This window comes from Catenibacterium sp. GCM10023432 (genome assembly GCF_042651925.1).
GTDB lineage: Bacteria > Bacillota_I > Bacilli_A > Erysipelotrichales > Coprobacillaceae > Catenibacterium > Catenibacterium mitsuoka.
Map to the genome: position 1 here is coordinate 1 of NZ_JBHSEB010000009.1, position 55,855 is coordinate 55,855.

54 protein-coding genes, 1 tRNA gene and 1 pseudogene are annotated in these 55,855 nt (G+C 34.0%); 48 read left to right on the top strand and 8 right to left on the bottom strand.

Annotated features, from left to right (window positions below; translation table 11 throughout):
- On the bottom strand, positions 1–1,198 hold a 1,198-nt coding region (gene istA / locus ACFOZZ_RS02315), incomplete at its 3' end, for an IS21 family transposase (RefSeq protein ID WP_376814618.1).
- A gap of 501 nt (positions 1,199–1,699) precedes the next feature.
- A complete protein-coding gene (locus tag ACFOZZ_RS02320) occupies positions 1,700–2,002 on the bottom strand; it encodes a transposase family protein (RefSeq protein WP_278780860.1) in 303 nt (100 codons plus the stop codon).
- A gap of 135 nt (positions 2,003–2,137) precedes the next feature.
- On the opposite strand from ACFOZZ_RS02320, the gene ACFOZZ_RS02325 reads away from it, so the two are divergent.
- Together ACFOZZ_RS02325 and ACFOZZ_RS02330 are read left to right on the top strand one after the other, a co-directional pair.
- The gene (locus tag ACFOZZ_RS02325) at positions 2,138–3,292 is read left to right on the top strand and encodes an MFS transporter (RefSeq protein ID WP_279079445.1); all 1,155 of its coding nucleotides are present in this window, start codon (positions 2,138–2,140) and stop codon (positions 3,290–3,292) included.
- Positions 3,293–3,444: 152 nt separating this feature from the next.
- On the top strand, positions 3,445–4,962 hold the full coding sequence (locus tag ACFOZZ_RS02330; protein ID WP_376814619.1) for a C40 family peptidase: 1,518 nt from the start codon (positions 3,445–3,447) through the stop codon (positions 4,960–4,962).
- A gap of 6 nt (positions 4,963–4,968) precedes the next feature.
- Here the strand turns inward: ACFOZZ_RS02330 and ACFOZZ_RS02335 are convergent, their stop codons facing one another.
- The 3 genes from ACFOZZ_RS02335 to ACFOZZ_RS02345 form a co-directional block, all read right to left on the bottom strand.
- Positions 4,969–6,081, bottom strand: coding sequence for a DUF6179 domain-containing protein (locus tag ACFOZZ_RS02335; protein WP_279067400.1), 1,113 nt, complete (start codon positions 6,079–6,081; stop codon positions 4,969–4,971).
- Entirely contained in the window at positions 6,035–6,376 is a 342-nt protein-coding gene (locus tag ACFOZZ_RS02340) for a hypothetical protein (RefSeq protein WP_006504564.1), read from the bottom strand. Before ACFOZZ_RS02340 ends, ACFOZZ_RS02335 begins: the two co-directional genes overlap by 47 nt.
- A gap of 122 nt (positions 6,377–6,498) precedes the next feature.
- Complete coding sequence (locus ACFOZZ_RS02345; RefSeq protein WP_055234369.1) at positions 6,499–7,962, bottom strand: L,D-transpeptidase family protein; 1,464 nt, start codon at positions 7,960–7,962, stop codon at positions 6,499–6,501.
- 479 nt (positions 7,963–8,441) lie between these two features.
- Here ACFOZZ_RS02345 and ACFOZZ_RS02350 point away from each other — a divergent pair, with 479 nt between their 5' ends.
- From ACFOZZ_RS02350 to nrdD, 5 genes are all read left to right on the top strand, one after another.
- Positions 8,442–9,128, top strand: coding sequence for an alpha/beta fold hydrolase (locus tag ACFOZZ_RS02350; protein WP_055234370.1), 687 nt, complete (start codon positions 8,442–8,444; stop codon positions 9,126–9,128).
- Entirely contained in the window at positions 9,106–9,867 is a 762-nt protein-coding gene (gene aroD / locus ACFOZZ_RS02355) for a type I 3-dehydroquinate dehydratase (RefSeq protein WP_278860990.1), read from the top strand. The genes ACFOZZ_RS02350 and aroD overlap by 23 nt, the downstream gene beginning before the upstream one ends.
- A complete protein-coding gene (locus ACFOZZ_RS02360) occupies positions 9,860–10,630 on the top strand; it encodes an HD domain-containing protein (protein WP_055234374.1) in 771 nt (256 codons plus the stop codon). Before aroD ends, ACFOZZ_RS02360 begins: the two co-directional genes overlap by 8 nt.
- Positions 10,627–12,063 carry a 6-phospho-beta-glucosidase gene (locus tag ACFOZZ_RS02365; RefSeq protein WP_055234375.1) on the top strand — a complete coding sequence of 479 codons (1,437 nt, stop codon included), beginning with the start codon at positions 10,627–10,629 and terminating at the stop codon, positions 12,061–12,063. The genes ACFOZZ_RS02360 and ACFOZZ_RS02365 overlap by 4 nt, the downstream gene beginning before the upstream one ends.
- A 283-nt stretch (positions 12,064–12,346) precedes the next feature.
- Complete coding sequence (gene nrdD / locus ACFOZZ_RS02370) at positions 12,347–14,515, top strand: anaerobic ribonucleoside-triphosphate reductase (RefSeq protein WP_278780854.1); 2,169 nt, start codon at positions 12,347–12,349, stop codon at positions 14,513–14,515.
- Positions 14,516–14,600: 85 nt separating this feature from the next.
- On the opposite strand, the gene rpoN is transcribed toward nrdD, so the two are convergent.
- On the bottom strand, positions 14,601–15,827 hold the full coding sequence (rpoN, locus tag ACFOZZ_RS02375) for an RNA polymerase factor sigma-54 (RefSeq protein WP_376814620.1): 1,227 nt from the start codon (positions 15,825–15,827) through the stop codon (positions 14,601–14,603).
- Positions 15,828–15,952: 125 nt separating this feature from the next.
- Between rpoN and ACFOZZ_RS02380 the strand changes: the two genes are divergently transcribed.
- The 41 genes and pseudogenes from ACFOZZ_RS02380 (at position 15,953) to ACFOZZ_RS02575 (ending at position 54,003) form a co-directional block, all read left to right on the top strand.
- Entirely contained in the window at positions 15,953–18,640 is a 2,688-nt protein-coding gene (locus ACFOZZ_RS02380) for a sigma 54-interacting transcriptional regulator (protein ID WP_376814621.1), read from the top strand.
- A gap of 459 nt (positions 18,641–19,099) precedes the next feature.
- Complete coding sequence (locus ACFOZZ_RS02385) at positions 19,100–19,513, top strand: PTS sugar transporter subunit IIA (protein ID WP_278780852.1); 414 nt, start codon at positions 19,100–19,102, stop codon at positions 19,511–19,513.
- A 15-nt stretch (positions 19,514–19,528) separates the two neighbouring features.
- Positions 19,529–19,996 (top strand): PTS sugar transporter subunit IIB, encoded by a 468-nt coding sequence (locus ACFOZZ_RS02390; protein WP_006504553.1) that lies wholly within the window; start codon positions 19,529–19,531, stop codon positions 19,994–19,996.
- A 10-nt stretch (positions 19,997–20,006) separates the two neighbouring features.
- Positions 20,007–20,783, top strand: a complete 777-nt coding sequence (locus ACFOZZ_RS02395) for a PTS mannose/fructose/sorbose/N-acetylgalactosamine transporter subunit IIC (RefSeq protein ID WP_278780851.1) — start codon at positions 20,007–20,009, stop codon at positions 20,781–20,783.
- Complete coding sequence (locus tag ACFOZZ_RS02400; protein WP_278780850.1) at positions 20,764–21,588, top strand: PTS system mannose/fructose/sorbose family transporter subunit IID; 825 nt, start codon at positions 20,764–20,766, stop codon at positions 21,586–21,588. Before ACFOZZ_RS02395 ends, ACFOZZ_RS02400 begins: the two co-directional genes overlap by 20 nt.
- Positions 21,589–21,616: 28 nt before the next feature.
- Entirely contained in the window at positions 21,617–22,621 is a 1,005-nt protein-coding gene (locus ACFOZZ_RS02405; RefSeq protein ID WP_376814622.1) for an SIS domain-containing protein, read from the top strand.
- A 52-nt stretch (positions 22,622–22,673) separates the two neighbouring features.
- The gene (locus ACFOZZ_RS02410; RefSeq protein ID WP_279079433.1) at positions 22,674–23,753 is read left to right on the top strand and encodes an SIS domain-containing protein; all 1,080 of its coding nucleotides are present in this window, start codon (positions 22,674–22,676) and stop codon (positions 23,751–23,753) included.
- Entirely contained in the window at positions 23,737–24,390 is a 654-nt protein-coding gene (locus ACFOZZ_RS02415) for an HAD family hydrolase (RefSeq protein WP_215656434.1), read from the top strand. Before ACFOZZ_RS02410 ends, ACFOZZ_RS02415 begins: the two co-directional genes overlap by 17 nt.
- Before the next feature lie 4 nt (positions 24,391–24,394).
- Positions 24,395–25,030, top strand: coding sequence for a hypothetical protein (locus ACFOZZ_RS02420; RefSeq protein ID WP_376814623.1), 636 nt, complete (start codon positions 24,395–24,397; stop codon positions 25,028–25,030).
- A gap of 126 nt (positions 25,031–25,156) precedes the next feature.
- Entirely contained in the window at positions 25,157–25,414 is a 258-nt protein-coding gene (locus tag ACFOZZ_RS02425; RefSeq protein WP_279079429.1) for a prevent-host-death protein, read from the top strand.
- 168 nt (positions 25,415–25,582) lie between these two features.
- Positions 25,583–26,542 carry a helix-turn-helix domain-containing protein gene (locus tag ACFOZZ_RS02430; RefSeq protein ID WP_279079427.1) on the top strand — a complete coding sequence of 320 codons (960 nt, stop codon included), beginning with the start codon at positions 25,583–25,585 and terminating at the stop codon, positions 26,540–26,542.
- 145 nt (positions 26,543–26,687) lie between these two features.
- Complete coding sequence (gene larB, locus ACFOZZ_RS02435) at positions 26,688–27,431, top strand: nickel pincer cofactor biosynthesis protein LarB (protein WP_215656430.1); 744 nt, start codon at positions 26,688–26,690, stop codon at positions 27,429–27,431.
- Positions 27,428–28,225 carry a LarC family nickel insertion protein gene (locus ACFOZZ_RS02440; RefSeq protein WP_278780844.1) on the top strand — a complete coding sequence of 266 codons (798 nt, stop codon included), beginning with the start codon at positions 27,428–27,430 and terminating at the stop codon, positions 28,223–28,225. Before larB ends, ACFOZZ_RS02440 begins: the two co-directional genes overlap by 4 nt.
- Complete coding sequence (gene larC, locus ACFOZZ_RS02445) at positions 28,200–28,664, top strand: nickel insertion protein (protein WP_278780843.1); 465 nt, start codon at positions 28,200–28,202, stop codon at positions 28,662–28,664. The genes ACFOZZ_RS02440 and larC overlap by 26 nt, the downstream gene beginning before the upstream one ends.
- Positions 28,642–29,442 carry an ATP-dependent sacrificial sulfur transferase LarE gene (larE, locus tag ACFOZZ_RS02450; protein ID WP_055234113.1) on the top strand — a complete coding sequence of 267 codons (801 nt, stop codon included), beginning with the start codon at positions 28,642–28,644 and terminating at the stop codon, positions 29,440–29,442. The genes larC and larE overlap by 23 nt, the downstream gene beginning before the upstream one ends.
- A gap of 1 nt (position 29,443) precedes the next feature.
- Positions 29,444–30,430, top strand: coding sequence for an energy-coupling factor ABC transporter permease (locus ACFOZZ_RS02455; RefSeq protein WP_055234114.1), 987 nt, complete (start codon positions 29,444–29,446; stop codon positions 30,428–30,430).
- A gap of 4 nt (positions 30,431–30,434) precedes the next feature.
- A complete protein-coding gene (locus ACFOZZ_RS02460; RefSeq protein WP_376814624.1) occupies positions 30,435–31,139 on the top strand; it encodes an energy-coupling factor transporter transmembrane component T family protein in 705 nt (234 codons plus the stop codon).
- Complete coding sequence (locus ACFOZZ_RS02465; RefSeq protein WP_279067381.1) at positions 31,136–31,864, top strand: energy-coupling factor ABC transporter ATP-binding protein; 729 nt, start codon at positions 31,136–31,138, stop codon at positions 31,862–31,864. Before ACFOZZ_RS02460 ends, ACFOZZ_RS02465 begins: the two co-directional genes overlap by 4 nt.
- Before the next feature lie 23 nt (positions 31,865–31,887).
- Positions 31,888–32,394: an anaerobic ribonucleoside-triphosphate reductase activating protein gene (nrdG, locus tag ACFOZZ_RS02470; protein WP_055234117.1), complete on the top strand. Its 507-nt coding sequence runs from the start codon at positions 31,888–31,890 to the stop codon at positions 32,392–32,394.
- Between the two features lie 96 nt (positions 32,395–32,490).
- On the top strand, positions 32,491–34,113 hold the full coding sequence (locus ACFOZZ_RS02475) for a peptide ABC transporter substrate-binding protein (RefSeq protein ID WP_376814625.1): 1,623 nt from the start codon (positions 32,491–32,493) through the stop codon (positions 34,111–34,113).
- A gap of 117 nt (positions 34,114–34,230) precedes the next feature.
- Positions 34,231–34,307: transfer RNA gene (locus ACFOZZ_RS02480), tRNA-His, on the top strand.
- Between the two features lie 187 nt (positions 34,308–34,494).
- Positions 34,495–35,307, top strand: coding sequence for a M15 family metallopeptidase (locus ACFOZZ_RS02485; RefSeq protein WP_055233895.1), 813 nt, complete (start codon positions 34,495–34,497; stop codon positions 35,305–35,307).
- A 305-nt stretch (positions 35,308–35,612) separates the two neighbouring features.
- On the top strand, positions 35,613–36,206 hold the full coding sequence (locus tag ACFOZZ_RS02490; RefSeq protein ID WP_278779130.1) for a L,D-transpeptidase family protein: 594 nt from the start codon (positions 35,613–35,615) through the stop codon (positions 36,204–36,206).
- A gap of 74 nt (positions 36,207–36,280) precedes the next feature.
- Complete coding sequence (gene dapF / locus ACFOZZ_RS02495) at positions 36,281–37,123, top strand: diaminopimelate epimerase (protein ID WP_278779132.1); 843 nt, start codon at positions 36,281–36,283, stop codon at positions 37,121–37,123.
- A 56-nt stretch (positions 37,124–37,179) separates the two neighbouring features.
- A pseudogene (locus tag ACFOZZ_RS13300) lies at positions 37,180–37,749 on the top strand (IS607 family transposase).
- On the top strand, positions 37,679–38,842 hold the full coding sequence (locus tag ACFOZZ_RS02500) for an RNA-guided endonuclease InsQ/TnpB family protein (protein WP_376814626.1): 1,164 nt from the start codon (positions 37,679–37,681) through the stop codon (positions 38,840–38,842). Before ACFOZZ_RS13300 ends, ACFOZZ_RS02500 begins: the two are co-directional and overlap by 71 nt.
- 192 nt (positions 38,843–39,034) lie before the next feature.
- Positions 39,035–39,739, top strand: a complete 705-nt coding sequence (gene dapD, locus ACFOZZ_RS02505; RefSeq protein WP_376814627.1) for a 2,3,4,5-tetrahydropyridine-2,6-dicarboxylate N-acetyltransferase — start codon at positions 39,035–39,037, stop codon at positions 39,737–39,739.
- A gap of 2 nt (positions 39,740–39,741) precedes the next feature.
- Positions 39,742–40,857 carry a M20 metallopeptidase family protein gene (locus ACFOZZ_RS02510; RefSeq protein ID WP_376814628.1) on the top strand — a complete coding sequence of 372 codons (1,116 nt, stop codon included), beginning with the start codon at positions 39,742–39,744 and terminating at the stop codon, positions 40,855–40,857.
- A complete protein-coding gene (locus tag ACFOZZ_RS02515) occupies positions 40,857–42,032 on the top strand; it encodes an aspartate aminotransferase family protein (protein WP_279068630.1) in 1,176 nt (391 codons plus the stop codon). The genes ACFOZZ_RS02510 and ACFOZZ_RS02515 overlap by 1 nt, the downstream gene beginning before the upstream one ends.
- 54 nt (positions 42,033–42,086) lie before the next feature.
- The gene (locus ACFOZZ_RS02520) at positions 42,087–44,105 is read left to right on the top strand and encodes a cysteine peptidase family C39 domain-containing protein (RefSeq protein ID WP_055233889.1); all 2,019 of its coding nucleotides are present in this window, start codon (positions 42,087–42,089) and stop codon (positions 44,103–44,105) included.
- 6 nt (positions 44,106–44,111) lie between these two features.
- A complete protein-coding gene (gene ybeY / locus ACFOZZ_RS02525; protein ID WP_055233888.1) occupies positions 44,112–44,579 on the top strand; it encodes an rRNA maturation RNase YbeY in 468 nt (155 codons plus the stop codon).
- Positions 44,579–44,974, top strand: coding sequence for a cytidine deaminase (gene cdd, locus ACFOZZ_RS02530; RefSeq protein WP_055233887.1), 396 nt, complete (start codon positions 44,579–44,581; stop codon positions 44,972–44,974). Before ybeY ends, cdd begins: the two co-directional genes overlap by 1 nt.
- Complete coding sequence (gene era / locus ACFOZZ_RS02535) at positions 44,971–45,867, top strand: GTPase Era (RefSeq protein ID WP_006505515.1); 897 nt, start codon at positions 44,971–44,973, stop codon at positions 45,865–45,867. The genes cdd and era overlap by 4 nt, the downstream gene beginning before the upstream one ends.
- Positions 45,854–46,591 carry a DNA repair protein RecO gene (gene recO, locus ACFOZZ_RS02540; protein ID WP_055289248.1) on the top strand — a complete coding sequence of 246 codons (738 nt, stop codon included), beginning with the start codon at positions 45,854–45,856 and terminating at the stop codon, positions 46,589–46,591. The genes era and recO overlap by 14 nt, the downstream gene beginning before the upstream one ends.
- A 14-nt stretch (positions 46,592–46,605) precedes the next feature.
- The gene (locus tag ACFOZZ_RS02545; protein ID WP_055233885.1) at positions 46,606–47,529 is read left to right on the top strand and encodes a serine aminopeptidase domain-containing protein; all 924 of its coding nucleotides are present in this window, start codon (positions 46,606–46,608) and stop codon (positions 47,527–47,529) included.
- A 137-nt stretch (positions 47,530–47,666) separates the two neighbouring features.
- Positions 47,667–49,043 carry a glycine--tRNA ligase gene (locus ACFOZZ_RS02550; RefSeq protein ID WP_055233884.1) on the top strand — a complete coding sequence of 459 codons (1,377 nt, stop codon included), beginning with the start codon at positions 47,667–47,669 and terminating at the stop codon, positions 49,041–49,043.
- A 13-nt stretch (positions 49,044–49,056) separates the two neighbouring features.
- Positions 49,057–50,823: a DNA primase gene (gene dnaG / locus ACFOZZ_RS02555; protein ID WP_278779014.1), complete on the top strand. Its 1,767-nt coding sequence runs from the start codon at positions 49,057–49,059 to the stop codon at positions 50,821–50,823.
- Positions 50,824–50,825: 2 nt separating this feature from the next.
- Positions 50,826–52,082, top strand: coding sequence for an RNA polymerase sigma factor RpoD (gene rpoD / locus ACFOZZ_RS02560; RefSeq protein WP_329966243.1), 1,257 nt, complete (start codon positions 50,826–50,828; stop codon positions 52,080–52,082).
- Positions 52,082–52,753: a tRNA (adenine(22)-N(1))-methyltransferase gene (locus ACFOZZ_RS02565; RefSeq protein ID WP_055233881.1), complete on the top strand. Its 672-nt coding sequence runs from the start codon at positions 52,082–52,084 to the stop codon at positions 52,751–52,753. Before rpoD ends, ACFOZZ_RS02565 begins: the two co-directional genes overlap by 1 nt.
- A gap of 46 nt (positions 52,754–52,799) precedes the next feature.
- Entirely contained in the window at positions 52,800–53,543 is a 744-nt protein-coding gene (locus tag ACFOZZ_RS02570) for a Nif3-like dinuclear metal center hexameric protein (RefSeq protein WP_376814629.1), read from the top strand.
- 1 nt (position 53,544) lies between these two features.
- Complete coding sequence (locus ACFOZZ_RS02575) at positions 53,545–54,003, top strand: NUDIX hydrolase (RefSeq protein ID WP_278779017.1); 459 nt, start codon at positions 53,545–53,547, stop codon at positions 54,001–54,003.
- 13 nt (positions 54,004–54,016) lie between these two features.
- Here the strand turns inward: ACFOZZ_RS02575 and ACFOZZ_RS02580 are convergent, their stop codons facing one another.
- Together ACFOZZ_RS02580 and ACFOZZ_RS02585 are read right to left on the bottom strand one after the other, a co-directional pair.
- On the bottom strand, positions 54,017–54,868 hold the full coding sequence (locus ACFOZZ_RS02580) for a Cof-type HAD-IIB family hydrolase (RefSeq protein WP_376814630.1): 852 nt from the start codon (positions 54,866–54,868) through the stop codon (positions 54,017–54,019).
- A 10-nt stretch (positions 54,869–54,878) separates the two neighbouring features.
- Complete coding sequence (locus tag ACFOZZ_RS02585) at positions 54,879–55,790, bottom strand: 4-hydroxy-3-methylbut-2-enyl diphosphate reductase (RefSeq protein WP_055233877.1); 912 nt, start codon at positions 55,788–55,790, stop codon at positions 54,879–54,881.
- Between the last annotated feature and the right edge of the window lie 65 nt (positions 55,791–55,855).

A 55,855-nucleotide genomic window follows, 5' to 3' on the forward strand; every position in this document is an offset into this window, starting at 1 on the left:
GATTGTTTGTGACAACTTTATTAAAATCCTTGTTCCCTGCAAACTGTTTGGATATAGACTGCTCATAGTGTTTCTTTGTGTAATTGATTGGATTTCTTGATATAGTATGTACTTGAATCAGTTTTCCTTTATAATATATCTGAAGCATATCACCGAATGTTTCAATACTTACATATTCGTCGATATACTTCCTATCCACGGAATACTGAACACCATTGAAATAGACAAGCTGCTGTGGAGATACCTTTACTTTGCGAGGGCTAAGGTATCCATCCAGGACAGTTCTGTCAGGAAGAGGTGTGAGGTATTCCTTTTCTTTTATGAAAAGCAGGCAGGGAGGCATTCCTGTGCCCTGACATATATTTGTATTCATCTTCACATTGAGTTTATCCACAATCTCCTGAAGCTCCTCTATGGAGTCAAACTCACCACTGTAGCTTCTAAGCCAGTCCATAATCTTATTGCGAGCCTCATTGGTTCCTTTTGTATAGGCATGTCTGGTCTTGCATGATTCCACCCTGAAATTCATATCCTTGGCGAACTGCACCATCTTATGATTCACTCTCTTAGGTTTTACGTTCGTATCTATGACGGTGGACATGTTATCAAAAAGTATTCTTTTTGGAACTCCGCCATAGAATTTAAATGCGTTAATAAGACATCTGAAGACAATTGGCTGCTCCTTTGAAAGAGTCAGTTCAATATAGCTGAATCTAGAGAACTTCAACACCAGATGGAATATATTGACTACAAAAGTCTCACCACTTCTTGAAGTAAGAATCATATTCTCTTTCCAGTCACATTGTGCCATGTCAGCTGGATTAGTCTCATAGCGAGTGTCTCCTCCACCTGATGCATCACCTTTAGATGGTGTAAGCTTATGCTTCTTACAGTAAGCCTTGAAGTTTAAATATGAACCTATTTCACTATCGCCATACTGATCTATTAGGAATTCATAGACACCTTTTCTTGATATTCTGGGAATACTTAGTTTTTCTATAATCAACTCCTTGTACGGGTCAAGCCTGCTTGGCTTTTTTCTGTTTCTAGGCTTTCCCTTATAGCCTTCGTGATACTTCTTCACAGTTCTGTAATCTACATCATACTTTCTGCCAAGATCTGCATAGTTTGGTTTACTTTTAGTAAAATCCATTACATTAAGTTCAGCTGCTAGCTGATAAAAATCATTTGAATTCACCGATATTACCTCCGGTAAGATAATATCAATAAAATGAAAAAGGACAAAATAATTATGTAGGTTTTCCAACATTCTTATGTTGTCTTTTACCTACATTTTTATTTTATCCTTTGCAAATTAAGATAGCGTAAAACATATTCAGGGAGATTGATTATACTTCCTTACGAAAGTAGAAATTTACCGTTAATGTGGTCGCTGGACTGCTTGGTAATGAAAGCTCTGATTCAAATAGATTTACACTTGTAACTCCAAAGTCTGAAAATGATGTACGATTACAAGCTACACTTGGCAATCAGAACCCCACGGGCTTGCCCGTGTGAGTAGTCAGTTACCATTATCCTAAATTATCGGCTGAAAATTTTATTTGTCATTATTTGAAGAAGCGTTTAGATAAAGTGTTTAAGATTGAATATGCAAGTAGAAGTAAGATTATAAACTTGCTCTTTAACACAATACCAGCACTAAAGAACATGAACGATTTTGTAATAATCCGAGCGGATTTTAATTCATGATTTCCATTTTTAAGGTTTGAGATAATCTGCTATGACTTTTCTCTGTAAAAGGGTTTTCCTCTGTCACTACCTTATTACATTGAGGACATACTAATCTTCTCTTTTTAAGTGTTAGAGAAGTGTTCTTGTCTCTTATCATGTTATGCATGACTTTACATTTTCTATAGTCCTTAATATTCATTCTACTGCCGCATTCTGGACAGGAGATAATGGTTCTCTTAAGTGTGATATAATAAAGAGAAACTTGTCTTATTTGGAGTGGACTGTGGCAGTGTATTCTATGTGCTAGCATTCGATCCAGGACATGTTTTTGATAAACGAGTCTAACTCATTGAGTTAGGCTTTTTTGCAATTCCCTTACATTATATGAAAAATTGAAGATTTTTTTTAATATACAGTTATAATGAAACTCGTTGGAGGGAACCTTATGAAAAAGAACAGCTATTTGTATCATGCTGGTACATCATTTTTCTTTTATTTCGCATTTGCATGTTACAATGCAATGCTTGCTTTATATTTAAGTGATATTCACTTTAATGCACAACAAATATCACTTATTACTTCATCAGCACCATTATTCTCAATCTTTGCCCAGCCTTATCTAGGAACATTGGCAGACCGCTTCCGTTCACCTAAAAAAGTATCTTTAGTGGCATTATTTATTACAGTAGTAATGAACGTGATTTTTATGTTCTCACGTCAGCTAATTATTCTATTAATTACTAGTGCTTCTATTCTTGCCTTATTTAATGCAGTGACACCATTAACGGACAGAATTGGTGTTTCTTCACCTTATGACTTTGGAAAGATCAGATTATGGGGTTCTGTTGGTTATGCCATTAGTGCTCAGTTATGTGGTTTAGTTTATGATGTGATTGCACCTATTTCTATCTTCGTTATTTTCCTCTTTGGTACAATAACAGTTCTTATCTGTATCCTAAGAGTCAATGATCCAGAAGTAGTGCAGACAGAAACAAAAGTAGAATATAGCTCAAAAGAAGCCTATAAGAGCCTCTTTAAGAATAAACAGTACATTATATTCCTATTAGTCTCTTTTTTCTTCTGGGGCGCTTGTACAGCTAATTTTACATATATCTCAGTATTTATTAAATCAGTCGGTGGAACAGCATCTATGGTAGGTACATACCAGTTATTTGCAACACTCTTTGAAGTACCTGCCATACTTGCAACCGACTTTATTATTAAGAAGTTCTCATATAAACATATCATGCTCTTTGCATGTGTCATGTCTATAGTTAACTTTGTCTGGTATGCAACATTACCTAATCCAAATTTAATTGTGGCAGTATTTGTATTCAAAGGCTTATCTACTATTCTCTTTACTATGATTACAGTAAGATTAATCATGGAAATTGTAGAAGATAAGTATGTCTCTACAGCTTTTGGCTTACAGGCTACAGTAGGTAGAGGAATTGGTGCTGCAGTCGTACAGTTAATTGGTGGAAAACTGATTGATAGTTTCTCTACAATGACACCATTCTATTTGTTTTTATCCGTATTAATTGTAATCGCTTTTGTTTTATCCTTAACTTTTAAAGAAAAAAAGCGCTTAGAATCATAAATCTTACAACATTATTAAATAATTCTTAATTAAAAAAGAGCTGATATAATCGGTTCTTTTTTAAACTTCTTAATAATTTCTTAAGAAAGTTCTTTATTTTTTTGTATAGAGTGATATAATAATCATTGTCGAAAAGAAAGGGAGTGGATTACATGGATAAGAAGACTAAAGAAGTTGTAGATTTCATGATAAATCGTATTAAAACTCAGAAGACAATGTTTATTCCAGTAGTCGCTATTTCAGCATTTGCATTAGTAGGTTATGCAGCAGCTGATAGAACAGCGCCTGTTGTTCATTCAAATAAACTAGTAGTACCTTATGGTACAGAATTAAAAGCAAGTGATTTCACTGTATCAGATAATAGAGATACAGTAAGTGTTATCAAGACTGAAATTAATGATCATGCTTATCAGAAAGATCAGATTGGAACATATAAAGTGAATGTAACTGTAAAGGATGCATTCAACAACAAAACAACTAAAGAAGTTGAAGTTAAAGTTGTTGATACAGAAGCACCTGCATTAGAATCAGTAAATAATGATGGTTATGTTATTGATGTTGAAGCAAACGGCAACAATGATTTAAAACAGTACATCAAAGCAACTGATAATGTGGATGGTGATGTATCTGACTTCATTACTTTTGATCATAACTTAGATACTAAAGTTCTTGGTGAACAGGTCATCCATGCAACTGTTGAAGATAACGCAGGTAATAAAGCAGAAAAAGACTTTACATTCAATGTTGGTGATACAACTGCTCCAGAAATGAACTTAAAGACTGGTGATATTACTGTTAACTACGGTGATGCATTTGATATCAATAACTTCGTTGAAGTAAAGGATAACTATGATGTTAATCCGACAGTGACTGTAGAAGGAACTGTAGATACTAAGAATATGACTACAGTACAGCCAATCAAAGTGACTGCAACTGATAGTTCAGGAAACAAGACTTCAAATGATTATGAAGTGAAGGTTGCTGATAAGGCTGGACCAGTTATCACTTTAAAGAGTGATAATGTAGATGTAAAATATGGTACTTCATTTGATCCTAAGTCTAACTTAGCATCAGCTATTGATAACTTAGATGGTGATGTAACTGGTAAGGTTGAAGTATCTGGTAATGTGAATACAGCAAGATCTGGTTCTTATCGTGTTTACTACAGAGTAACAGATAATGCTGGTAATAGATCTGAAACAAGTGCAAAGATCAATGTATCTGCTGCACCAGTTGTAAAGATCAGAAATAACAGAGGCAACAGAGGTACAGGTTATAACTTCGGTGGTCTTGGCGGAGGCGCTGCACAGGGTGGTATCGTTGGAACTGCTCGTTCAAGACTTGGCTGTGCATATCGTATGGGTGCTTCTGGACCAACAGTATTTGACTGCTCAGGATTTACATCTTGGGTTTACAGCAAGAATGGTAAATCATTACCAAGAACTGCTGCAGGTCAGTATAGTGGAACAACAAGAGTATCTAAATTAGGCTTAACTGCTGGTGATTTAGTATTCTTCGCTGGAACTTATAAATCAGGTATCTCACATGTAGGAATCTATATTGGTGGCGGTCAGTTCATTCATGCTGCTAACTCTAAGACTGGTGTTGTTGTTTCATCACTTAATAGTGGATATTATTCATCACACTATGCAGGTGCGGGTAGAAGATAAGAAGGTTCAAAAAGAACCTTCTTTTTTTGCGTATTGATGATAAGTGTAGAGAACTTCTATTGTGATATAGTGTGATAATATTTCTTGATATGTGATAGATATATCTAATTCATTGATCAAATCATCTATAGATGCTTGATAGAGGAATATGTCTAGTTCTGGAAGAATAAGCTTTAGGATAGACACAATTTCTATAGCTGTTAAAGAACTAAAGAAATTGATATATTCCTTTTCTGTTAGGATATCCTGTTCTAAGAAATCTATAAGATCATAGATACTTAATTGTTTTAATAATGTGATATCTCTAGAATGTTCAAATTGATTGAGAATCTCATAGAAGTCAGCACCTTTATGACTAAAAGCTATTTGATTACTATCCTGTGGATAAATGATAGGAATGTTGTCGAAGGCTGAAATAATATTTTCTTTGAATAAATCAATCATAGGATAATTAAGTGAATCAAGGATAGCACCTATATTATTTACTTCTCTTTTATCGTGAATAATTAAACCAGGAGACTGATAAATAGAAATATGGGCAATACATTGATGAACCACTAGTTCAAAGAAGTTGATCTGTAAGTCATATACAGATGTCTTAATAGTCTTTTCATAATCTTCAATAAATGATTCTAAATCATCAAAGAGACTGCAGAAATAGTTTTCTTCACTTAATCTCTTTAAATAGTAAAGCACAAGATCAGTTCCTCTTAAATGATACATATCATGATAGAGGGGGATTCCATCTATAAGAGGATAATCCAAATCTACAGAAATATCACAATAATGAAATAATGCATCCTCACCTGTTACGGATTGAATAAAGAAAGGAATCTGTTTCTTCAAAACATTCAGATACTTTTCATTGTTGATGGGAAGTATTTGAATACTTTTATAAATTCTTTGTATTTCTTTGATATCTGATTGTATGGATTGAATACCTTCTTCTAATGTTTCTCCATGTTCTAAAATATAATCTACAGTATCTAGAATATGCTGGAAGTCCTCTAAGCTGATTGATGTACTCTTGTTATGGTTATAGCGGCTTACAAGTTTTTTGATTAGAAAAGAATCATAATTCTTTTCTGTATCTAATAGTGTCAGTTCGATAAGTTCCACCTTCTTTCAATAATATTTCTATGACACGATGAACTGATTGATATTCGTAAAGCATATTTCTAATATGCTCATCACTGGTAGTACTGTTCATCTTACTTCTGATGATATAAAACATTGAGATGATATTTTTTAGATGAGTAAGAGAAGGATAGCTAAGAAAAGGTTCAGTTATAATAATAACTTTGTCTGGATCAGTTTCTATCCAATGTAGACTCCTACATACCTTAATTAGATGTTCAGTAAGAATCATTTTTTCTTTTTTGCTCAATGTACGATGTTTAATAATTTGATTCATAGGCACCTCCTGCTATTCTTAATATCATATATTCTGAAAAAGAACAAGAATTGAAAAAATGCCGAAAATATGGTAATATAAGGGCAGAAAAAAGTCATACACATTGTGTATGACTCATTTTTTTATCCATTCAATGTATAGCCTTGTGAATAATAAACAACAACAGGCATACCAGTCGTAATTGTATTATACATAGTTCCTGCAAAACCTACAGGTAAGTTAACACAACCATGAGAACCACCATTGACATAAAGGTTGCCACCGAATTTATTTCTCCAGTTTGCATCATGGAATCCAATACCTCTATTGAATGGCATCCAATAACTTACAGGAGATTCATAAGGATACTTACCAGTTACAGGATCCTTAGTACCTCTTAATACTCTATTACGTTCTTTAGAATAAATATAATATGTACCAGCAGGAGTATAACGATCACGTGTCATCTTACCTGATACACAATCAGATTGAAGTACACACTGACCATTCTTATAAATCCATAAATGCTGACGTGATAAATCTACTTCAATATAGTTTCCACCAAGACCGTTATTCTCAGTAGATACTTCTTTTGCGCTATATACAGGTGCTCTCTTAACAGCCTTACCTGCACCTAATTCTTCTTTGATCTTTGCAATTTCTTCTGACTGGTTCATACGATATCCGTAATTACCACCACTTACACTTCTTGTACCAAGTCCAGTTGCATTAAATGTACGTGACTTACCAGCAGTATTTGCTTTTGAAGCAAGTGTATAAACGAAGCTTCTCATACGCTTATTCCAGATTTCATCATTATAGCTATATGTTCCATCTTCATTCTTCACAAGCCATGTCAACAACTTTTCATGATTTAAGACTTCTGTCTGATTATTAGGTAGCTCATAAGTAATAGAAGTCTTTAAATACTTATTCAATGTTGCTGCTTCATTCTTAACAGTTTCAGTTGTCTTATCAGGAGACTTATAAGCATCTTTTACTTTAGAAATGTTTAAGTTCTCTTTCTGAAGACTAATTGCTTTGTTTACTGCTTCATAAACAGTTTCTTTATTTAAAGTATGTCCAGGTTTTTCTTTCAATACAGTAAAAGTCTGATTTTCATACTTTAAACGAGCATCTGTAGGTGCTACCTGATTTTCATCCTTTAGCTGCTTCTTTTCATAAAGAACAGTCTTTAACTTCTTTTCATCATAAGAAGCCTTGGTCTGAATTGTTTTCTTATTCCCTTTATGGTTGAATAAGTAGTTCTTGAACCATGTAAATGAATCCTGTTTCTTTAATAATTCTTCTACCTGTCCATCAGGAACATAACTCATATCGATTTCATTCGCTGAAATAGTATCAGTTGATTTGTTTCTGAATGTCATTGTTAGAGTGTAGTTCTTCTGATTTTCAGCAATCTTCTTTTCAGCATCCTCAGCACTTAACTTACCTACATTTACATTATTGATGTATGTAGACGGTAAGAAGCGATCGCGATAAGCTGTACCCATATGATTAATATAGAGGAATACTGATAATCCAAGAATTATCAAAATAGATACAATAATCGCGATAATTTTTCTTTTTTTCTGTGTATCTGTCATGTTATCTTTCTCTCCCTTATACTACCTTTCCTAATTCCATGATTATAACAAACATTTGTAAAAAGGTAAATCATGATTTGTGAAATGACTTAAAAATACATAACTTGTACAAAAGAAATTAGTTTTAACTTATTTATTTGTAAATTAGTAAAAAAATATTGAAATTTGTTTGCTAGTACATTGGATGTAGTGACAAAGAATATACAAAAAATCTGAGGGATAATTATGTTGATAAGTGCCAAAGTTAAATCAAAAGGAACTGAAAAGGAGTTTGGAAATACTTGATAGAAGCAGAAAGTGACAGTAAAGAAATAATAATATATTACTACATTTTCTGTACTGTATGATATGAGAAAAACGTTGTATATATCAATACTATTTAATTCTAGATAGTGATGAGGTGTTAAATGTATTAATATGTCACTTTTTTTCATAGTCAGTTAATATGTGCTATAATGTGGAAAAAGTGAGGTAATGCTATGAATATATACTATGAAGTACATGGAAATGGTTACCCGATTATCTTATTACATGGTAATCAGGAAAATAGAAAAATATATGATCAATTAGTTAAAGATCTAGAAAATGACTATCAACTTATCGCAATGGATTCACGTTATCATGGTAAATCTATTAAGAGTGGTCCTTTAACGCTAGATCGTATGGCTCAGGATGTGATGGATGTCGCAAATGAACTAGATCTAGAGGCTTATGATGTCATTGGTTTTAGTGATGGGGCGAATATTGCACTCACACTAGCAGGTAAAGATGAACGCTTAAAACATATGGTACTTCTTTCACCTAATGCCACTCCAAAAGGTATTAAGTGGTTCTATCGTCTCCATATGTATATGACATTACTTTTATTACCGATATTCTGTATCTATGATAAGAGATCTAGAATACGTTTTAAGCTCATCTCATTTATGACGAAAGAACCACATTTTACTGCAGACTATTTATCAGAACTCAAGATTCCAGCTTTATTACTATCTGGTGAAAATGATGTCATCAAGGATTCTGATTTCACTTTTATTCAGTCATCATTGCCTTATTGTGTACATAAGGTGATTAAGGGTTCACCACATTTCTTATTAGGTGACCAATATGATAAAACATTAAGAGAAATAAGGGGGTTTTTATATGCCTGTCATCACGAAGCATAATGTATTAGATATAAAGAATGTTGTATTTGGAGAAGGAACACCTAAGATTTGTCTTCCTATTGTAGATACAACGAAAGAAGGTATTATTGATACTTTAGATTCTTATAAGGATTTAGATTATGATGTAGTAGAAATCAGGCTTGATTTCTATGAAGGATTAAAAGAAGGGCATTTGACAAATGTATTAGAAGAAATTAAGAAACATACAGATAAACTTGTATTAGGTACAATCCGTACTGTGAGTGAAGGAGGAGAAGGAGAACTTACTTCTCTAGAGTATATGCATTATATTAAAGCAATCTGTGATGCTCATGTTGATCTAGTAGATATTGAGTTATCGCAGGGATATGAATCTGTGATGGAACTTGTTCAGTATGCTCATAAGAAGGGTGTTCATGTTATTATGAGTGAACATCATTTTGATGAAACGCCATCAAGAGAAGATATGCAGGAAACACTAGAAAAGATGGAAATATTAGGGGCTGATTTACCTAAGCTTGCTGTTATGCCTGAAAGTAAAGAAGACCTATTAACACTTTTAGAAGCCACTCTTTATTCAAGTCAGCGTTTAGGAAAACCTATTATTACTATGTCCATGGGTAAACTAGGACGCTTATCACGTATGATGGGCGAATACTTTGGTTCATGTATGACCTTTGCGACAGCTAAGGATGCGAGTGCACCAGGACAGGTTCCTCTTGATGATTTGAAAAAAGTATTAGAGGTTCTACATGATTAATTTAGATCATGCGAAAAAGGCATTTGATAATTATGTCAATCGTTATGATCTCTCTATCCCACATATTCATCTTAAATATGTGCATTCTTATAAAGTAATGGATGTTATGGGTGAAATATGTGATATGAAAGGTAAAACTGAAGAAAAGGACTTATGTCTATTAATCGGCCTATTACATGATATAGGCCGTTTTGAACAGTTTCGCTTATATCATTCTTTCCTAGATAGAGAAACAGTAGATCATGCAATGTATTCTTCTCATGTATTATTTGAAGAGGGGCTCATTAGAAAATTTATAGAAGAAGATACATATGACACAATTATTAAACATGCTATAGAACAGCATAATAAATACAAAGTAGAAGAAGGCTTTAGTGAAGAAGAACTTTTTTACATACATATGATTAGAGATGCAGATAAATTAGATCATTTTCGTGTTAAAGATGTAGAAAAGGATACAGTCTTACTAGGGGTTACTTATGAGGAAGCAGGAAAAGAATCTATAACGGATGAAGTCTATCAACAGTTCTGTAAACACCAACTTATTTATGCTCCTACAAGAAAAACACATCTAGATATGTGGATTTCTTATATCGCTTTTATATTTGATCTTTATTTTGATGAAAGTAAATCATATATTGAAAAAAATCACTATATTGAAAGAAGCTTTGATAAAATAAAAATAGAAGATCTAGAGATATTAAAGAAATATCGAGCGTTAGAAAAATGCGCACTAGAGTATATTAAAGGAGGATACAAATGAGTTTACCAAAGGATTTCCTATGGGGTGGTGCTTTAGCAGCTCACCAGTTTGAAGGTGGTGTATTAGACACTACTAAAGGTTTGAGTGTTGCTGATGTAATGACAGGCGGAAACGTATCAACACCACGTGTGATTACTGATGGAGTAAAGGAAGGATTATATTATCCAAACCACATCGGTATTGATTTCTATCATCATTACAAGGAAGATATCAAGCTATTCGCAGAAATGGGCTTTAAATGCTTTAGAACATCTATTGCTTGGACAAGAATCTTCCCATTAGGTGATGAAGAACAGCCGGATGAAGAAGGTTTACAGTTCTATGATGATGTATTTGATGAATTATTAAAATATGGTATTGAACCAGTCATCACATTATCTCACTTTGAAATGCCTTATCATCTTGCTAAGGAATATGGCGGATTCATGAACAGAAAGACTATTGATTTCTTTGTAAAGTTCGCAGAAGTATGTTTCAAGAGATATAAAAATAAAGTCAAATACTGGATGACTTTCAATGAAATCAATAACCAGATGAACTATAAGAATGATATTTTCGGATGGACTAACAGTGGTGCACATTTTGGAAACTATGATAATCCAGAAGAAGCGATGTATCAGTGTGGTCATTATGAATTAGTAGCTAGTGCAAAGGCAGTGAAGATTGGCCATGAAATCAATCCTAACTTCTTAATCGGTAATATGATTGCGATGGTTCCTATTTATCCATTCTCTTGCCGTCCAGCAGATATGGTATTATCTACTGAAATGATGCATCAGAGATGGTTCTTCTGTGATGTACAGTGTCGTGGTCATTATCCACGTTATGCATTAAAGATGTTTGAAAACAAAGGCTTTAACTTAGATATCACTGAAGAAGATAAAGAAGCTTTAGCTGCAGGTACAGTAGATTATATCGGATTCTCTTATTACATGACTAATACTGTAGACTCTACAGCACATATTGATGTTTCTAAATCTTTAGATGGATCTAGTGAACATTCAGTCGCAAACCCTTATATCAAAGTGTCTGACTGGGGATGGGCAATCGATCCAGAAGGTTTACGTTATGCATTAAATCAGATGTATGAAAGATATGAAAAACCATTATTTATTGTAGAAAATGGTTTTGGTGCAATTGATAAGAAGGAAGAAGATGGCAGCTGTCATGACCCATATCGTGTAGATTACTTAAGAGCGCATATTGAACAGATGAAAAAAGCTGTAGAAATTGATGGTGTAGATTTAATGGGCTATACACCATGGGGCTGCATTGACTGCGTCTCTTTCACAACAGGTGAAATGAAGAAGCGTTATGGATTTATTTATGTGGATCGTAACAACGATGGAAGCGGTACACTAGTAAGAAGCAAGAAAGATTCATTTGACTGGTATAAGAAAGTTGTTGCTAGCAATGGTGAAGATTTAGGTTAATTCGCTTTCAACATTGCGAAAAAAAGAAACCCATGAGAAATGCTTGACATTATGCTCGTGGGTTTTTATACTGTTTAAGGGTAAACATTCTTAGTGTTTATCAATAATTAAAAAAACGTTGATAAATTCAACATTTTTTCATGTTAATAAATTATTGGTGAGATATTTTTTTATCTCAAGCAAATTAGTTGCATATCCAACTAATTTAGACTAATATAGAATTAGAAAAGAATCTATTAGGTAGTTATTCCTAATAGATTTTCTTATAAGGAGGGTAAATAACATGGAGGTAATCAAGAGAGATGGCTCAAAGGTAGCCTTTGATGGAAGTAAGATTGAAAATGCGATTTTAAAGGCTATGCGCTATGGCAGCGGTATTGTGAAACCAGAAATCGCCTCAAAAATCTCACACGAAATTGAAGACTGGCATAAATCAAGTGGAGCAGCATCTATCAGTATTTATCGTATTGAAGGACAGGTTTTTGAAAAGTTAATTGAAAAGGGAGAAGTACTTACTGCCAAGGCTTATGAAGGCTACCGTAAAGTAAGAGAATTCCAGAGAGAAACGAATACAATTGATAATGCGATTTATGGTATTGTCAATCAGACTAATAAAGAAGCAATGGATGAAAACTCTAATAAAGATGCGACAGTCCTTGCGACTCAGAGAGACTTGATTGCTGGTGAATTCTCTAGAGACTATTGCCGCCGTTTGTTATTACCACCAAAGATTGTGCAGGCACATGATGATGGTCTTATTCATTTCCATGATATGGATTACTATATCCAGAAGATGCATAACTGTGATCTAGTAAACTTAAAGGATATGTTTGCGAATGGTACAGTTATTAATGATAAATTGATTGAAACACCTAAGTCTTTACAGACAGCATGTACTGTTGCAACTCAGATTGTTCAGCAGGTGGCTAATGGTCAGTATGGAGGACAGACAATCTCTATTTCTCATTTAGCACCTTATGTACGTGTATCATATAAGAAACACTTAAAGGCTGTAAGAAAAGAAGGCGAAGAAGTAGGTATTGATTATACTGAAGAACAGATTGAAAAGATCGCAAAGTCTCGTCTTCATGAAGAAATCAAAGCAGGTGTACAGACTATCCAGTATCAGATCAATACATTCTCTACTACAAATGGTCAGGCTCCATTCTTATCTATTTTCATGTATTTAAAAGAAGAACCAGACTATATTGAAGAAACAGCTTTATTAATTGAAGAAATCTTAAAACAGAGATATATCGGTATGAAGAATCCTGTGGGTGCTTATGTCACTCCAGCATTTCCTAAATTACTTTATGTATTAGATGATAATAATGTGCCTGATGATTCACAGTATCGTTATTTAACAGATTTAGCGGTTAAATGTGTATCTAAGCGTATGATGCCTGATTTCATTAGCGCAAAGATCATGAGAGAAAACTACGAAGGACAAGTATTCCCTTGTATGGGATGTCGTTCATTCTTATCTCCATGGAAGAATGAAAAAGGTGAATACCAGTGGTATGGTCGTTTTAACCAGGGTGTAGTTACACTTAACTTAACTGATGTTGGTTTATCAGCTAATAAGAATATGGATTCATTCTGGAAGATTCTAGATGAACGTCTAGATTTATGTTATGAAGCATTAATGTTAAGACATGAAAGCTTAAAGGGTACTCTTTCAGATATTTCTCCAATTCATTGGCAGTATGGTGCCATAGCAAGATTAAAACCAGGAGAAAAGATTGATTCATTATTAGATACTTGTTATTCTACATTATCATTAGGCTATATTGGCTTATATGAATGTGTAGTGGCATTAATTGGTCAGTCTCATACTACTGAAGAAGGCGATGCATTAGCTCTTGCAATCATGCAGAAATTAAGAAATGCATGTGATAAATGGAAGAAGGATACAGGTTTAGGATTTGCCTTATATGGTACACCAGCAGAATCTACTACTTATACATTAGCACGTGCATTAAAGAAGAGATTTGGTATCGTGCCTGGTGTAACAGATAAAGACTATATTACTAACTCTTATCATGTCAATGTAAGAGAACAGATTGATGCATTCTCTAAATTAGGATTTGAAGCGAAGTTCCAGAAGATTTCATCTGGAGGGGCTATTAGTTATGTAGAAGTGACTAATATGACAAATAACTTTGATGCCATGAAAGAATTAATTAACTATATGTATGAAACAATCCAGTACGCTGAAATCAATACTAAGTCTGACTATTGTCAGGAATGTGGTTATTCTGGAGAAATCTTATTAGATGAAAATAATGAATGGTATTGTCCTAACTGTGGTAATAGAAACCATAAGACATTAAATGTATGTCGTAGAACTTGTGGTTATCTTGGTGATAACTTCTGGAATAAGGGACGTACACAGGAAATCAAAGAACGTTTTGTACATTTAGACAATAGAGTATATCAGGAAAATAACTAAGAAAGGCCTTGTGTCATTAAGGGCTCAGGAGATAACCGTGATTGGTTATCTCTTTTTATTTAAAAAAGACTGTGAAATCACAGTCTTATTTGAGAAGAATCTTTCTTTTAGTAGAAGAAGGAATATTTAATTGTTGTCTATACTTGACAATGACTCGACGTGAACAATGTAATTCTAATTCTTCTAGTTTCTTTAGAATTTGATTATCTGAAAGTGGATGTTCTTTATCTTCACTATCAATTAATTCAACAATAGCCTTTTTGATAGAATCACTACTATCTCCTGAAGCAGTTTGAGAAACAAGAAGTTGTTTAAGAGGATAAACCTCACCATTAAAGCTGTAGTATTTATTATTTAATGTACGTGAAATAGTAGATTCATGGAATCCTGTTTCACTTGCAAGCTGTGATAAGGTACATGGATATAATTCATCATCGTATAAGAAATAACCACTTTGGATATCAACTAAAGCATTTGCAACAAATAATACTGTTTGATTTCTCTTTGTGAGATTTTCAATTAAGAAATGTGCCTCATTAAAATATGATTTCATATTTTCATCATTCTTTACCTTCTCATAAAGAAGATCATTTACGATGAGTTCAGGTTGATTGATAGGAGTAATTATGATATTAGAATCTTCTACCTCTATTAAAATATCTGGTGAGATATAATCATCCTGGGATGAACTATACATATTACATGGGAATGGATTACAAGAACGTATTTCATAAAATAAATGGTCTATCTCTTCTTTTTTTAAACCTGTTTTCTGTTTAATAAGTGAATAGTTCTGAGTTAAGATAACATCCTGATAATCTCTAAATAGTGTATAACTTTTGGTTTTATTATTATTTTTTAATTGAATGATAATTGAATCAATAGCATCAGCAGCTCCAACACCATTTGGTTCGAAAGAACGTAATATATCTAAATGAGAATCAAGCGTTTTTCTGTCTATATCTAAATCAGTGATATATTGATCAATAGGGTAGGATAAGAATCCGTTATCGTCTAATGATTCAATCAAATAATCCATTAAATCTTTATTATATGGCCGAGTACATGCACTTAATTGTAAATAGAGATCATCTTTTAAAGAACGTTTATTAGAAATACTTTCAATAAATTGCTGAGTATCATAGTTTTTAGGTGATTTTAGTTCTAAAAAAGGATTTGTTTCTAATACTTGTTGAACAACTTTATTGATATCATCAATGTTGTCAGTAAGGAAATCTAACGATTTTAATAGTTTTTGATTTAATTTTAATGTTTGTTTTAATGTTTGAATATATTGCATTTTTTGTTTCATATTCATCACCCCTCACTATTATATAGCAAAATTCGTGCCAATTAATGTATGGATATTTAATAGAAAAGTATAACGAATAACGATTGTTGCGCACAAGTTTTATTTGTTTTATCATGAATGATGAGGTGATTTCATTGAAAGAAAAAATAATGTTGTTGATTAATGGAAGAATGGATCAAAATTCATATGATGAATGTCAATCCATCCAATTATCAAAAGAATTAAAACTAAGTAGAAATCAAGTGACTAGATTATTAAATGAACTATTTAATGACAAGAAACTTATTAAAATCAAAACAAGCCCTGTTTTATATCTTTCAAGAGGTTCTCTTGAAAGTAAGTATAAGAAGAAACTCTCATCAGATGAATACAAATCATTAGATGAATTGGAAGCTGAATTAAACAATCAGACAGAATTAAAGAACTTTGAAAAACTTATTGGGTCTAATGAAAGCATGTATCAGATTGTAGAGAAGATTAAGGCAACAGTATCTTACCCACCAGTAGGATTACCTATGTTGTTTTATGGACCAACTGGTACGGGTAAATCATTTATGGCTAAACTTACGTATGAATATTGTGTAGACACAGGCTTAATTGATGCATCTAAGAATTTTGTACAGGTGAACTGTTCAGAGTATGCTAATAACCCAGAACTACTCACAGCGAATCTGTTTGGTTATAAGAAGGGTGCTTTTACAGGTGCAGATAGTGATAACTTAGGTTTATTACATTTTGCGGATGGTGGTGTATTATTCTTAGATGAAGTGCATTGTTTAAATGCTGAATGCCAGGAAAAATTATTCCTTTATATGGACCAGGGGATCTATCACTTAGTAGGTGATAATAATAAGTGGTATAAATCTAAATGTAGAATTATATTTGCGACAACAGAAGTACCACAAAAAGCATTATTAAAAACATTCCTCAGACGTATCCCAGTTATTCTTACAATTCCATCTCTTGCACAAAGAGGAGAAAATGAAAAACTAGAACTCATGTATAGCTTTTTGAAGAATGAAGAGAAGCATGTTGGCAAAACAATTCTTATTTCATCTAACGTTTATGAGTTGTTACTGAATCACACATTTGTAGGTAATATTGGTGAACTGACTAATACTATTCAGGCAAGCTGTGTGAGTGCATTATATAAAAGTAATTCAGATACGTTAGAAATACATGCTTATGATTTACCTGACAGTATTAGAAATAGCATAGATGTTTCCTCTATGATTATGAAGAAGCATAAACTTGTGTCTCTTAACACCCTTCTTCCTGTATCAGATCAGGACATCATTAAAGATTTTTATCAATCATTAATTAGTCTTAAAAGAGATCAGTCATTTGCAGTAAATGCACAGAATACTGTAGATAGATATTTTGAGAAGCTTATATTTAATGATAATCGTGCAGATTCAATTGATTATCTTACAAACTATCTAGAAAAGATATTTAATAATATCACTGAACATTACGGCTTTAGGACTTCACATAATGAGTTGATTGCACTTGCGACATATGTCTCAGAATTCTCTAAGAATACATATCTCACAAATAACTGGATCAATGAGAATTATGATGAAGTAAAAAACTTAAAGAAATATTTAAAACTTGAATTTCATCGTGAATATGAAATAGGACAGGAAGTTTCTCATTACTTAAAGAATAATATGAACCAGGATATTGATGAGTTTGTAGAATGTATTATCTGTATTTGTATGATTAAGTATTTTGCACATTCTGGTGAAGATCTTACAATTGCGGTTATTATTGCGCATGGTTATTCAACTGCAAGTTCTATTGCGGAAGCAGCCAATAGAATGTTGAATAGTTATATATTTGATGCGATTGATATGCCGTTAGATGTGGATGTACAAACTATTACAAGAAAGATCAATGATTACATTGCACATGTTGGTAATATCTCAAAACTTTATTTATTAGTTGATATGGGTTCTCTTGAAGAAATATATCAGGGATTAGATACAAGTAATGCAGATATTGCCTTAGTAAACAATATTAATACTAAATGTGCGTTAGAAATAGGACAGGGAATCAAACTCAATAAAACAGTGACTGAAGTAATTGATTCTATTCTTAAGGAAAACATCTATAAAACGCATGTAGAACTTAAGAAAAAGAAAGAACCTATTGTAATCTGTTCTTGTGCATCAGGAGTTGGTACAGCGAATAAGATCAAAGAAATCTTATTCAATTCTTTACCTGAAGATTCTAATCTAAAGATTATTACTTATGATTATCCTGCTTTAATACGTAAACAGGTCTATGATCAGTTAATGAATGATTATGAGGTTGTATGTGTCATTGGAACACTTGATCCAAATATTGAATCTATGAAATATATAGGTATACAGGAATTGATTATTAATGAGGGTCAGAATGCGATAGAAGTATATTTTGGGAAGTATATGACTCAAGCTCAGATGGAGATATTCGAAAAGAATATCTTACGTAATTTCACATTATCCAATGTCATGAATAACTTAACTATATTAAATCCAGATAAACTACTTGAACATGTTGCGAAAGCAATTGATCATCTACAGAATATCTTACATAAGAGATTTAAGAATAGAACATGCTTTGGATTATATGTTCATATCTGCTGTCTTGTAGAAAGATTAGTTACAAGACAAGCTATTTCAAACTTTACTGATCAAGACTTTAAAGAAAAGCATCAAGAGTTTATAAATCAGGTAAATATCTCAATGAAAGAAGTTAAGACATACTACAACGTTGAGATTCCAGATGAAGAAATAGAATATATATACAACTATATTATAAATGATTAGTGTGCTATTAATTGGCACACTTTTTGCTTGTTTATAAGTGAAAGTTGGTTGTACAGATTAAGCGTAAAGATCTGTAAACTGGCACAAAGCTTGCTTGAGTATAAGTGGAAGCGAGTTGTACAGATCAAGCGTAAAGATCTATAAACTGGCACGAAGCTTGCTTGAGTATAGGTGGAAGTTAGTTGTACAGATCAAGCGTAAAAATCTATAAACTGGCACGAAGCTTGCTTGAGGATAAGTGGAAGCTAGTTGTACAGATCAAGCGTAAAGATCTGTAAACTGGCACAAAGCTTGCTTGAGGATAAGTGGAAGCTAGTTGTACAGATTAAGCGTAATTAATCTATAAACTGGCGCGAAGCTTGCTTGAGTATAAGTGGAAGTTAGTTATGCAGATTAAGCGTAAAGATCTGCAAACTGGCATAAAGCTTGAACTAAAATATACAGAAAGGAGAACAGAATATGGCAAAAATCATACTTGCATCACATGGAGGGTTGTCTAAAGGAATGAAAGATTCAGTTTCTATGATTGTTGGAGATTTAGCTAAGGATGTAGAAACATATAGCTTGCTTCCTGGAGAAAATCCTGAAGACTTTTATCAAGAAGTTTTGAATGAAGCAAAAGAGAGTGAAGAACTATTCTTAATCTTATGTGATGTTAAAGGTGGAAGTGTTCACACAGCATTATCTAAACTCGCAGTATTAGATAATGTAATGGTCTTCTCAGGAATGAACATGGGACTAGTATTAGATGTAGTAATGAGAAGCATGAACGGAAATCTTGAATTAGCAGATGCGAACGATTTGATCGAAGCAGCTAAAGATGGAATGACTGTTATGAACGGAATGATAAGCGAAGATGATGAAGATTTCTAATAGGAGGAGAAAAAAATGATTAAATTATTAAGAGTGGATCACAGATTGTTACATGGTCAAGTTGCTTTTTCTTGGAAAAATGCAGTTGAAGCAGATTGTATCTTAATTGCGTGTGATGCAGTTATGAAAGATGATTTAAGAAAAACTTCAATCAAGATGGCAAAACCAAGTGGTGTTAAATTAGTTATCAAAAGTATGGATGATGCAGTAAAAGCAATCAACAGTGGTGTTACAGACAAATATAAATTATTGACTGTAGTTGAATCTATTAAGGATGCTGAAAGATTGTGTAAAGAATGCAACATCAAAAAGTTAAATCTTGGTGGTACTAAGGCAACTGCTGAAACTCGTAATATTTCAAAAGCAATGAATATTACACCAGCAGAAGAAACAATTTTAAAAGGATTATGTGAATCAGGTGTAGATGTAACAATTCAGATGGTTCCAGAAGATAATCCAGTAAATGTAGAAAAAGTTTTATAGGAGGAGAAATATGTTACTACAAGCAATTTTACTTGGCTTGGTAGCAATGCTTGGAAATGCTGAGTATTTGTTCGGTACAAGTTTGTTGTCAAGACCATTGGTTATGGGTACTTTAACAGGTATTGTACTTGGTGATGTACAAACAGGTGTTACTTTAGGTGCAACATTAGAATTAGCATTTATGGGAGCTTTCTCAATCGGTGCTAGTATTCCACCTGAAATGATTTCAGGAACTGTATTAGGAACAGCTTTCACAATTACAACAGGAGCTGGACCAGAAACTGCATTAACTGTAGGTTTACCAGTTGCTTCATTAGTATTAATTGCAAAGAACGTTGGAATGGTATTCATCTTACCTCCATTTGTTCATAAAGCAGATAAATATGCAGCTGAAGGAAATATGGCTGGAGTTGCTAGAATGCACTTATTAGGTGGATTCTTCGGTGTCAACTTAATTATCGGTGTGATTGTAGCATGTGGTTACTATGCTGGTGGACCAGCTGTACAGGCTTTATTAAATGTCATTCCTAAATGGATTTCAAATGGTTTACAGATCACAATGGGCTTATTACCTGCAATTGGGTTCGGTTTATTATTAATGATGATTATGGACAAAGAAGTTGCATGTTTCTTCTTCTTAGGATTCGCATTAAGCGTATACTTAAAGATTCCAGTAACAGCAATCGCAATTTTTGGAGTAATCATTGCTATCGTATTAACTCAGTTACGTAGTAATTCAGCTCAAACAGCTATAGAAGGAGGAGTGGATGAAGATGACGACTTCTAATAAATTAACTAAAAAAGAATTAAATCAAGTATTCTGGCGTTCATTCGGTTTGGAATGGTCTTGGAACTATGAAAGACAAATGAACATGTCATACTGCTATAGTATGTTACCAGTTATCAAAAAGTTATATACAAATAAAGAAGATCAAGCTGCAGCTATGAAACGTCACTTGGAATTCTTCAATACAACTCCACAATTGGCAACATTAATCTTAGGTATTAGTGCTGCTATGGAAGAAAGTAACGCAAATGATCCTGAATTTGATACAGAAAGTATCAACAATGTAAAGGTTTCATTAATGGGACCTTTAGCAGGTATTGGTGATTCATTCATCTGGGGAACATTACGTATTATCGCTACTGGTGTTGGTTTATCTCTAGCAAATCAAGGAAATATCTTAGGACCTATCTTATTCTTATTAATCTTCAACCTTCCAGCTCAGGGATTACGTTATTATTTAATGAATACTGGTTATAAATTAGGTAGTGGATTCTTGGCTAAGATCCAGCAGAATGGATTAATGTCAAAACTCACTTATGCAGCAAGTGTTTTAGGATTGATGGTTGTTGGTGGTATGACTGCTGAAAACGTATCAATCAGTTTCCCATTGAAGTTTGGTTCTGGTAATGAAGCAACTACATTAAATTCTGTATTCAATAATATCATGCCTGGTTTAATGCCATTATTATTCACATTACTAGTTTACTACTTATTGAAAAAGAAAAATGTTAAGACAACTACATTATTGTTAATCTGTGTTGTGATCGGATTAGTCGGAGCATTCTTTGGTATCTTAGGTTGTTAATAAATTAAAAAAAACGGAGGAAAAGAAAATGGAAATGATTAAATTTAATGAACAGGAAAAAATCGATAGCGTAAATGGCGCATTAGCTTTACGCCCTCAGATCAACGAAATCGTTGATGAAATCTGCGAACATGGATATTCAAACATCTGCTGGTTAGGTGTTGGTGGTACTTGGGCAAGTGCTATGCAGGCTACAGTACACATGAAAGAAATGAGTGCTATTGAAACTTGGGCAGAAAATGCTGCTGAATACTTAACTACAGGAAACAAACGTATTACTAAAGATACAGTTGTTATTATCTCATCTGTATCTGGAAACACTAAAGAAGTAGTTGATGCTATCAAAAAAATTAAAAATGAAGTTGGTGCTACAGTTATCTCATTTGTTGATGTTAAAGAAGCTATCTTATTAGATTTAGGAGACTACAAGATCTCTTATCCAATGAACGAACAGTTAAAGTTCTTCATGGTTGCTGACCGTTTCATGTTCAACAATGGTGAATTAGAAGACTACGATGATATGTATGCTGAATTTGATAAATACTTAGCAGAAGATTTAGTAGAAGTTGAAAAGAAAGCTGAACCATTCGCTATTGAATTCGCTAAAAAACACTGGAATGATGAAATGCACTACTTTGTAGGTGCTGGAAACCAGTGGGGTGCTACTTACTCATATGCAATGTGCTATTGGGAAGAACAGTTATGGTTAAAAACTAAATCAATCACATCAAATGAATTCTTCCATGGTATGTTTGAAATCGTAACTAAAGAGACTCCAGTTACAATCTATATTGGCGAAGATGCTCAGCGTCCATTATCAGAACGTGTAGCTAACTTTATTCCAAGAATTTGTGCAAACTACACAATCATTGATACTAAAGATTATGAATTAAAGGGAATTAGTGAAAAATATCGTAAACACTTATCTCATCACGTAATGCATGCTGTAAACAACAGAATCGACGTTCACATGGAAATCGAAACTCGTCACCCTATGGAAATCCGTCGTTACTACAGAAGATTAGAATACTAAAATATAAAGGGTGGATTTATTCCACCTTTTACACCTTAATTGGGGGTATATTATGAATAAATTAACAATGCTTGATTATGTTAAAGAAACACCAGGCGTATTAAGAACAAATATTGAACAATATACTACACTAGTTGATCCATTGATGAAAGAAGTGCAACAAAAAGAAATCAAACGTATTTTACTTATTGCTTCTGGATCAAGTCATAATGCTTGTTATTGTGCTAGAAGTTTTGTGGAAAAAGTAAGTGGTTTAGAAGTTAGAATCATTACTCCATATACATTTACGTACTATGAAAATGATATTAAAGAGAACGACTTAGTTTTAGTGGTTACACAGAGTGGTTTAAGTACAAATGCAATTGAAGCATTAAAAATCATTAAGAAAAAAGAATGTAAAGCTATTTGTTTAACAGGAAATAAAAACAGCGATGTAAAAGATGTTGCGGATGTTGTGATTGAATATGGTGTGGGCAAAGAATTAGTTGGCTATGTCACAAAAGGTGTTTCTTCACTTGCGTTATTCTTAGATTTATTCGCAATTGCATATTCTGGAAAGACTGAATATTTGGATGAATTAAAGAAAGCAGCTGATTTAAATGAAGAAATGATTGATCAGGCTACAAACTTTATTCAGCGACATTATAAGAATTTCACATCTATGTCCTGGGTTTACAGTTGTGGAGCCGGTGCCAATTATGGAACAGCACTTGAAAGTGCATTAAAAATCGGTGAAACCATTCATATTCCAAGTTGCTGCTATGAAATTGAAGAGTACATTCATGGACCAAACCTTCAATTGACGCCACAATACAATGTGATTTTCTTTGATGGAAACGATGGTGCAAGTCGACGCGTAGAACAAGTATATAAGGCTACGCGAAAAGTCAGCAATCGAGCTTATTTAATTTCAAACAATCCTCAATTATCAAGTGATGATCATGTTTTAAGTTTGAGTGATACTGTTTCAAGTGAATTATGTCCACTTGTATATCTACCATTTGTACAATTATTAAGCTTTATTGTTTCAAATGACTTACACTCTATTTATCAACATCCATTATTAAAAGAATTTAAGGCTATTGCTGCTGCAAAAACGGAGAATTTTGTGAATTATGATGGAGACGATTAAAACTGTTATTTTTGATATGGATGGTGTGATATTTGATAGTGAAACCATGTATATAAATGATTTGATAAGATTTTTTAAACAGCATGATATAGAAATACAAGTAAGTGATTGTATTCCTCTCATTGGTATTGATAGTAAATTATATTATGAACAAGCATACACAATGTGGAATGAAAAAACTGATTTCATGACATTTAAAAATATGCTTCAAGAATATTTTCGTTCATTTGATTGTGATTATAAAGCGGTAGTTAGACCTCAGATCTATTCCGTTTTAGAATACTTAAGTAAACATTATAAAATAGCGTTAGCGTCCTCTTCTAGTTTATATAGTATTAATAATGCGTTGGATCAGGCTGGTTTAAAAAAGTATTTTTCACTTATAGTAAGTGGTGAACAATTCAAAGAAAGTAAACCAAATCCAGAAATATATTTACATACAATCAAAGAATTGAATGTGAATAAGGATGAAGCTATTATTATTGAGGATTCATCTAAAGGAATATTAGCTGCAAATAGAGCTGGTATTAAGGTATTGGCTTTAAAAGATGATAAGTTTGGTTTAGATCAGAGTCAGGCAGATATAATTATTAATGAATTAAATGATATTATAAAGTTGATTGAGAAAGGAGCATAAAAGTATGAATGCTATGTTAATTGTCGCTATAGTGATTGCTATTATTGGTACTGTTCCAGTAATCATCAGAAAGAAACTCCTAAAAAATTATCTAACATTACTCCAAAACAATGATATCAAGGCAATAAAAGACTTAATGGCAACTCAACTAGCTAAGATATGTATTCCTCCATTTAATAGGGAATATTTACTTTTAAATGCTTATTTAAAATTAAAAGATGACAAACAAATAGATACTCAAGTAAACAATATAATAGATCATGTTCCTATGAATTCTAAGCAGAAGTCTGCTCTCGCAAAATCAGTATTCTATATATATGTAGATAAGAAGAATGCATCTATGATGGACCGTTTGTTGGAAATGGTTAGCACGACAAATGATCATGCCCTATATAGACAGATGGATATGGTTAATGATACTTTGATTAGTGGTGGAATTAAGTATTATGATGAATTAAAATCTGATCTAGAAGATGTAGAATATACTAGAAACAATGAAGATACTCCCTATCTTGAATTCTTATTATCAATTATCTACAAGAATATGGGTAATGAATCAAAAAGCAAGGAATATAAGAATAAAGCCTTAGAAGACAGTAAAGGAACTGTATATGAATCTTTAATTAAATCCCAAAATTAATAGGATGATTGAAAGATTCCTTACCGTAAAGACAGCCTAATAGGTTGTCTTTTATATTTACCAGAATATTTCTATCACATCAACATAATTATGCTATAATTGTGTTGATGAAAGGAATGAGATATTATGCCACTAATTCTACCTATTAAGGAGTTAAGAAATACGAATGATATCTCTAATATTGCACACAAACATCATGAACCTATTTTTATTACAAAAAATGGCTATAGTGACCTGGTTGTGATGAGCAGTGAATTATACGACGAGTTTGCTAGAATAAATCGTATAGACAAAGCAATCTTTGAATCTGAACAAGAACTGTTGGATGGTGCAGAAGCAGTTGATGCAAAAAAAGTATTCGATGATTTGGAGAAAAAGCACTAAGAATATAGATGACTATAAAACGCATTCACACCATGCGTTTTTTTTCATATAATCAGACTTGTTTAGAAAAATCACCTTCTGCAACCACCAGTTGACATATTTTCATCCTGAATTGGTAGAAGGAAACTATCATAATTGGTATATTTGGTATGTAAGGAGGAGATGATTATGATTTTAGCTGATAAGATTATAGAAGAAAGAAAAAAGAATGGCTGGTCACAGGAAGAACTCGCTAATAAGTTAGGTGTCTCTAGACAAGCTGTTTCAAAATGGGAAAGTGCAGGATCTATACCAGACCTACAAAGAATACTTCAGATGTCTGAACTATTTGGTGTGACTACTGATTATTTACTAAAGGATGAAATAGAAGAAGAACCACTGAATAAATATGTTGAAACAAAAACAATCAAGGTAAGTATGGAAGAAGCCAATCAATATCTTGATATGAAAAGTAGAGGTTCAAGAATAGTCGCCAATGCGACAAGTTTATGCATATTAAGTCCTGTACCTCTTATAGTATTAGGTACAATGACAGAAGATCATACACTTGTAGGTTTTAGTTTAGTATTTCTTCTTATGCTAGTCGCAATAGCTGTTTATCTATTTGTGAATTATGGATTACACGAGTCGCATATGCAGCATCTAGAAAAAGAAAGCTTTGAAACAGAATATGGTGTATCAGGAATGGTACGTGAAAGAAGAGAACAATATGAACCAACATTCACAAGGAATATTGCGATAGGAGTAGTACTTTGTATTCTTTCTGTCATTCCTACTATAATGGCAGGTGTAATGGAAGTAGAAGATTATATGAGTGGTATATCTGTAGGTCTATTACTTATTATTGTTTCTATTGGTGTCAATATTCTTATTCGTGCAGGTATGATCAAGTCTAGCTATGATACTCTATTGCAGGAAGGAGAATACACAATAGAAGAGAAACATTTGAAAAAGAAGACAGATGCTTTTTCGGGTGCTTATTGGTGTTTGATAGTCGCGATATATCTTGGATGGAGTTTCTGGACAAATAACTGGAAGTTCACATGGATTATATGGCCAGTGGCAGGAGTATTATATGCAACAGTGCTTGGTATAGTGAAAATGAATATAGAAGGTAGAGGGAAGTAGTTCATTCATTCTTAAAATAATTATGAGATAAGTGATAGTTTACAAGTTTTCTTGTGAACTATTTTTTTCTCATTGTATAATGAATATACAAAACATTTGACACTAAACCAAGGTTTAATGTTACCCTAATAAAGGTGGTGATTGTATGGAAACAAAGGAAATACTAGAAAAAGTAAAAACAGGAGAACTATCTGTTGAAGAAGCCGAACAATTCTTTAAGAAATCTGCTTTTGAAGAATTAGGCTATGCGAAATTAGATACAAATAGAGAAATACGTTCAGGTTTTCAGGAAGTGATTTATTGCCAGGGAAAAGCAGATGATCACTTAGTCGGTATTGTGAGAAGACTTTATGAGGTGCAGGGAGAAGTATTTGGGACAAGAGCCTCAAAACATCAATATGAACTCTTAAAGAATGAATTTCCTGAACTAGAATATGATCCATTATCACATATTATTAAGATAGAAAAAGAAAAGGAACATAAAGGGAAGATTGTTGTATGTAGTGCTGGTACAGCAGATCTTAATGTGGCTGAAGAAGCTGCACAGACAGCTGAATTCTTTGGGAGTCATGTAGAACGTTTGTATGATGTAGGTGTGAGTGGTATTCATCGCTTATTATCTAAATTAGATATCCTGCAATCTGCAAGATGTATTATTGCGGTGGCAGGAATGGAAGGAGCTCTTGCAAGTGTCATAGGTGGTTTAGTAGACTGTCCTGTTATTGCAGTACCTACATCAGTGGGTTATGGAGCCAGCTTTCATGGTGTCAGTGCTTTACTTACAATGATTAATTCCTGTGCCAATGGTATTGCGGTAGTGAATATTGATAATGGCTATGGTGCAGGTTATATTGCAACTCAGATTAATAGAACGGGAGAATCAAAATGAATCAATTATATTTAGAATGTTATTCTGGAATAAGTGGAGATATGTTTGTCGCAAGCTTACTTGATCTAGGTGCTTCAAAAGAAGTATTAGAAGAAGTTCTTTCATCATTACCTCTTGCTGGTTTTAAAACTGAAATCACAAGAGTCAATAAATCAGGACTTGATGTCTGTGATTTTAATGTTATTTTGGATCATGATAATCATGATCACGATATGAACTACTTATATGGTGAACATACACATCATGAACATCACCATCATCATGAACATCGTCACTTGCATGATATTTTACATATCATTGATCATGCACAAATGACAGATCATGCTAAAGAATTGGCTAAAAAGATCTTCACTATTTTAGGTGAAGCAGAGGCAAAAGCCCATGGTACTTCTATTGAAGAAGTCCATTTTCATGAAGTAGGTGCTGTGGATTCTATTGTAGATATTATTTCTGCAGCTGTGTGCTTTGATGATTTAGGGATTGATGAAGTTTATATTCCGGTTATTTATGAAGGAACAGGTACTGTACATTGTGCTCATGGAACACTGCCTATCCCAGTTCCTGCAGTGAATAATATTGTATCGAGTCATCATTTACCTATTCATATTGATACTATCAAAGGTGAATTAGTGACTCCTACAGGCGCTGCCATTGCTGCGTCTATTGTGACATCTTATACACTTCCTTCTACCTTTACAATTAAAAAGACAGGTATAGGGGCAGGTAAGCGTGCTTATGAAAGACCAAGCTTACTTCGTGCAATGTTGATTGAAACAGATCCCAGGCACCAATAAGGTATGTAAGCTAGAAACAAATATTGATGATAGTACAGGAGAAGTATTAGGTCATGTGATGGAGTTATTAATGTCTCATGGCGCAAAAGATGTTCATTACATTCCTGTGATAATGAAAAAGAACAGACCTGCTTATTTACTCAATGTATTATGTGATGAAGAAAAAAGAAAAGAATTAGAAACAATCATCTTCAAAGAAACAAGCACTATCGGTATTAGACGTACTTACATGGAACGTACAGTTCTTCAAAGAACTTTTGAAACTATTTCTACACCTTTAGGTGATGCTATATTTAAGGTAGTCAATATAGAAGGAAATATAAGAGCCTATCCTGAATATGAAAGTGCGAAGTTATTAAGTGAAAAACATAATTTATCTATTATTGATGTTTATCAATTGTTGGAAAGGAGTTATTATGAATTTAGTCGCCATCATTGATCAGTATCTACATGAAGATGTTATGATTGCTTTTTCTGGTGGCGTAGACAGTACACTCTTATTAAAAATAGCCGTTGAAGCATCAAAGAGATATCATACGCATGTCTATGCTGTTACTATTCAAACAGCGCTTCATCCTGTGATGGAGGCAGATGAAGCCAAGCGAATAGCTGACGAATTAGGGGCTATTCATAAAGTGATTCATGTAGATGAATTAGAAGGTGCAGGAATAAAGAATAATCCTGTAGATCGTTGTTATTTATGTAAGAAGTATATGTTTACTAAAGTGAAGGAACTCGCACATAGTTTAGGTATTTCTACTATTCTTGAAGGTACAAACGCCGATGATTTAAAACAATATCGTCCTGGTATCAAAGCAATTCAGGAATTAGGATTACATAGTCCACTCTTAGAGGCTAATATGACTAAAAAAGAAATTAGAGAATTGGCTGCTGATTATGATTTAAAAGCGGCTAATAAGCCTTCTTCACCATGTCTTGCGACAAGATTTCCTTATCATACATTACTTAATTATGAGGAAATGCGTAAAGTAGAAAAAATTGAAGATTATCTTCATGCATGTGGTTTCTATAATGTACGCGCAAGAATACATAATGACTTAGTACGTTTAGAAATTGATCAGGATGCTTTTATGAAATGTATGGACTACCGTCAAGAGATTGTCTTATTTATTAAGGAATTAGGATACGACTATGTAACACTTGATCTAGAAGGATTTAGAAGCGGTAGTCAAGATATTAAACTGGAGGAAAAATAATATGCATATGGCTGACGCCTTAGTCTCACCTGCTGTTGCGACAACGATGTATCTGGCATCAGGTGCAATGACTATTTATTCAATTAAAAAACTAGAAGAAGAAAATGATCCACAGAAACTCCCAATGATGGGAGTTATGGGTGCCTTTGTCTTTGCAGCCCAGATGATCAATTTCACTATCCCAGGAACAGGTTCTTCAGGACACTTAACAGGAGGACTCATGTTAACAGCACTACTTGGTCCTTATGCAGGCTTTTTAACGATGGTAGGTATACTGGCAATACAATGTCTGCTTTTTGCGGATGGTGGGTTACTTGCCCTAGGTTGTAATATATGGAATATGGCATTTTATGGCTGTTTTATCTCTTCGATGTTGATATTTAAGCCAATAATCAATAAAAAATTATCTAAGAAGAATTTGATGATTGCCTCTATCTTAGGTTCTATCATCTCTTTACAATTAGGTGCCTTCTCAGTAGTTGTAGAAACAGAATTATCAGGTATTACAGCACTCCCATGGAACTTATTCATTGGTGTGATGCAGCCTATTCATCTTGCGATAGGTGCGGTAGAAGGTATCATTACAGGCTTAGTTCTATCATTTATTTATGAAGCACGTCCAGAACTGATCTGGCAGGGGCATACAACTAAACTGGCAAAAACATCTAAAAAGAAGCTTCTTGCACTCTTTGGTGGTCTCTCTGTCGCAGTGGCTGGTATCTTATCCATATTCGCAAGTGCCTTTCCTGATGGATTAGAATGGTCTATTTTACAGTTAACTGGTTCTACAGAACTACAACACAAAGGGGCTATTTATTCTATGTCTTCGCGTGTTCAGGAACTCACTGCATTATTACCTGACTATAATATTTCAGGACATGAATCAATCTTAGGTGGGATGTTTGCAGGAATTGTTGGAGTCTTAATCGTCATAGGACTCTATATGCTCATTCATCGTTATCATGAAAAACATACAGAAAGCCATTAAGAGAGTGCATCAAATTGATGCACTTTCTAAGCGTACAACCATTCTTTCTGCCATTCATCCCACTTATAAGATTTTGATTGTATTACTTTATTTGATAATCACTGCTTCTTATTCTATTCATGATTTATATATCTTGGTGATGTTTTTACCATTACTCTTATTTTCGTTATTGGGAGAAATCAATTTATTCAAATGTTTAGGAGAACTCAAACCATTAGTGGCTTTATTACTCTTTATGGGAACACCTTTCTTATTCTTTAAGGGATATGGAATCACTTGTTTTATTGTGCTCGCATTAAAAGGAATATTTGCCTTACTATTTTCTTACATATTGATGACCACAACATCTATGGAGGAACTCTGTATGGGATTATCTAAATTAAAAATACCTCAACCTCTTATTGTCGTCATCATGTTAATACAAAGATATCTCATTCTTTTCTTTAAAGAAACAGATAAAACTTTGCTTGCCTATAGTTTACGTGCACCAGGGCAGAAGGGTATTTCTATAAAGACATGGGGTACATTAGTTGGTTCAATGATGCTTCGTTCCATTGATCGTGCTATGAATGTCTATCAATCTATGATGTTAAGAGGTTTTAAAGGTGTAATGCCATTAAAATCACAAAAATATGATTATAAGTTATCTAAACTTACATTTGGTATTATGTGTGTACTATTACTATTCTTGAAAGGAGTTGTATTATGATTAAACTGAATCATTTCTCTTTCTCTTATATAGAGAATCGTATTATATTAGATGATTTGAATTTTCATATCCAAAAAGGTGAAAAAGTAGGACTCATTGGCTGTAATGGGGCAGGAAAATCTACACTTCTTAAAACTATTATTGGAATAGAAAATGGTCAGGGAGAACTGAAAGTTACAGATTTAACTATGAACAATCAAAACCTTGCATCCATTCGTTCTCATATTGGCTATGTCTTCCAGGATTCAGATAATCAGCTCTTTATGTCTTCTGTATATGAAGATGTAGCCTTTGGACCAATGAATGAAGGATTACAGGGAGAAGAATTGGAAGAACGCATCAATAAAGCATTAGATCTTGTACATATGCAGGAAAAGAAGCATGAAAAGATTTATCGCTTATCTGGTGGAGAGAAAAAAAGAGCTGCCATTGCGACAGTCCTTTCTATGCGTCCAGATATTCTATTATTTGATGAACCTTCTGTTTCATTAGATCCTAAACATCGTCGTGGACTAATCAACGTATTAAATGAACTCCCTTATACAATGTTGATAGCGTCCCATGATTTAGATTTTATTTATGATACATGTGATCGTGTTTTATTACTATCTAATGGAAAGCTTGTTGCAGATGGACCAACTCAAGACATCTTAACAAATAAAAAGCTTCTTGAAGAAAATGGTTTAGAGCTTCCTCTTTCATTTAGTAGACAAAAGAGTATATAATAAAACCCTGTGAGGTGAAAAAGATGCGTTATGCACAAATAAGAGAAGTAGATATTGCGAATGGACCAGGTATTAGAGTATCTCTTTATACTCAAGGGTGTCATCGTCATTGTCCATTCTGCTTTAATCAGGAAACATGGGATTTTAATGGAGGAAAGGCTTTTACATCTGAATTAGAAGATGTATTAATTACACTTATTAACAAACCCCATATTGCTGGATTCACACTTTTAGGTGGAGAACCTTTTGAAGAAGAAAACAGAGACGATATTTTAGAATTACTCAAACATATCAAAAAAGAATGTCCTACTAAATCTATCTGGGTCTATTCTTCATTCCTTTATGAAGAAATTATGGAATGGAAACAGCCTTTACTTGATTATGTAGATGTATTAGTAGATGGACCATTTGTGAATGAATTAAAAGATGCGAATCTCAAATTCAGAGGTTCTTCTAATCAAAGAATTATTGATATTAAGAAAACAAAAGAAAATAAAGAAATCACTTTAGTTGAGTTCAAAGAGATATAATAAAAACTTATTGATTTGATAAGTATTTTCCTATACAAAAGATAACGTTTTAGCGTATAATAATATTTATAAAGATTATAAATGGAGGGGATTTTTATGAAAAGTCTCAAGATTATAGTGGCAGCAGCCTTGGCTGCTTCTATGTTAGTGGGATGTGGTTCTACTTCCGACGATAAAGCGATTTATAACTTTTCAAGTGAAGCAGATGTAACATCTCTAGATTCAAGTGTATCTGATGATGGTGTTTCATTTAATGCGATTCATGCATTTAGTGAAGGACTAATGGATATTACTGCAAAGGGTGGTACAAAGCTTGTACCAGCTGCTGCATCATCTTATAAGATGTCAGATGATGGATTGACTTATACATTTACTATTAGAAAGAATGCGAAATGGTCTAATGGTGATGACTTGACTGCAGATGATTTCGTTTATTCATGGAGAAAGTTAATTGGAAATGCAGGTAGTTATGCTTATATCTTCGGTAAAGAAGGTGCATGTATTAAGAATGCAGATGAATTGGCTGAACTTGGTACAACTGCTGGTGATAAGATCAAAGAACTAGGTGTTGAAGCAAAGGATAAGAAAACATTACAGGTTACTTTATCTCAGCCATGTCCTTATTTCTTAGAAATCATGACATTCCCATGCTTCTATCCACAGAATCAGAAATTTGTTGAAAAGTGTGGTTCTAAATATGCCACTGATGCAAAGTATTTACTTGCGAATGGTCCATTCAAGGTAACTAAGTGGACTAAGTCTAATAAGATCACTTTTGTAAAGAATGATAAGTACTACGGTGCAGATAGGATCGAATTAGATGGTTTAAATATGTATCTTGTTCAGGATCCTAAGACTGCAGCTGCGGCATTTGATAATGGTAAAGTTGATTTTGCGACTATTAACTCAGCTTTAGTTGATAAGTATGAAGGTAAAGATAGTCTTGTAAAGTTCAAACAGGGTTATATGTATTATTTATATTTGAACTTCAACAATAAAGCACTTGCGAATACAAATATTCGTAAAGCATTATCTCTAGCTATTGATCGTAAAGACTTATGTAATAAAGTCTTAAAGGATGGTTCTAGAGAAGCAGATGGTTTTGTAAGTGCTGACTTCACTTATGGACCAGATGGTAAAGAATATCGTTCAGAAGGTAAAGATTATACTCAGTATAATCTAAAAGAAGCACAGGCTGCTTTTGATCAAGGCTTAAAAGAACTTGGTGTTTCTTCATTAAAGTTAAGATTGCTTTATGGTACAGATGAAACACCTGCAGATACAGAAGCAGAATATTTACAGGCATGTTTCAAAAAACTTAAAGGTTTAGATATCGAAATGGTTGCAACTGTTAAGAAAGACCGTGTAGAACGTCAGAAATCAGGCAATTTTGATATCTCATGTGCAAGATGGGGACCAGACTTCCCAGATCCTATTACTTATTTGAACCTTGTTTCTACAGGTAACTCAAATAACTATGGTAAATATAACAATGCGAAGTATGACCAGTTAATTGCGGCATCTACTACTGAAAGAGATGCTAAGAAGAGATGGCAGATGCTTTATCAGGCAGAAGATATCTGTATGAGTGAATATGCTGTATTACCGGTATTCCAGAAGGGTGCTGCATCATTACAAAATAAGAAATATACAGGTATTGTATATGAGGCTGCATTAGGTTCAGCATTCACATTCAAGTTTATTCATAAGACTAAATAAGATACAAATCCCGGGTAAATCTCGGGATTTTAAATTTCTTTAAAAAAAGTTAAAATTTCCTCTTTACAAACAGCTAAGACTTGTATATAATCGTACTTGTCTCTTACGAGAGATATGGCGGTTGTGGTGAAGCGGTTAACACACCGGATTGTGGCTCCGGCATTTCGTGGGTTCGATCCCCATCAGCCGCCCCATTTAAAAATAACTCTGGTTTACCAGAGTTTTTATTTTATATAAATAAAGGAACTGTATTTTCATATAGTTCCTTTCATGTTGTTGATAAATTAATGTGAGCAGTCTTATCTTTTGATTTTAGTGAAAATGTTGTAACGGTATATTGTTTTGAATAAATGATTAACAAGAAGAAATCGAGGTTGTTCTATGAAAAAAAAGAGAATTCTATTAATAACACTTGTTTTTGCATTATTGATCTGTTTTTTCTTTTTCTTGCCTAAAGAAAAAGCTGTAAAGAAAGAAATAAAAACTATAAGTTATGAACATCCAGAATATAAAAAACGTTATAATTTATATAAAAATAAGCATCCTCATCTAACGAAAGAAGAAATCATTACACTTGTAAATATGAATCGTGATTATGATTTCTATGATCATATTATAAAACAAGAACACCCTAATGATTTAAATACAATTGTGAATAAATATTATCAGTTAGATGAAAACTATGCGCCCGATGATCTTGTAGAAATCAATAATAAAGCCAAAAAGTATGGTCTTCTCTATAGTAAGCATACTGCTCGAAAAGTCTTATATGATGATTTTATTGCTTTACAAGAGACTTGTTATCAAAAGGGCTTTGAGTTATATGTAACTTCTGGCTATCGTTCTACACTTTGGCAAAAAGAAATTTATAATCATATGGTAGAAACCTATGATGTTGCAAAGGCCGATGAAACATGTTCACGTCCTGGTCATAGTGAGCATACAACAGGTCTAGGACTTGATGTTGCTTTAGATCAATACAAATATGAAGATGTTGTTAATCACCCTTGCTATAAATGGCTTTTAAGTCAATTAAGTCAATATGGGTTTATTCTACGTTACCCAAAGGATAAAGAAGATTTGACAGGGTATCATTATGAATCATGGCATATTCGTTATGTTGGTAAGGATTTAGCTAAAAAGGTAGAAGAAAGTCAATTAACATTTGATGAATATTATGCTAGATATTACTAAAAAGAAGATAAAAAACTATCTTTTCTAGACTGTAAGTAAACAAAATTGAATAGTATGTGATAATATAATTAATGTCGTAAGTGTCCACACTCCAATTAAGAAAATTTGTGGTCTTGCGACTTTTTTGTTTCTTATTAATAAGTGCCTATGTAATAATAGAAATGACCTATCAATTTGATGAGATAGACCTGTGAAAAGATCAACAGGACTTATAAATGGTTTTAAATATCCGAATTTTTCAACAATCTGAAAGGAATTGTATTTTCAGATTGTTTTTTTATATAATGATGAAGGGAGGGATTTATATGGATATAGATTCTTTAAAAGTATCAAAGAAAACAGATCAGCTCTTTTTGGTTTGTGTCGATCATAATAATACAAGTCATGCGACATTCTATTATTATAAGAAAGAAGAAAAATGGGAGCTTGTCTTACAAACACCAGCACTTATTGGACAAAGAGGCATGGGTGAAGGAAAAGAAGGAGCAAGACAAACACCTATAGGTGAATATACTTTTGGGAAACTCATGGGTATTGCGCCAGATCCTGGTACAAAGATGGATTATCATCAGATTACTGAAGATGATTATTGGTGTAGTGAACAATATTATAATGAGTTTGTGGATGAAAAGACTATGGACCATTCTCATTGTACAAAAGAGAATGACGAACACTTGATAGATTATACTAAACCTTATGAATACACAGCCTTCTTTAATTATAATAAGGAATGTATTAAAGGAAAGGGCAGTGCTTATTTCTTTCATTGTTTTGGTACACATGACTATACAATGGGATGCGTTGCCTTACATCATGATATTGTGAAATATCTCTTTACTATTATTGATGAAAAGACGATTATGATCATCGATTCTTATGATAATTTGTATAAATATTAGTTAGTGTCACTATGATAATTTTGTGTTATACTTTCATTAAGTTCAGAGTATGAACAAGAAAGGTGTAAAAGAAAATGTTGAAATTCTTGAAAATGGAAGGTATCGGGAATGATTATGTTTACTTTGACGGAATCAATCAGAATGTTCCAACAGATGAAACATTTATCAAGAAGGTATCTAATCGTCATATAGGTATTGGCAGTGATGGTGTCATTATCATCTTACCAAGTGAAACATGTGATTTCAGAATGCGTATGTTCAACCTTGATGGAAGTGAAGGAAAGATGTGTGGAAATGGAATCCGCTGTTTTTCTAAATTTGTGTATGATCAAGGCTTAACTGATAAGACAACATTGAAGATTGAAACACTTGCAGGAATAAGAACCTGTGAATTGAATGTAGAAGATGGAAAGGTAACAAGTGTCTGTGTAGATATGGGTGAACCAATTACTCTATGTTCTGATATTCCGGTGAATTATTCTAAGGTAGAGATGGTGAATGCACCTATTGAAATAGATGGCAATACATACTATTGTACAGCTGTTTCTATGGGTAATCCGCATGTCATCCAGTATGTAGATACACTTGATTTTGATATCGAAGCAATTGGTCCTAAGTTTGAGCATGCTTCTTTATTCCCTGAATCAGTGAATACAGAATTTGTAAAGGTTGTTGATAGAGGACATCTAAAGATGCGCGTATGGGAAAGAGGCAGTGGTGAAACAATGGCTTGTGGTACAGGCGCATGTGCTGTGATGTATGCAAGTTATCTCAACAACAAGTGTGATGAGAAAGTGGATGTAGAATTATTAGGGGGTCATCTTCAGATTGAACTCCGTGATAAGAAGATATTTATGACAGGTCCTGCAAGGACTACTTTTGAAGGTACATTGAAGGAGGAAAATATAAGTAACTAAATATATTGACTGTTGTGATTAAATGTGTTCAAATCCCCTCAAAGGAGAACGTCAAAATGAACACATCAAATATTACAAATTATAAACCAAAGGATTTTGCTGAACTTTTAGGCGTATCTGTTAAGATATTATAACGTTGAGATATAGAAGGAACTCTAAAGGCAAGCCGAACCCAAACTAAAGGCATTATTATACTTATAATCATCATTTACTAAATCAAGTTACATTTTTAAGTTTGGTAATACAAAAGAATTATTGCAGACCAGTGTATCGAAGAATATGGAAACCGTGTAACTTTTTATTGGATGAAGTAATGGAATAAAAAATCAAAATCACAATTTGAATACCTACAAAACATAGGTTAGGGAAATTAAATTTCATAAACACCTATTAAAAGGCGTTCTTGAAGCTGAACCTAGTACATAGATTTTCCATTTGTTCTATAATTAGCTTAGAAATCAGATGGAAAACTCGTTCAGGATATTGTTTCAATACTTCATGTTTTCTCCTGTAGGCTGTCTGGTCTTCGTAAGTATAAAAAACTGATAGAAAGGGATGAGAAAATTGCTGAAGAGCTTCAAAACGGAAATAAATCCAACAGAGGAGCAGAAAGTCAGGATTCGTAAAACAATTGGTACTTGCAGATTTATCTATAACTTCTATCTTGCTCATAATAAGGAGCTTCATGAAAGTGGCAAAAAGTTTATGAGCAGCAGCCAGTTTAGAGTATGGCTTAACAACGAGTATCTTCCGAGTCATCCGGAATATTCCTGGATCAAGGAGGCTTATTCAAAATCGGTAACACAGGCAGTAAATAACGGACAGACCGCATTTAAAAGATTCTTTGATCATAAGAGCGCCTTTCCAAAATTTAAGAAGAAAGGCAGATCTGATGTGAAAATGTATTTCGTAAGGAATAATCCAAAAGATTGCCTTTGTGAAAGACACCGAATCAAGATTCCGTCACTTGGCTGGGTACGCATCAAAGAGAAAGGATATATTCCCACAACAAAAAACGGATACGTAATTAAGAGCGGTCATGTCTCAATAAAGGCTGACAAATACTATGTTTCAGTTCTTATAGAAATCCCAGATAGAAGGACAGCCAATAATTCCAGTAAAGGAATTGGCATTGACCTTGGATTAAAAGATTTTGCGATTGTATCTAATGGCAAGACCTATAAGAACATCAATAAATCTGCAAAATTAAAGAAGCTTGAAAAAAAGCTTATTCGAGAACAGAGAAGACTTTCTCGAAAGTATGAAAATATAAAGAAAGGAGGGTCCACTCAAAAAAGAAATATACAGAAACAAAGGCTTAAGATACAGAAGCTTCATCATAAAATAGACAATATTCGTACTGATTACATCAATAAGACAATCGCAGAGATAGTGAAAACCAAGTCATCTTATATAACGATTGAAGAACTAAACGTATCAGGAATGATGAAGAACAAGCATCTTTCAAAGGCAGTTGCTTCGCAGAAGTTTTATGAATTTAAAACAAAGCTTCAAGCTAAATGCAAGGAGACTGGAATTGAACTTCGAATAGTAGATAGATGGTTCCCATCATCTAAGACATGTCACTGCTGTAAAAGTATCAAGAAAGATTTAAAGCTTTCAGATAGAATTTTCAGATGTGACTGTGGCTATATTGAAGACAGAGATTTCAATGCTGCACTTAATCTGAGAGATGCTACAACTTACGAAGTTGCATAAATAAACGCAAGCGTAGGTATGTACCGAAGGCTATTTCGGGAATTTACGACTATGGAGTGCACTAGAACTTGTGAGTAGATATGATTTCGGTCAATCCAAAGCATGCACGGTGACATAGTAAGTAATGTTCGTGAGAACTTACATTATCTCGATGTGAGTATATTTAATCACATTTTGAGTGGCAGGAAGACTATGCTTAAAACTGCAGAAGAAATTATCCAGTATATTGGAAATGCGAAAAAACAAACACCAGTCAAGGTATATATCAATGGTCATGATTTACCTAAGGATGAAGGATTCAAGATGTTTGGTACAGAAGATTCAAAAATCTGTATTGGAGATTTAGATGCAATCCGTACTTATTTAGAAGAAAACAAAGATAAGATTACAGAAACTTATATGGAACAGGATCGTCGTAATAGTGCGATTCCTATGATTGATATGACAAATATCAATGCTCGTATTGAACCAGGCTGCTTTATCCGTGAACATGTCACTATTGGAGATAATGCAGTTATCATGATGGGTGCAGTTATCAACATTGGTGCTAAGATTGGTGAAGGTTCTATGATTGATATGGGTGCAGTACTTGGAGGACGTGCTGAAGTTGGTAAACATTGTCACGTTGGTGCAGGTGCAGTGCTTGCAGGTGTTATTGAACCCCCTTCAGCAAATCCAGTTGTCTTAGAAGATGACGTATTGATTGGTGCCAATGCGGTTGTTATTGAAGGTGTAAGAATTGGTAAGGGTGCTGTCGTAGGTGCAGGTTCTATCGTTACTAAGGATGTACCAGCAGGTGCCGTTGTTGTGGGTAACCCAGCTCGTATTGTGAAAGAAGAAAAAGACGACCAGACAAAAGATAAGACTCAGTTAATGGATGATTTAAGAAAGATCTAATCATGGATGACTTAAAGAGATGGCGCAGGGATCTACATCAGATTCCTGAGCTAGGATTAAAAGAGACACAAACAACAGCTTATCTAAAAGCCGAACTGGAAAAGATGGGGTATCAGCCACATCCATTATTAGAAACAGGACTCTATGTCTTTATTGATCATGGCTATGGTAAATCAGTGGCTTTTAGAACAGATATTGATGCCTTACCTGTCAATGAAGAAACAGGTGTAGACTTTGCCTCTACCCATAAAGGAATCATGCATGCCTGTGGACATGATGGCCATATGACTGCACTTCTAGGCTTTGCGAAGGCTTTAAAAGAGAATAAAGAACCTATTCTTTATGATATTCTTTTAATCTTCCAGCCTGCTGAAGAATCTCCTGGAGGAGCACGCATTGTCTGTGAAAAAGGTTTATTAAAACAGTTTAACGTAGAATCTATTTTTGGTATTCACCTCATGCCTTTGTTAGATGAAGGTGTGATTGCTTCTAAACCAGGTGGTTTAATGGCTGAATGTGGTGAATTAGATGTAAAAGTAATAGGAAGAGGGGCTCATGCAGGACTACCTCATGAAGGTGTAGACTCTTTACTTATTGCTTGTTCTTTAATAAATGAATACCAGCATATTTTGACAAGAATGAAGACACCATTCCATCCGTCTATTATGAATATTGGAGAAATTCATGGTGGTACAGCACGTAATAGTGTTGCCAAGGAAACAGAATTCCATGGCACAGTACGTTGTTATAGTGATGAAATGTTTGCACATCTTACGGATTCTATAGGACGTATTAATAAAGGTTTTGAAGAAGCTTATGGATGTCAAATTGAGTGGAGCTGTCCACCATTCTATCCAGCTGTCATCAATGATAAAAAGCTATTTAACTATGTCTCATCAATCACTTCATTAAAAGAACTTGATGAACCACTCATGCTTGCTGAGGATTTCTCTTTCTATCAGAAAGAGGTAAAAGGTCTATTTATCTTTGTCGGTACTAAAACAAAGGAATTCCAAAGTGGACTTCATACAGGTACATTTAATTTTAATGAATCTGTATTACAGTCTGTTGTGGATATGTATATGAAAATCATTTTGAATTATCAGGAGGAGAAGTAATGGGGTATTATGAAGAAGGAGAACAGTATTTTCTTCATGCATATGGTAGATATGATACTGTTTTAGATCATGGAGAAGGAGTATATCTCTATGATACAGAAGGTAATAAATACTTAGATTTCTATAGTGGTATTGGTGTCAATTCACTTGGTTATGGTTATCCTGCTTATGTAGAAGCAGTAGAGAAGCAGTTAAAGACATTAACTCATGTGTCTAACTATTTCTATACTGTCCCAGCCATTGAAGCAGCTAAGAAAGTAGTGGAGGCAACTCGTCTTTCAAAGGTATTCTTCTGTAATTCAGGTGCAGAAGCAACAGAAGGGGCATTAAAGCTTGCTCGTAAGTATTACTTCTTAAAACATCATAAGGCTGATAGTGAAGTCATCGCTTTCCATCAGTCATTCCATGGACGTACTACAGGTTCTGTTAAGTTAACTGGTAATGCACATTATCAGCAGGCATTTGGTCCATTAATGGAAGGTGTAAAATATGCTACTTTAAATGACTTAGAAAGCGTTAAAGCCTTACTTACTGATCGTACCGGAGCTATTATTGTAGAACCAGTACAAGGTGAAGGTGGTGTCAATCCTTGCACAAAAGAATTCTTACAGGGATTAAGACAAATCTGTGATGAAAAAGATATTTGTCTTATTCTTGATGAAGTACAGTGCGGTATGGGAAGAACAGGAACTATCATGACTTATTTCCAGTATGATATCTTACCTGACATTGTCTGTCTTGCGAAAGGTATTGGCTGTGGTGTGCCAGTAGGTGCTTTTGTGGCTAATGAAAAGTATGCAGAGGCAATGGAACCAGGAGACCATGGAAGTACTTATGGAGGTAATCCATTTGTGACTGCTGCTGTTTCTACTGTATTTGATATCTTAAAGAAAGATTCAATTGTAGAAAACTGTAGTGAAGTATCTGAATATCTTCTAGAAGAGTTAGATAAAGTTGTTGATGATTATGACTGTGTCGTAGGTCATAGAGGTTTAGGATTAATGCAAGGAATTGTATTAAATGTCCCAGCTAAGAAATATGTCCAGGCATTGCTTGATGAAGGTGTCATTGTAGTAACTGCAGGTGAAAAGGTGATTCGTTTATTACCACCTCTAGTAATCACAAAAGAACATGTTGATGAATTTATTGCTAAACTTAGAAAAGTTTTAGCTTAAAATATTAAGAAATCTCCCACTTGTAAAGGAATAAGTAAGTGGGAGGTTTTTTATATGCGTAAATATCCTATATATCTTCAGGATGATGAAATATCCTGCGGTGTCTATTGTATCAAGATGATATTGAAATATTATGATATTGAAGAAGACACCCTCAACATTAAAAGAAAAGCACGAATGGACCATACGGGTACAACCATTAAGGGGTTAGTAGAAACATTTAAAGCCTATGCGATAGAAGCCAAAGCATACCATGCTTCTTTATCAGATATTAAAGAACATATTACTTTGCCCTGTATCTTACATACATTAGAAGAGGGCATAGGACATTTTGTAGTGCTCTATGAAATCAAGGAAGATACTTATATTATTGGTGATCCTGCACATGGTATTGTGGTCTATGATCAAGAAGAATTGGCATCAATTTATACAGAAAATGTAGTATCCATCACTCATATTGGACGTTATTTTGAATATGAGAATAAGACATTTAAACAGTTCTTGAAGGAAATCAAGAAGCTCTATCATAAGGATATTAGAAAATTAGGTAGCTATACATTCTTTATCACATTATTCTCTTATGTATTATCACTTATTTATGCTTCACTTATTGATTATATGAAGGTCAAAACACCGAGTGTGATATTAATAATTGTTTCAGGTGCTTACTTGCTTATTGGTTTAATGAAGATTGGTATAGAAAAGACAAAAGAGAAGAAAAGTATTCTTTTAACTCGTGCTTTTGACAAGGAATTTGTGTATACAAGTATCAGCCATGCAATAGACTTGAAAGGAGATACAGGAACATTACATCCACAGATCATGGATTTATACCAGTTAAGTCAGTTCTGTATTGCGTATTTTAGTATCTTCTATGTAGATCTTGTATCTATTCTATTAGAACTACTTGGTTTATTACTTATTTCTAGACAGTTATCTTTAGTGCTTGTTGTTGTATTAGCGATTCTATCTCTCTTTATCTATTTTAAAAGTAAACACTTCTTAGAACTCTATAAGGATTATATTGCAGCTCATATTGAGTCTTCTCATGCACTGATTGATTATTTGGACCAGAGGGAAATAGGAAAGAGATATTATGGAAAACATCAATGGCTAAAAAGATATGAACACTATTATGAAAATGAAGCCAATCATAAGCAAGATCAAGAAGAATTCTCATTGACACTCTCTGCTGGTATGCATGTGATCCAAATACTTGGAGAAGCACTTATATTATTTGTAGGGTTATTTCTTTATCATCAAAAGAGTATTCGTATGGGTGAATTGATTTTATTTTATATGGTTTATAATATGATTCTTATTCCTCTTATTCATCTTTGTACCACTCTAGTGGAATATTCCCAAAGTACAGTACTTTATGAAAAGTATAAGGAACTCACTACACCATTACCGCAAGGTCAATTGCTTATAGAAGAACCCATTCATGCTATTCATATGAATAATGTTTCTTATGCTTATGGTTTTCATGAGCCTGTTTTAAATCATCTTGATTTAGAAATAGATCATTCTTTCTTCTTGTTTGGAGATAATGGATCAGGTAAGTCTACCTTAGCTTATTTACTCGAAGGCAATGATTCTCACTATCGTGGTGAAGTACTCATAAATAATAAACCTTTAAAGGATATCAATCAGGATTCTTTAAAGAAACATATCATTCTTGTACAGGAACATGAATCATTTATTCCTGGTTCTATCAAAGAGGTATTGAATTGTGAGGATGAAAAACGTATACTTCATGTATTACTTTCCTTAACAGGCGAAAGATTAATTGAATTAGGAGACTCACCCATCACTTCTCAGGGACTTCCTTTATCCTTAGGAGAACAACAGATTCTTTCTCTTGCACGTGCCTTGTTGTGTGATGGAGATATTTATATTCTTGATGAGGCCCTGAGTCATCTTTCTTTTGAACGTAAAGAAATCATCATTCAAACTTTGTTTGAGACTTATCAAGAAAAGTTGTTTATGGTGATTTCACATGATAAAAAAATCATGAACATGGGATATGACTATGTTATAATGGATAAAGGAAAAATCATCGAGAAAGGGTGATCATAAATGAATATAGATTTTGTATTTGATAATGAAGTAGATAACTTTGAAAATAATTATGAACAGGATTTTATAGCTATTATTGAACAGGCATTAAAGACTTTAGGTATTGAAGATGATGTAGAAGTATCATGTGTACTTGTAGATGATGAAAGAATACATGAAATTAATAGAGAATATCGTCATATAGATCGTTCCACTGATGTTATCAGTTTTGCGATGGAAGATAATGATCAGTTTTATGTGGAAGGCATGCCTAGAACCTTAGGGGATATTTTTATTTCTGTAGATCATGCTAAGAAACAGGCAGAAGAATATGGTCATTCTTTAAGAAGAGAAATGTGTTTCTTATTTACACATGGTATTCTCCACTTACTTGGTTATGATCATATGACTGATGAACAGGAAAAAGAAATGTTTGGTTTACAGGATGAGATTTTAGGTGCCTTAAGTATTGAAAGAGAGGGAGTCTAATGGATTATCAATATCTAGTGGATGAAGCCTTTAAGGCAAGAGAAAATGCCTATGCCCCTTATTCACATTTTAAAGTAGGCGCATGCTGTGAACTCAATGATGGTAAGATGATTTATGGTGCCAATATTGAAAATGCAGCTTATGGCTCTACAATGTGTGCTGAACGTAATGCAGTCTTTCAGGCTTATTGTCAAGGCTACCGTAAAGAGGATATTAAAGCACTTGCGATTGTCGGAGATGGACCGACATTGATTTCACCTTGCGGTTCATGTCGTCAGGTATTGAGTGAACTTTTAAAGCCTGATACACCTATTGTATTAGGAGCAAGAGATCACTATGAAGTGACAAATATCTATGAATTATTACCTAGAAGTTTTAGTGAGGAGGATTTATGAGTTATAAATCAGGTTTCGTAAGTATTGTAGGACGTCCTAATGTAGGAAAATCTACTTTATTAAATCATATTTTAAAGACAAAATTAGTTATTACATCACCTACTGCCCAGACTACAAGAAATACAGTTCAGGGTGTTTATACAGATGATGAAGCACAGATTGTATTTTTAGATACACCTGGTATTCATAAACCACAGGATGGTTTAGGTTCATTTATGAATACAACAGCTTTAAATAGTATCGTAGGAACTGATGTGATTTTATTTATCGAACCTGCCAATGAACGTATTGGCAAGGGGGACCGCTTCATTGTAGAAAGGCTAAAGAAAGCAGAATGTCCTGTCTATCTTGTTTTAAATAAGGCGGATCTTCTTTCAAAAGATGAATTAATGGATAAGTTGATTGAATGGAATCAGATGATGGACTTTAAGGAAATCATCCCAATCAGTGCACTTAATGGGGATAATGTGGATGAATTAATCAAGACTGTAAAACAGGATTTACCAGAAGGTCCAGCTATTTATCCAGAAGATACAATTACAGACCATCCAGAACAGTTTATTATGGCTGAATTCATTCGTGAAAAGATTCTTTATTTCACTCATGATGAAATTCCACATGATGTGGCAATAGAAATTGAACAGTGGATTGAAGATGAAAATGGATTAGACATCATGGCTGTCATTATTGTGAATAGAAAAAGCCAGAAAGGTATTATTATTGGTAAGCAGGGGACAATGATCAAAAAGATCAAAGATCAGGCAAGACGTGATATGAAGCGTTTTGCGGGTGTTCCTGTTAAGCTTTCACTCTTTGTAAGAGTAGAAAAAGACTGGCGTAATAAAGCACAGTATTTAAAGGAATTTGGTTACAACCAGGATGATTACTCATAATATTGAGAAAACTAAAGGGGTTGTACTTAAAATGACTCCTTCAAAAGAATCTGATGCGATACTTTCTATTTATACACATGACTATGGTCGTATATCTGTCTATGGAAAAGGAATTAGAAAGATCAATTCTAAAAACGCCCGTGGAGTGACACCTTCTTCGTTAAGCTTATTTGAATTGAATATACGTAAAGGCTTGTCTACTCTTGTACGTGCAACAGGAATTGAATACTATATACATATCCAGGATCATATAGAAACAGATATTCTTGCACAATGTTTATTGGAATATTATTATCGCTATGTTCCTGAAAATAAACCGGATCTAGATACTTATGCATTTTTGGTTGATGCCCTTAAAGCAATAGATACAGGATATTCATATAAATTGATTTATGCATTGATTCTTGTCTTTATTATGAAAGATAACGGAATAGAGTTAGAAGTAGATGGGTGTGTCCATTGTGGACATACATCAGTCACTTCTTTTTCACTTGTAGATGGTGGATTTGTATGCCATAAGCATCAAACACCACAGGATGTACAGATGTCTATAGAAGCTTTAAAGGCAGTACGTCATATTTATAAGACGCCGATGGCGCATATTGATACATTGTCTATAGATGAATCTGTACTTAAAGAGATTTTATTCATATTTGAGTATTATATTGATGAATATTGTGGAATATATCTCAATGCGTTGCGTTTTGTGAAGGAATGGATATAGGGGAGGATGGATGTATGAAGCACGAAGAAACTTATACATCAACACTACATACACATGTTCACTTTTTCGTTTATGAACCACAGGTGATCATTAGAGTTAAAGCTGTTTTATTTGTACAGCATGATCTCAATGAAAATGCATGTAACTATGATCATTTTGCGAATTTCATGTGTGATAAAGGGTATGTTGTCGTAGTGAGTGATATGGTCGGACATGGTCATTCACTGATTGATTTTGAACAGGGTTATTTTGGAAAAAGAGAAGTACTTGATCATTTGATGAAGGATATGCATCGTCTTCAGAAAATCATGATGGCACGCTATACAGATACACCTTATTTTTATTTAGGAACTGGCTTTGGTGCGCAGATGATTCGTGAATATGCAGCACGCTTTGGTGATTATTTCCAGGGAATGTTGTTGATGGGAGCGGTGTCTGGGGTCAGAGCGTACCGCTATAAGAATCTTTGTCTTAACTTCTTTAAGCTGCTGAAGGGTGAAAGATATCATTTAAATAAGCTTGCATTAAGAAACAGAATGAAGTTATCACATCGTTTCAATGAAGATCATCCATTCTCTTATCTTACAGATAATGAAAAATTAGTAGATAGATTTTCTAATGATACATTGACGAATTTTTCTTATACAGTTAAAGGGTATAGTGATATCTGTAAGATTTCTAGACATGCCAATAGTGAAGAGACATACCAGAAAACACCGTCTTATTTATCTACATGGATTGCATCAGGTGCACTTGATCCTCTCACTCGTCTAGGTAAAGATGCGCAGTTGATTTATCATAACTATAAAACACTAGGTATGGCCGATATCACATTAAAAATTTATGACAACAAACGTCATGCATTACTATTTGGCAAGGATCGCATCAATGTCTATACAGACATTCTCACCTGGTTAAACGAACGTACTTATATCTAACCTTTCTTTAAGAAAGGTTCTTTTTTATACCCTTATGATTGGTTGACAAATATACACTATAAGGGTATAAATAGTGGGACTATAAAGTTCATGGCTTAGGTTATTCCTAAGTCATTTCTTATCTCAAGGAGGAAAATATGGCTACAAAAGATATGGAAAAGCTAATTGCACATGCAAAAGGTGAAGGTTTTGTCTATCAGGGATCAGAAATCTATGATGGACTCGCAAATACATGGGATTACGGACCAATGGGTGTCCAGTTAAAGAATAACATCAAAAATTTATGGTGGAAGAGATTCGTTCAGGAATGTCCTTACAACGTAGGTATTGATTCTGCAATCTTCATGAATCCAAGAGTTTGGCAGGCAAGTGGACATGTAGGTAACTTCAATGACCCACTTATTGACTGTAAACAGTGTAAATCAAGACATAGAGCGGATAAATTAATTGAAGCTTATGATCCTGAATTACATCCAGATGGATGGACTCCAGAAGAAATGATGACTTTTATTAGAGAACATAACATCGCATGTCCTGAATGTGGCGGACATGATTTCACAGATATCAGACAGTTCGAATTGATGTTTGAAACATCTATGGGTGTTGTAAAGGATGCTAAGAGCAAGATCTACTTAAGACCAGAAACTGCTCAGGGTATCTTTGTAAACTTCAAGAATGTTCAGAGAACAACACGTAAGAAATTACCATTTGGTATTGGACAGATTGGTAAATCATTCCGTAACGAAATTACTCCAGGTAACTTCATTTTCCGTACGAGAGAATTTGAACAGATGGAACTTGAATTCTTTACTAAACCAAATGAAGATTTAGAATGGTTTGAAAAGTGGCGTCATGACTGTATGCAGTTCTTATATGATTTAGGTATCAATAAAGAAAACTTAAGATACAGAGACCATGACCAGAAAGAACTTTCTTTCTACTCTAAAGCAACAACAGATATCGAATACTTATACCCATTTGGATGGGGTGAATTATGGGGTATCGCAGATCGTACTGATTATGACTTAGGACGTCATCAGGAATATTCTAAGAAGAACTTAGAATACTTAGATCCAGACACTCATGAAAAGTATCTTCCATACGTTATTGAACCATCAGTAGGTGCTGACCGTTTATTCTTATCAGTTCTTGCAGATGCATTCGAAGAACAGAAACTTGAAAATGGTGATGTAAGAAAAGTAATGCATTTCCATCCTGCATTAGCACCAGTAAAAGTTGCAGTATTACCTCTTACTAAGAAACAGTCTGATGAAGCAATGGCACTTTATAACGAATTAGTGAAAGACTTCTATTGTGAATATGATCAGGCAGGTCAGATTGGTAAGAGATATAGAAGACAGGATGCAATTGGTACACCATTATGTGTCACTGTAGACTTCGATACAGCTGAAGATCATAGCGTTACTGTAAGAGATCGTGACACTATGGAACAGATCAGATTACCAATTGATCAGTTAAAAGATTATATTGCAGATAAAACACGTTTTAACTAAGAGGAAGTAATAGATGACAAGATTATCACAGGAAAAGATTGATGAAATCAGACAAAGCGTAGATATCGTTGATGTGATGGGCCAGTACCTTGAACTTCATAAAAAAGGCAAGAACTATATGGCTATCTGTCCTTTCCATGATGATAATCATCCATCTTTATCTATTTCACAATCAAGACAGATTTATAAATGTTTTGTATGCGGCAACGGAGGGAATGTCTTCACATTCATCCAGGAATATTTGAAGGTCCCTTTTGTAGAAGCCGTTATGAAAGTAGCAGAGTTTGGACATGTTGATATGTCCGGCTATTCACTAGAGAAGCGTGTTGTGAAAGTAGATGAAGCGCTTGCACCTCTTTATGATATGCACGCTTTTGCATTAAAACTTTATATGTATTATCTCTATACCCAGTCAGGTAAACAGGCACTTGATTATTTACGTCATCGTGGTTTTGATGATGATCTCATCAAGATGTTTGGGATTGGTTATGCGCCAGAAAAATCCATTTTACATGAACGTTTCCAGAAAGAAGGCTATACTGAGGTGGCTCAGGTCAAATCAGGCCTAGTCTTAGAGAATGAACGTCATTATGATCGATTCCATGATCGTGTGATGTTTCCTCTCTATGATGAATTTGGAAAGGTTGTAGGTTTTTCTGGAAGAGTCTATAAAGCTCAAGATAAGAATTCTAAATATATGAACTCACCAGAGTCCGATATATTTATTAAAGGTAAAACACTTTATAATTACCATCGTGCGAAAGAAGCAGTTCGTCAGGCAGGCTTTGTCTATATTAATGAAGGGTTCATGGATGTGATTGCGATGCATCGTGCCCATCACGATAACTGTATTGCCTTGATGGGGACAGCTCTTACTAAAGATCATTTAAGAATGTTGAAGCGTATGACACGTACGATTCATTTGTGCTTAGATGGTGATATGGCCGGTCAGGCTGCCGCAATGAAGTCCAGCGATTTACTTACATCACAGGGCTTTGAAGTCAAAATCGTTCTTTTACCTGATGGACGAGATCCAGATGAAATCTTATCAACAGAAGGTATAGAAGGTCTTGATGCGGTTTTAAAGGATACATTAAGTCCTATTGACTTCATGATGGCCTTTGAATGTTCAAGACTTGATTTACGTAATTATGAAGATCGTAAAACTTTGCTTGTCAAAGCATGTGAGAAGATTGCGAAGATAGAAGATAGAATTGATCGTGGACATTATATTGCGAAGCTATCATCATTGACTGATTTCCCTAAGGAAATCATTGAGGAACAGCTACTCAATAGTTCCGCTATTCTAGAACATCGTGAACAGTTCTCTCAAAATCGTATAGAAACAATTCAGGACCAGCGTCCTATTCTAGATAAATATACTTTGGCAGAAAAGAATTTATTATTCTATATGTTGAATGACCGTCAGGTCAGTGATATTTATGAGGCAAAAGCAGGCTTTATGCATAATGATACATATCGTGCATTAGCCGCTTATATTAGAGACTATTATCGTACCCATAAGACAATGGATGTGGCGAACCTTATCGATAAGATTGGGAGCTCTCATTCAGCTCTTGTCAATGCATTGACAGATATTGCGGAGTGTTCACTTCCACTTCCTTATCAAAAAGAAGTAATTGATGATTATATTGCGAGAATTACAGAAAATACCAAGAATATTCGTGAACAGGAACTGCAGCAGCAGTTCAAGGATGTTCTTGCACCCAGCGCAAAAGCTGAGATTCTCCAGAAACTAATTGATTTGAAAAAGGAGTAGCTATGGCAAAAAAGGATAAAGCAGTACAGGGTATTACTCTTGAAGAACTTGAAAAAACGCTGATTAGTGCCGCTAAGGCTAAAGGCAACCGTTTAACTCAGGATGACTTAGATGCTTTCCAGTCTAGATATGATTTAGATGATGAAGCATATGAAAACCTTATTGATGCAATCAATGAAAACCACATTGAAATTGAAGATGGTTTAGATGCATTAGAAATAGATGATGATGACTTCATGGCTGGAGGGGCAGATGATCTTGATGACCTTGAAGGCTTAGAAGTAGATACAGATGATGATACAGGTGATGATGATATCGCAAATCTAGATTTCGGTAATGATCTAGATATGGACTTTGGTGATACAAATAAGATGTATAACCAGTCTGATGACGATGATGATATGAACCAGTTAGGTTCTAACGTTAAAATCAATGACCCTGTTAAGATGTACTTAAAGGAAATTGGTCGTGTAGACTTATTAACTCATGAACAGGAAATTGAACTCGCAAAACGTATTCTCGAAGGTGATGAACAGGCTAAGAAAGAACTTGCAGCTGCAAACTTAAGATTAGTTGTATCTATCGCTAAGAGATATGTAGGTCGTGGTATGTTATTCCTAGACTTAATCCAGGAAGGTAACATGGGTCTTATTAAGGCTGTAGAAAAGTTTGATTATACAAAAGGATTTAAGTTCTCTACATATGCAACATGGTGGATCAGACAGGCTATTACTCGTGCTATTGCCGATCAGGCACGTACTATCCGTATTCCAGTACATATGGTAGAAACTATCAATAAGTTAACTCGTATTCAGAGACAGCTTGTTCAGGAATTAGGTAGAGAACCAACTGCTGAAGAAATTGCAGAAAAGATGGATGGTATGACACCTACAAAGGTAAGAGAAATCCAGAAGATTTCTTTAGAACCAGTTTCTTTAGAAACACCTATTGGTGAAGAAGATGATTCTCATTTAGGTGACTTCATTGAAGATGAAGGTGCTATGAGCCCTGATGATTATGCATCTAACGAATTATTAAAAGATGAATTAAATGAAGTATTATTAGAACTTACAGATAGAGAAGAAAAAGTATTAAGACTTAGATTCGGTCTAGATGATGGACGTACAAGAACACTTGAAGAAGTAGGTAAAGAATTCAATGTTACTCGTGAACGTATTAGACAGATCGAAGCAAAGGCTTTAAGAAAATTAAAACATCCTTCACGCTCTAAACGTCTAAAGGACTTCTTAGATCACTAATGAAGCTTCATTCAAAACGTCTAAGCAAAGTTGCTTGGATGATTGAAGAACATAAACAAGGAACTATCCTGGCAGATATCGGCACTGATCATGCCTATCTGCCTTGTTTTTTACTTGATGAAAAAATCATCACATCAGCTTATGCATGTGATGTAGCGGAAGGACCTCTCTCTAGTTCTAAAGAAACAATTCAGTCTTTACATCTTGAAGATCAAGTCATCCCATTACTAGGTAATGGATTAGATCCTATCATCGATAAGAAAGTAGATATGATCTCTATTTGTGGTATGGGGGGCTTATTGATGAGTGAAATATTAGATGCCCATCTTGACTATGTAGAAGATAAAATACTCTTCTTACAGGCCAATACAGCCATTGATTTATTAAGAGAATACTTAATGAATCATAACCTACAGATTATTGATGAAGCATTGGTCAAAGATGCCCATCATATTTATGAAATCATGGTTGTGAAAAAAGGCCATCAGGAATTAGATGAAAAAGATATTCTCTTTGGACCAGTCCTTAGAAAACAGAAGGATCCTCTCTTTATTGAGAAGTGGGAAAGAGAACTAAAGATTCAAAGACGTATATTGGATTCATTAAATACTGAACATGAAAAATATGCAAAGGTATTACATTCTATTGCCTTAATTGAAGAAGTACTCTAGGTACTTCTTTTTTGTGTTATAATGATTGAAACGGAAGGTGATATTTATGAAAGCAGAACAGATTATTAAAATCATGGAATCTCATTATCCTTTAAACTGTCAAGAGGACTGGGATCATTGTGGATTACAGGTGGGTAATATTCATACTGATGTGAATAAAATAATGATTGGTTTAGATGCAGACTTACAAACTCTACAGGAAACCATTGATGCAGGATGCCAGATGTTGATTACCCATCATCCATTCTTATTCAATACATTGACTTTAGATACTACAACACCTGTAGGACAGTTTATAGAAGCAGCAGTTAAAAATAATATTGTCGTCTATAGTGCGCATACATCTTTAGATAAGATTTCCATGAATAGATGGTTGATGGAAGCATTAGGATGTTTAAATATTGAAGATGCTGATGAATCTAATATTACGAAGAAGGGTGTACTCCCAGATACAATGGGCATGTATGAATTCTTAGACTATGTAAAGAAAGCTTTTAATATTCCATCAGTCAATTATGCAGGTAAAGTGAAAGAAGTCTCTACAGTAGGAATATGTGGTGGCTCTGGAGGAGATTTAATAGATGAAGTCGCTCCACAGGTCGATGCTTATGTCACAGGTGATTTAAAATATCATAGTGGTTTAAAAGCATTAGATTATAATATTCTTTTAGTAGATGTAGGACATCATGTAGAAGTCATTATGGTACATAAATTAAAAGAATTATTAGAAAAAGAAATAGATTGTGAAATCGTAGAAGCCACTTCTCCAGGTTATTTCAAGGGGTATTAGGATGATTCTGACTACAATAGCGTATTTAAAGAAAGATGGGAAAACATTACTTCTTCATCGTATTAAAAAGAAGAAAGATATCAATGAAGGTAAATGGATTGGTGTAGGTGGTAAATTAGAACCAGGTGAATCACCTGATGAATGTGTAAAAAGAGAAATACTAGAAGAAACAGGTTATACAGTGCATTCAGTTAGATGTCATGGTTATGTCACATTCCCAGGTCTTTATTATGGTGAAGATGAAGGTATGTTTGTTTATTCTTGTCATGACTTTGAAGGGACATTAAAAGAATGTGATGAAGGTGTTCTTGAATGGGTGGATGATGATTTAATTCCTGATTATCCACAATGGGAAGCTGATTATCATTTCTTAAACTGGATGGAAGATGATCATTATCATCATGCTAAGGTTGTTTATAAGAATGATGAACTTATAGAATATAAAGAAGAAATCTATTAAAAAAGAGCGCGGTTTAGATTAATCCGTGCTCTTTCATATTCTTATAAATACCATCATTCGCAATATCATCACATACTTCATCAGCAATAGCCTTTAAACCTTCTTTCGCATTACCGACTGCAACGCCATGAGCTACAAATGTCAGCATCTCTGCATCATTCATGCCATCACCGTATGCATATGTATCCTTTTGATCAATACCTAAATGGTTAATAAGTGCTTCAATGGCAGTATGCTTATTAACGCCTGCTACAGATAATTCACCTGATGCATCACCAAATGCAGGAACAGTACATTCAATCACCTGGAATGCATCACTAAACTGCTTTCTAATCTCCTCAAATGGAATACTTTCATGTTCTAAGAAACAAATCTTATTCACATCATTTCTATACATATTTTCATTTTCAATGAGTGCAGTAATAAAATGACTCGGTTCCTCTTCCTTTTTTCTTTTTGCTTCAGGATCATTTTCTAGATCACCATAGATGATGCTTTCTAATCTTTTAATGAGGTTCTTAGAGGCAAATAAACCACCATTAGACTCTAAATAATAGTCATAATGATTTGTTTCAAAGAAGTCTACAACACGATGAACATCTTCATCACTGACCTTCTTATGATATAACATCTTATCACCCATCTGTACAAATCCGCCGCCAGCACCAATGATGCCATCAAATCCTACATCTAGAATATAAGGATAGATTTCTGCAAGAGAACGTCCTGTACAAAGGTAACATAAATTTCCTTTTTTACGTGTCTCGTGCACTGCCTGGATAGTTGATTCAGGAATACATTCCTTTACAGGTCTCACATCTACTAAAGTTCCATCTACATCAAAAAATATTATCTTCTTACTCATATATATACTCCTATAACATCTTTTCATAAGGTATTTCAGGTTTAATAAAACTATCTGGGTTATTTTCATCATACTGCTTCAAGAAATCTATAATCTGATTAGTCAATACAGTAGGTGTAGAAGCTCCAGAACTTACTCCTACATGCTTCTTTCCTTTAAGCCATGATAAGTCTAACTCTTCAAGACTTCCAATCATATGAGTCTCTTTATGTGCTTTCTCCATACTGATAGAAGCTAGCTTCTTTGTGTTATTAGAATGTGGATCACCTACAATAATGACTAGATCAATATCTTCATCCATTTTCGCAATAGCTTCCTGTCTAATCTGTGTTGCAGAACATGTTTCCTTCATGATTTCTACATCTAATTTTTCTTTCGCATACTCACATAAATCATAGACATCATAAAGGGACATAGTTGTCTGGTTTGTCATGACATAATGTTTATCTTTATCGAGTGTCTCTAAATCCTTCTTAGATGTAATTAAATGAATATGTTCAGGATCAATCAATAATGCACCTTCAGCTTCAGGATGATTCTTTTTACCTATATATAAAACATCCTTCCCATGCTTTAACTGTTCTTTAATAAGTGTATGTGTCTTAATAACATCTAAACATGTTGCATCCACTACATTGAGTCCTTTACTCTTTGCCTTCTCAATGACACAGTCTCCTGCACCATGTGCTGTAATAATGACTGTTCCTTCATTGATTTCATCAAGAAGTTCCATTCTTGTCTTACTTGCATCCTCAATTGTGATGGCACCGCGTTTCTTTAATGCATCCACAATAAACTGATTGTGGACAATCATACCAAGTACAGTAATAGGACCTGGCTGTTCTATTGTCTCTTTCACAATATTAATGGCACGTATAACACCTTTACAATATCCTCTAGGGACAATTCCTGTGACTTTCATATTTTCCTCCATTTCCCCGCACCTTCGTTGCGCGGACACAAATATATAACCAAACTCAAATCCAC

What these genes read in the sequence shown, in the direction of transcription:
- larB (WP_215656430.1), top strand. Translation starts at nt 26,688, where the DNA reads ATGGAAACAAAGGAAATACTAGAAAAAGTAAAAACAGGAGAACTATCT.
- ACFOZZ_RS02390 (WP_006504553.1), top strand. Translation starts at nt 19,529, where the DNA reads ATGATTAAATTATTAAGAGTGGATCACAGATTGTTACATGGTCAAGTT.
- ACFOZZ_RS02325 (WP_279079445.1), top strand. Translation starts at nt 2,138, where the DNA reads ATGAAAAAGAACAGCTATTTGTATCATGCTGGTACATCATTTTTCTTT.
- rpoN (WP_376814620.1), bottom strand. Translation starts at nt 15,827, where the DNA reads ATGAAACAAAAAATGCAATATATTCAAACATTAAAACAAACATTAAAA.
- dapD (WP_376814627.1), top strand. Translation starts at nt 39,035, where the DNA reads ATGCTTAAAACTGCAGAAGAAATTATCCAGTATATTGGAAATGCGAAA.
- ACFOZZ_RS02385 (WP_278780852.1), top strand. Translation starts at nt 19,100, where the DNA reads ATGGCAAAAATCATACTTGCATCACATGGAGGGTTGTCTAAAGGAATG.
- ACFOZZ_RS02500 (WP_376814626.1), top strand. Translation starts at nt 37,679, where the DNA reads ATGAGAAAATTGCTGAAGAGCTTCAAAACGGAAATAAATCCAACAGAG.
- nrdD (WP_278780854.1), top strand. Translation starts at nt 12,347, where the DNA reads ATGGAGGTAATCAAGAGAGATGGCTCAAAGGTAGCCTTTGATGGAAGT.
- ACFOZZ_RS02510 (WP_376814628.1), top strand. Translation starts at nt 39,742, where the DNA reads ATGGATGACTTAAAGAGATGGCGCAGGGATCTACATCAGATTCCTGAG.
- ACFOZZ_RS02515 (WP_279068630.1), top strand. Translation starts at nt 40,857, where the DNA reads ATGGGGTATTATGAAGAAGGAGAACAGTATTTTCTTCATGCATATGGT.
- ACFOZZ_RS02415 (WP_215656434.1), top strand. Translation starts at nt 23,737, where the DNA reads ATGATGGAGACGATTAAAACTGTTATTTTTGATATGGATGGTGTGATA.
- ACFOZZ_RS02580 (WP_376814630.1), bottom strand. Translation starts at nt 54,868, where the DNA reads ATGAGTAAGAAGATAATATTTTTTGATGTAGATGGAACTTTAGTAGAT.
- ACFOZZ_RS02455 (WP_055234114.1), top strand. Translation starts at nt 29,444, where the DNA reads ATGCATATGGCTGACGCCTTAGTCTCACCTGCTGTTGCGACAACGATG.
- ACFOZZ_RS02340 (WP_006504564.1), bottom strand. Translation starts at nt 6,376, where the DNA reads ATGAATCAAATTATTAAACATCGTACATTGAGCAAAAAAGAAAAAATG.
- ACFOZZ_RS02425 (WP_279079429.1), top strand. Translation starts at nt 25,157, where the DNA reads ATGCCACTAATTCTACCTATTAAGGAGTTAAGAAATACGAATGATATC.
- ACFOZZ_RS02400 (WP_278780850.1), top strand. Translation starts at nt 20,764, where the DNA reads ATGAAGATGACGACTTCTAATAAATTAACTAAAAAAGAATTAAATCAA.
- ACFOZZ_RS02575 (WP_278779017.1), top strand. Translation starts at nt 53,545, where the DNA reads ATGATTCTGACTACAATAGCGTATTTAAAGAAAGATGGGAAAACATTA.
- ACFOZZ_RS02360 (WP_055234374.1), top strand. Translation starts at nt 9,860, where the DNA reads ATGATTAATTTAGATCATGCGAAAAAGGCATTTGATAATTATGTCAAT.
- ACFOZZ_RS02545 (WP_055233885.1), top strand. Translation starts at nt 46,606, where the DNA reads ATGAAGCACGAAGAAACTTATACATCAACACTACATACACATGTTCAC.
- larE (WP_055234113.1), top strand. Translation starts at nt 28,642, where the DNA reads ATGAATTTAGTCGCCATCATTGATCAGTATCTACATGAAGATGTTATG.
- ACFOZZ_RS02345 (WP_055234369.1), bottom strand. Translation starts at nt 7,962, where the DNA reads ATGACAGATACACAGAAAAAAAGAAAAATTATCGCGATTATTGTATCT.
- ACFOZZ_RS02565 (WP_055233881.1), top strand. Translation starts at nt 52,082, where the DNA reads ATGAAGCTTCATTCAAAACGTCTAAGCAAAGTTGCTTGGATGATTGAA.
- aroD (WP_278860990.1), top strand. Translation starts at nt 9,106, where the DNA reads ATGCCTGTCATCACGAAGCATAATGTATTAGATATAAAGAATGTTGTA.
- cdd (WP_055233887.1), top strand. Translation starts at nt 44,579, where the DNA reads ATGGATTATCAATATCTAGTGGATGAAGCCTTTAAGGCAAGAGAAAAT.
- ACFOZZ_RS02570 (WP_376814629.1), top strand. Translation starts at nt 52,800, where the DNA reads ATGAAAGCAGAACAGATTATTAAAATCATGGAATCTCATTATCCTTTA.
- ACFOZZ_RS02475 (WP_376814625.1), top strand. Translation starts at nt 32,491, where the DNA reads ATGAAAAGTCTCAAGATTATAGTGGCAGCAGCCTTGGCTGCTTCTATG.
- ACFOZZ_RS02430 (WP_279079427.1), top strand. Translation starts at nt 25,583, where the DNA reads ATGATTTTAGCTGATAAGATTATAGAAGAAAGAAAAAAGAATGGCTGG.
- ACFOZZ_RS02320 (WP_278780860.1), bottom strand. Translation starts at nt 2,002, where the DNA reads ATGCTAGCACATAGAATACACTGCCACAGTCCACTCCAAATAAGACAA.
- ACFOZZ_RS02440 (WP_278780844.1), top strand. Translation starts at nt 27,428, where the DNA reads ATGAATCAATTATATTTAGAATGTTATTCTGGAATAAGTGGAGATATG.
- ACFOZZ_RS02365 (WP_055234375.1), top strand. Translation starts at nt 10,627, where the DNA reads ATGAGTTTACCAAAGGATTTCCTATGGGGTGGTGCTTTAGCAGCTCAC.
- ACFOZZ_RS02420 (WP_376814623.1), top strand. Translation starts at nt 24,395, where the DNA reads ATGAATGCTATGTTAATTGTCGCTATAGTGATTGCTATTATTGGTACT.
- era (WP_006505515.1), top strand. Translation starts at nt 44,971, where the DNA reads ATGAGTTATAAATCAGGTTTCGTAAGTATTGTAGGACGTCCTAATGTA.
- ACFOZZ_RS02330 (WP_376814619.1), top strand. Translation starts at nt 3,445, where the DNA reads ATGGATAAGAAGACTAAAGAAGTTGTAGATTTCATGATAAATCGTATT.
- dapF (WP_278779132.1), top strand. Translation starts at nt 36,281, where the DNA reads ATGTTGAAATTCTTGAAAATGGAAGGTATCGGGAATGATTATGTTTAC.
- ACFOZZ_RS02490 (WP_278779130.1), top strand. Translation starts at nt 35,613, where the DNA reads ATGGATATAGATTCTTTAAAAGTATCAAAGAAAACAGATCAGCTCTTT.
- ACFOZZ_RS02550 (WP_055233884.1), top strand. Translation starts at nt 47,667, where the DNA reads ATGGCTACAAAAGATATGGAAAAGCTAATTGCACATGCAAAAGGTGAA.
- ACFOZZ_RS02485 (WP_055233895.1), top strand. Translation starts at nt 34,495, where the DNA reads ATGAAAAAAAAGAGAATTCTATTAATAACACTTGTTTTTGCATTATTG.
- ACFOZZ_RS02395 (WP_278780851.1), top strand. Translation starts at nt 20,007, where the DNA reads ATGTTACTACAAGCAATTTTACTTGGCTTGGTAGCAATGCTTGGAAAT.
- ACFOZZ_RS02465 (WP_279067381.1), top strand. Translation starts at nt 31,136, where the DNA reads ATGATTAAACTGAATCATTTCTCTTTCTCTTATATAGAGAATCGTATT.
- nrdG (WP_055234117.1), top strand. Translation starts at nt 31,888, where the DNA reads ATGCGTTATGCACAAATAAGAGAAGTAGATATTGCGAATGGACCAGGT.
- ACFOZZ_RS02405 (WP_376814622.1), top strand. Translation starts at nt 21,617, where the DNA reads ATGGAAATGATTAAATTTAATGAACAGGAAAAAATCGATAGCGTAAAT.
- recO (WP_055289248.1), top strand. Translation starts at nt 45,854, where the DNA reads ATGATTACTCATAATATTGAGAAAACTAAAGGGGTTGTACTTAAAATG.
- ACFOZZ_RS02410 (WP_279079433.1), top strand. Translation starts at nt 22,674, where the DNA reads ATGAATAAATTAACAATGCTTGATTATGTTAAAGAAACACCAGGCGTA.
- rpoD (WP_329966243.1), top strand. Translation starts at nt 50,826, where the DNA reads ATGGCAAAAAAGGATAAAGCAGTACAGGGTATTACTCTTGAAGAACTT.
- dnaG (WP_278779014.1), top strand. Translation starts at nt 49,057, where the DNA reads ATGACAAGATTATCACAGGAAAAGATTGATGAAATCAGACAAAGCGTA.
- ACFOZZ_RS02520 (WP_055233889.1), top strand. Translation starts at nt 42,087, where the DNA reads ATGCGTAAATATCCTATATATCTTCAGGATGATGAAATATCCTGCGGT.
- ACFOZZ_RS02585 (WP_055233877.1), bottom strand. Translation starts at nt 55,790, where the DNA reads ATGAAAGTCACAGGAATTGTCCCTAGAGGATATTGTAAAGGTGTTATA.
- ybeY (WP_055233888.1), top strand. Translation starts at nt 44,112, where the DNA reads ATGAATATAGATTTTGTATTTGATAATGAAGTAGATAACTTTGAAAAT.
- ACFOZZ_RS02350 (WP_055234370.1), top strand. Translation starts at nt 8,442, where the DNA reads ATGAATATATACTATGAAGTACATGGAAATGGTTACCCGATTATCTTA.